The sequence below is a fragment of the Alkalihalobacterium elongatum genome, assembly GCF_019024285.1.
Taxonomy (GTDB): domain Bacteria; phylum Bacillota; class Bacilli; order Bacillales; family Bacillaceae_F; genus Alkalihalobacterium; species Alkalihalobacterium elongatum.
Map to the genome: position 1 here is coordinate 1 of NZ_WMKZ01000014.1, position 57,671 is coordinate 57,671.

54 protein-coding genes and 1 riboswitch (1 of these 55 running past the window's edge) are annotated in these 57,671 nt (G+C 38.6%); of the genes, 23 read left to right on the forward strand and 31 right to left on the reverse strand.

Translation table 11 applies throughout. The features are described 5' to 3' along the window. Nucleotides 1–436: 436 nt before the first annotated feature. The 4 genes from argS to speE form a co-directional block, all read right to left on the reverse strand. The gene (gene argS / locus GKP30_RS14110; protein ID WP_216830096.1) at nt 437–2,104 is read right to left on the reverse strand and encodes an arginine--tRNA ligase; all 1,668 of its coding nucleotides are present in this window, start codon (nt 2,102–2,104) and stop codon (nt 437–439) included. Further along, the gene (locus GKP30_RS14115; protein WP_216830097.1) at nt 2,101–2,541 is read right to left on the reverse strand and encodes a DUF1934 domain-containing protein; all 441 of its coding nucleotides are present in this window, start codon (nt 2,539–2,541) and stop codon (nt 2,101–2,103) included. Before GKP30_RS14115 ends, argS begins: the two co-directional genes overlap by 4 nt. A 191-nt stretch (nt 2,542–2,732) precedes the next feature. Further along, nucleotides 2,733–3,608, reverse strand: coding sequence for an agmatinase (speB, locus tag GKP30_RS14120; protein WP_216830098.1), 876 nt, complete (start codon nt 3,606–3,608; stop codon nt 2,733–2,735). Nucleotides 3,609–3,620: 12 nt separating this feature from the next. Continuing rightward, on the reverse strand, nt 3,621–4,448 hold the full coding sequence (gene speE / locus GKP30_RS14125) for a spermidine synthase (protein WP_216830099.1): 828 nt from the start codon (nt 4,446–4,448) through the stop codon (nt 3,621–3,623). 356 nt (nt 4,449–4,804) lie between these two features. Between speE and GKP30_RS14130 the strand changes: the two genes are divergently transcribed. Further along, nucleotides 4,805–6,877 carry a transglycosylase domain-containing protein gene (locus tag GKP30_RS14130; RefSeq protein WP_216830100.1) on the forward strand — a complete coding sequence of 691 codons (2,073 nt, stop codon included), beginning with the start codon at nt 4,805–4,807 and terminating at the stop codon, nt 6,875–6,877. A 266-nt stretch (nt 6,878–7,143) separates the two neighbouring features. Here the strand turns inward: GKP30_RS14130 and GKP30_RS14135 are convergent, their stop codons facing one another. Further along, the gene (locus GKP30_RS14135; protein ID WP_216830101.1) at nt 7,144–7,677 is read right to left on the reverse strand and encodes a YwhD family protein; all 534 of its coding nucleotides are present in this window, start codon (nt 7,675–7,677) and stop codon (nt 7,144–7,146) included. A gap of 201 nt (nt 7,678–7,878) precedes the next feature. On the opposite strand from GKP30_RS14135, the gene GKP30_RS14140 reads away from it, so the two are divergent. Beyond that, the gene (locus tag GKP30_RS14140; protein ID WP_236035094.1) at nt 7,879–8,067 is read left to right on the forward strand and encodes a 2-hydroxymuconate tautomerase; all 189 of its coding nucleotides are present in this window, start codon (nt 7,879–7,881) and stop codon (nt 8,065–8,067) included. 89 nt (nt 8,068–8,156) lie between these two features. Here the strand turns inward: GKP30_RS14140 and GKP30_RS14145 are convergent, their stop codons facing one another. Both GKP30_RS14145 and GKP30_RS14150 read right to left on the reverse strand, forming a co-directional pair. After that, nucleotides 8,157–8,660 carry a YwgA family protein gene (locus GKP30_RS14145; protein ID WP_216830102.1) on the reverse strand — a complete coding sequence of 168 codons (504 nt, stop codon included), beginning with the start codon at nt 8,658–8,660 and terminating at the stop codon, nt 8,157–8,159. Between the two features lie 14 nt (nt 8,661–8,674). Then, nucleotides 8,675–9,970 (reverse strand): HD domain-containing protein, encoded by a 1,296-nt coding sequence (locus tag GKP30_RS14150; protein WP_216830103.1) that lies wholly within the window; start codon nt 9,968–9,970, stop codon nt 8,675–8,677. Between the two features lie 149 nt (nt 9,971–10,119). Between GKP30_RS14150 and GKP30_RS14155 the strand changes: the two genes are divergently transcribed. After that, nucleotides 10,120–10,827: a class I SAM-dependent methyltransferase gene (locus tag GKP30_RS14155; protein WP_216830104.1), complete on the forward strand. Its 708-nt coding sequence runs from the start codon at nt 10,120–10,122 to the stop codon at nt 10,825–10,827. A 44-nt stretch (nt 10,828–10,871) separates the two neighbouring features. Here GKP30_RS14155 and GKP30_RS14160 read toward each other — a convergent pair whose 3' ends face one another. Then, nucleotides 10,872–11,093, reverse strand: a complete 222-nt coding sequence (locus GKP30_RS14160) for a DUF1450 domain-containing protein (RefSeq protein WP_216830105.1) — start codon at nt 11,091–11,093, stop codon at nt 10,872–10,874. Nucleotides 11,094–11,233: 140 nt separating this feature from the next. Here GKP30_RS14160 and GKP30_RS14165 point away from each other — a divergent pair, with 140 nt between their 5' ends. Then, on the forward strand, nt 11,234–12,076 hold the full coding sequence (locus GKP30_RS14165; RefSeq protein ID WP_216830106.1) for a lipoate--protein ligase family protein: 843 nt from the start codon (nt 11,234–11,236) through the stop codon (nt 12,074–12,076). A gap of 33 nt (nt 12,077–12,109) precedes the next feature. Here GKP30_RS14165 and pta read toward each other — a convergent pair whose 3' ends face one another. Then, the gene (gene pta / locus GKP30_RS14170) at nt 12,110–13,099 is read right to left on the reverse strand and encodes a phosphate acetyltransferase (RefSeq protein WP_216830107.1); all 990 of its coding nucleotides are present in this window, start codon (nt 13,097–13,099) and stop codon (nt 12,110–12,112) included. 510 nt (nt 13,100–13,609) lie between these two features. On the opposite strand from pta, the gene GKP30_RS14175 reads away from it, so the two are divergent. The 4 genes from GKP30_RS14175 to gerQ all read left to right on the forward strand — a co-directional run bounded on the left by GKP30_RS14175 (nt 13,610) and on the right by gerQ (nt 16,674). Beyond that, a complete protein-coding gene (locus tag GKP30_RS14175; RefSeq protein ID WP_216830108.1) occupies nt 13,610–14,350 on the forward strand; it encodes an enoyl-CoA hydratase/isomerase family protein in 741 nt (246 codons plus the stop codon). 124 nt (nt 14,351–14,474) lie between these two features. Beyond that, nucleotides 14,475–15,224: a hydrogen peroxide-dependent heme synthase gene (gene hemQ, locus GKP30_RS14180; RefSeq protein WP_078429663.1), complete on the forward strand. Its 750-nt coding sequence runs from the start codon at nt 14,475–14,477 to the stop codon at nt 15,222–15,224. A gap of 295 nt (nt 15,225–15,519) precedes the next feature. Further along, complete coding sequence (locus GKP30_RS14185; RefSeq protein WP_216830109.1) at nt 15,520–15,951, forward strand: cell wall hydrolase; 432 nt, start codon at nt 15,520–15,522, stop codon at nt 15,949–15,951. A gap of 39 nt (nt 15,952–15,990) precedes the next feature. Next, nucleotides 15,991–16,674 carry a spore coat protein GerQ gene (gene gerQ, locus GKP30_RS14190; protein WP_407928620.1) on the forward strand — a complete coding sequence of 228 codons (684 nt, stop codon included), beginning with the start codon at nt 15,991–15,993 and terminating at the stop codon, nt 16,672–16,674. 141 nt (nt 16,675–16,815) lie between these two features. Here gerQ and GKP30_RS14195 read toward each other — a convergent pair whose 3' ends face one another. The 11 genes from GKP30_RS14195 to GKP30_RS14245 all read right to left on the reverse strand — a co-directional run bounded on the left by GKP30_RS14195 (nt 16,816) and on the right by GKP30_RS14245 (nt 28,975). After that, nucleotides 16,816–17,187: a DUF423 domain-containing protein gene (locus tag GKP30_RS14195; protein ID WP_216830110.1), complete on the reverse strand. Its 372-nt coding sequence runs from the start codon at nt 17,185–17,187 to the stop codon at nt 16,816–16,818. Between the two features lie 190 nt (nt 17,188–17,377). Continuing rightward, entirely contained in the window at nt 17,378–17,593 is a 216-nt protein-coding gene (locus GKP30_RS14200) for a hypothetical protein (RefSeq protein WP_236035096.1), read from the reverse strand. Then, nucleotides 17,568–19,250, reverse strand: a complete 1,683-nt coding sequence (locus tag GKP30_RS14205) for an ATP-binding protein (RefSeq protein ID WP_216830112.1) — start codon at nt 19,248–19,250, stop codon at nt 17,568–17,570. The genes GKP30_RS14200 and GKP30_RS14205 overlap by 26 nt, the downstream gene beginning before the upstream one ends. Before the next feature lie 164 nt (nt 19,251–19,414). Further along, on the reverse strand, nt 19,415–21,196 hold the full coding sequence (locus GKP30_RS14210) for a M3 family oligoendopeptidase (protein WP_216830113.1): 1,782 nt from the start codon (nt 21,194–21,196) through the stop codon (nt 19,415–19,417). Between the two features lie 357 nt (nt 21,197–21,553). Further along, nucleotides 21,554–21,913 (reverse strand): MerR family transcriptional regulator, encoded by a 360-nt coding sequence (locus GKP30_RS23895; protein ID WP_216830114.1) that lies wholly within the window; start codon nt 21,911–21,913, stop codon nt 21,554–21,556. 31 nt (nt 21,914–21,944) lie between these two features. Further along, nucleotides 21,945–22,670, reverse strand: a complete 726-nt coding sequence (locus tag GKP30_RS14220) for an exonuclease domain-containing protein (protein WP_328703164.1) — start codon at nt 22,668–22,670, stop codon at nt 21,945–21,947. Beyond that, complete coding sequence (locus GKP30_RS14225; RefSeq protein WP_328703165.1) at nt 22,667–23,659, reverse strand: DUF294 nucleotidyltransferase-like domain-containing protein; 993 nt, start codon at nt 23,657–23,659, stop codon at nt 22,667–22,669. Before GKP30_RS14225 ends, GKP30_RS14220 begins: the two co-directional genes overlap by 4 nt. A gap of 18 nt (nt 23,660–23,677) precedes the next feature. Then, nucleotides 23,678–24,946, reverse strand: a complete 1,269-nt coding sequence (locus GKP30_RS14230; protein ID WP_216830115.1) for an ammonium transporter — start codon at nt 24,944–24,946, stop codon at nt 23,678–23,680. Nucleotides 24,947–25,266: 320 nt separating this feature from the next. Beyond that, nucleotides 25,267–25,941 carry a uracil-DNA glycosylase gene (locus GKP30_RS14235; protein WP_216830116.1) on the reverse strand — a complete coding sequence of 225 codons (675 nt, stop codon included), beginning with the start codon at nt 25,939–25,941 and terminating at the stop codon, nt 25,267–25,269. Nucleotides 25,942–26,195: 254 nt separating this feature from the next. Further along, a complete protein-coding gene (locus tag GKP30_RS14240) occupies nt 26,196–26,972 on the reverse strand; it encodes an inositol monophosphatase family protein (RefSeq protein ID WP_236035097.1) in 777 nt (258 codons plus the stop codon). 23 nt (nt 26,973–26,995) lie between these two features. Then, the gene (locus GKP30_RS14245; protein WP_216830117.1) at nt 26,996–28,975 is read right to left on the reverse strand and encodes a sensor histidine kinase; all 1,980 of its coding nucleotides are present in this window, start codon (nt 28,973–28,975) and stop codon (nt 26,996–26,998) included. Between the two features lie 275 nt (nt 28,976–29,250). Here GKP30_RS14245 and GKP30_RS14250 point away from each other — a divergent pair, with 275 nt between their 5' ends. After that, entirely contained in the window at nt 29,251–29,595 is a 345-nt protein-coding gene (locus GKP30_RS14250; protein WP_216830118.1) for a YojF family protein, read from the forward strand. A gap of 13 nt (nt 29,596–29,608) precedes the next feature. Next, nucleotides 29,609–30,271, forward strand: a complete 663-nt coding sequence (gene bshB2 / locus GKP30_RS14255; protein WP_216830119.1) for a bacillithiol biosynthesis deacetylase BshB2 — start codon at nt 29,609–29,611, stop codon at nt 30,269–30,271. 117 nt (nt 30,272–30,388) lie between these two features. Here the strand turns inward: bshB2 and GKP30_RS14260 are convergent, their stop codons facing one another. The 8 genes from GKP30_RS14260 to GKP30_RS14295 all read right to left on the reverse strand — a co-directional run bounded on the left by GKP30_RS14260 (nt 30,389) and on the right by GKP30_RS14295 (nt 37,972). Then, nucleotides 30,389–30,766 carry a hotdog domain-containing protein gene (locus GKP30_RS14260; protein ID WP_216830120.1) on the reverse strand — a complete coding sequence of 126 codons (378 nt, stop codon included), beginning with the start codon at nt 30,764–30,766 and terminating at the stop codon, nt 30,389–30,391. A gap of 112 nt (nt 30,767–30,878) precedes the next feature. After that, entirely contained in the window at nt 30,879–31,073 is a 195-nt protein-coding gene (locus GKP30_RS14265; protein ID WP_216830121.1) for a hypothetical protein, read from the reverse strand. Between the two features lie 217 nt (nt 31,074–31,290). Further along, entirely contained in the window at nt 31,291–32,649 is a 1,359-nt protein-coding gene (gene glnA / locus GKP30_RS14270) for a type I glutamate--ammonia ligase (RefSeq protein WP_216830122.1), read from the reverse strand. Nucleotides 32,650–33,091: 442 nt separating this feature from the next. Further along, nucleotides 33,092–34,606 (reverse strand): DEAD/DEAH box helicase, encoded by a 1,515-nt coding sequence (locus GKP30_RS14275; protein ID WP_236035099.1) that lies wholly within the window; start codon nt 34,604–34,606, stop codon nt 33,092–33,094. A 214-nt stretch (nt 34,607–34,820) separates the two neighbouring features. Continuing rightward, nucleotides 34,821–35,021, reverse strand: coding sequence for a cold shock domain-containing protein (locus GKP30_RS14280; protein WP_216830181.1), 201 nt, complete (start codon nt 35,019–35,021; stop codon nt 34,821–34,823). A 156-nt stretch (nt 35,022–35,177) separates the two neighbouring features. Further along, nucleotides 35,178–35,675 (reverse strand): preQ(1) synthase, encoded by a 498-nt coding sequence (gene queF, locus GKP30_RS14285; protein ID WP_216830123.1) that lies wholly within the window; start codon nt 35,673–35,675, stop codon nt 35,178–35,180. Nucleotides 35,676–35,760: 85 nt separating this feature from the next. Then, a riboswitch (PreQ1 riboswitch) is annotated at nt 35,761–35,806 on the reverse strand. A 151-nt stretch (nt 35,807–35,957) separates the two neighbouring features. Then, nucleotides 35,958–37,049, reverse strand: coding sequence for a fatty acid desaturase family protein (locus GKP30_RS14290; protein ID WP_216830124.1), 1,092 nt, complete (start codon nt 37,047–37,049; stop codon nt 35,958–35,960). Between the two features lie 347 nt (nt 37,050–37,396). Beyond that, complete coding sequence (locus GKP30_RS14295; protein ID WP_216830125.1) at nt 37,397–37,972, reverse strand: LOG family protein; 576 nt, start codon at nt 37,970–37,972, stop codon at nt 37,397–37,399. A 173-nt stretch (nt 37,973–38,145) separates the two neighbouring features. On the opposite strand from GKP30_RS14295, the gene GKP30_RS14300 reads away from it, so the two are divergent. Together GKP30_RS14300 and GKP30_RS14305 are read left to right on the forward strand one after the other, a co-directional pair. Further along, complete coding sequence (locus GKP30_RS14300) at nt 38,146–38,319, forward strand: hypothetical protein (protein ID WP_216830126.1); 174 nt, start codon at nt 38,146–38,148, stop codon at nt 38,317–38,319. Then, entirely contained in the window at nt 38,319–38,513 is a 195-nt protein-coding gene (locus GKP30_RS14305) for a YwbE family protein (protein WP_216830127.1), read from the forward strand. Before GKP30_RS14300 ends, GKP30_RS14305 begins: the two co-directional genes overlap by 1 nt. 70 nt (nt 38,514–38,583) lie before the next feature. On the opposite strand, the gene GKP30_RS14310 is transcribed toward GKP30_RS14305, so the two are convergent. Further along, nucleotides 38,584–40,236, reverse strand: coding sequence for a glutamine--tRNA ligase/YqeY domain fusion protein (locus GKP30_RS14310; protein WP_216830128.1), 1,653 nt, complete (start codon nt 40,234–40,236; stop codon nt 38,584–38,586). Nucleotides 40,237–40,517: 281 nt separating this feature from the next. Between GKP30_RS14310 and GKP30_RS14315 the strand changes: the two genes are divergently transcribed. The 4 genes from GKP30_RS14315 to GKP30_RS14330 all read left to right on the forward strand — a co-directional run bounded on the left by GKP30_RS14315 (nt 40,518) and on the right by GKP30_RS14330 (nt 43,507). Beyond that, nucleotides 40,518–40,679: a hypothetical protein gene (locus GKP30_RS14315; RefSeq protein WP_216830129.1), complete on the forward strand. Its 162-nt coding sequence runs from the start codon at nt 40,518–40,520 to the stop codon at nt 40,677–40,679. A gap of 51 nt (nt 40,680–40,730) precedes the next feature. After that, nucleotides 40,731–42,191 (forward strand): GAF domain-containing sensor histidine kinase, encoded by a 1,461-nt coding sequence (locus GKP30_RS14320; RefSeq protein WP_216830130.1) that lies wholly within the window; start codon nt 40,731–40,733, stop codon nt 42,189–42,191. A 12-nt stretch (nt 42,192–42,203) separates the two neighbouring features. Then, nucleotides 42,204–42,836, forward strand: a complete 633-nt coding sequence (locus tag GKP30_RS14325; protein WP_236035101.1) for a response regulator — start codon at nt 42,204–42,206, stop codon at nt 42,834–42,836. Nucleotides 42,837–42,976: 140 nt separating this feature from the next. Beyond that, nucleotides 42,977–43,507 carry an NADPH-dependent FMN reductase gene (locus GKP30_RS14330; RefSeq protein ID WP_216830131.1) on the forward strand — a complete coding sequence of 177 codons (531 nt, stop codon included), beginning with the start codon at nt 42,977–42,979 and terminating at the stop codon, nt 43,505–43,507. A 61-nt stretch (nt 43,508–43,568) separates the two neighbouring features. Here the strand turns inward: GKP30_RS14330 and GKP30_RS14335 are convergent, their stop codons facing one another. Beyond that, nucleotides 43,569–47,819 carry a 5'-nucleotidase C-terminal domain-containing protein gene (locus tag GKP30_RS14335; RefSeq protein ID WP_216830132.1) on the reverse strand — a complete coding sequence of 1,417 codons (4,251 nt, stop codon included), beginning with the start codon at nt 47,817–47,819 and terminating at the stop codon, nt 43,569–43,571. Between the two features lie 147 nt (nt 47,820–47,966). Here GKP30_RS14335 and GKP30_RS14340 point away from each other — a divergent pair, with 147 nt between their 5' ends. Beyond that, a complete protein-coding gene (locus tag GKP30_RS14340; protein ID WP_216830133.1) occupies nt 47,967–48,164 on the forward strand; it encodes a hypothetical protein in 198 nt (65 codons plus the stop codon). Between the two features lie 388 nt (nt 48,165–48,552). Next, a complete protein-coding gene (locus GKP30_RS14345; protein WP_216830134.1) occupies nt 48,553–50,685 on the forward strand; it encodes a S8 family serine peptidase in 2,133 nt (710 codons plus the stop codon). A 43-nt stretch (nt 50,686–50,728) separates the two neighbouring features. On the opposite strand, the gene GKP30_RS14350 is transcribed toward GKP30_RS14345, so the two are convergent. Then, complete coding sequence (locus tag GKP30_RS14350) at nt 50,729–52,861, reverse strand: sensor domain-containing protein (protein ID WP_216830135.1); 2,133 nt, start codon at nt 52,859–52,861, stop codon at nt 50,729–50,731. A gap of 453 nt (nt 52,862–53,314) precedes the next feature. Here GKP30_RS14350 and GKP30_RS14355 point away from each other — a divergent pair, with 453 nt between their 5' ends. The 5 genes from GKP30_RS14355 to tatC form a co-directional block, all read left to right on the forward strand. Continuing rightward, nucleotides 53,315–54,778, forward strand: coding sequence for an alkaline phosphatase PhoX (locus GKP30_RS14355; RefSeq protein ID WP_216830136.1), 1,464 nt, complete (start codon nt 53,315–53,317; stop codon nt 54,776–54,778). Nucleotides 54,779–54,822: 44 nt separating this feature from the next. After that, on the forward strand, nt 54,823–55,056 hold the full coding sequence (locus tag GKP30_RS14360) for a twin-arginine translocase TatA/TatE family subunit (protein ID WP_216830137.1): 234 nt from the start codon (nt 54,823–54,825) through the stop codon (nt 55,054–55,056). A 422-nt stretch (nt 55,057–55,478) separates the two neighbouring features. Beyond that, complete coding sequence (locus GKP30_RS14365; protein WP_216830138.1) at nt 55,479–56,921, forward strand: alkaline phosphatase PhoX; 1,443 nt, start codon at nt 55,479–55,481, stop codon at nt 56,919–56,921. Nucleotides 56,922–56,971: 50 nt separating this feature from the next. Continuing rightward, nucleotides 56,972–57,211, forward strand: coding sequence for a twin-arginine translocase TatA/TatE family subunit (locus GKP30_RS14370; protein ID WP_216830139.1), 240 nt, complete (start codon nt 56,972–56,974; stop codon nt 57,209–57,211). A gap of 52 nt (nt 57,212–57,263) precedes the next feature. Then, nucleotides 57,264–57,671 carry the 5' portion of a twin-arginine translocase subunit TatC gene (gene tatC, locus GKP30_RS14375; protein ID WP_216830140.1) on the forward strand. The gene runs 330 nt beyond the window's last position, so the window shows 408 of its 738 coding nt (coding positions 1–408); its start codon is at nt 57,264–57,266; the stop codon falls past the right edge of the window.

The window sequence follows — 57,671 nt, forward strand, 5'->3', positions numbered from 1 at the left end:
CATTCAGGCTCTTTAGTTACCTCTATCTCGATTTTTCCTATCTCACGGGCACTTTTCCTTCGCTTTAGTGACCGCCTCTTCTACTTTTTTCACTGCGCGGGCACCATTCAGGCTCTTTAGTTACCTCTATCTCGATTTTTCCTATCTCACGGGCACTTTTCCTTCGCTTTAGTGACCGCCTTTTCTACTTTTTTCCCTGCGCGGGCACCATTCAGGCTCTTTAGTTACCTCTAGCTGGATTTTTCCTATCTCACGGGCACTTTTCCTTCGCTTTAGTGACCGCCTCTGCTACTTTTTTCATTGCGCGGGCTCTATTCAGGCTCTTTAGTTACCTCTATCTGGATTTTTCCTATCTCACGGGCACTTTTCCTTCGCTTTAGTGACCGCCTCTTCTACTTTTTTCACTGCGCGGGCACTATTCATGGCACCTTTCGCCTTACATTTTTTCTGGTGCCGATACTCCAATTAGTTTTAACGCGTTTTGCAGTGTGACTTGTACAGATTTTACTAGTGCAAGACGAGCTGCACTCTTCTCACGATCTTCTGGGTCGATTACGCGCTCTGCATTGTAAAAGCTGTGTAGAGCTGAAGCTAGGTCAAACGCATAGTTAGTTAGGCGGTGCGGTGACAGTTTTTCAGCACTTTCTGCAATCGCCTCTGGGAATTCACCGACCTTTTTCAGTAAGTGGAATTCTTTTTCAGAGGAAATCAGGTTAAGGCTGCTCGTATCATCTAAAGGTAAGCCTTGTTCCTGGCCTTGTCTAAGCATACTGCAAATACGCGCATGCGCATATTGAACGTAGTATACAGGGTTCTCATTTGATTTACTTACAGCTAAGTCCATATCGAAATCTAATTGCGTGTCTGCACTACGCATCGCAAAGAAATAACGTGTTGCATCAATTCCTACTTCTTCCATTAAGTCACGTAGGGTTACAGCTTTTCCTGTACGCTTACTCATCTTCACTTTCTCACCGTTTTGGAACAGTGAAACCATTTGAATAATTTGTACATCCATTTGCTCTTCACCGTAACCAAGTGCTTGAATTGCAGCACTCATACGAGGAATGTACCCGTGGTGGTCTGCACCCCAAATGTTAATTAATTTATCAAAACCACGCTCTAATTTATCTTTATGATAAGCAATATCTGGCGTTAAGTACGTATATGTTCCATCATTCTTAATCAGTACACGATCTTTATCGTCACCGTATGTTGTTGAACGGAACCATGTGGCACCATCTTGCTCGTATGTTTCCCCTTTTTCTTCTAAAAGCTTTAATGTTTCAAGAACTTTTCCAGAAGTGTAAAGGGATGTTTCTGAAAACCAGTTATCAAATTCAACACGGAAGTCACTTAAGTCTTTCTTCAACTTTTCTAGCTCACGTTTTAATCCATATGCACGGAAAAATTCCATTCGCTCTTCTTCATCGACATGAACGAAACGGTCGCCATACTCCTTCGCTAAATCTTGACCAAAGCCGATGATATCTTCGCCGTGGTAGCCATCTTCAGGCATGTCTTTTTCTAGTCCAAGAGCTTGGTAATAACGAGCTTCAACAGACGTTGTTAAATTGTTAATTTGGTTACCAGCGTCATTAATATAATACTCTCTTTGAACATCGTAGCCTGCTTTACTTAATACGTTACACAGTGCATCTCCAACTGCCGCCCCGCGAGCATGTCCTAAATGAAGGCTACCCGTTGGATTTGCAGAAACAAACTCGATCTGGATTTTTGTTCCGTTTCCTACGTTTGTTTGACCATACTCTTCGCCTGCTTGAAGTACAGCTGGAATAATATCTCGTAAATAACCATTGTCCATATAAAAGTTAATGAACCCTGGTCCAGCGATTTCTACTTTTTCAATAGCTGCTTTTTCTTTATCGATGTGGTTTACAATATCCTCGGCGATCATACGTGGCGCTTTTTTAGCAACTCTCGCTAATTGCATCGCCATATTTGTTGCGTAATCACCATGTGCTTTATCTTTTGGGTTTTCTAGAACGACTTCAGGTATTTGACTTTCATCTACGCCTGAAGCTATGACCGCAGAAACGATTTCTGCTTTTAGCTTTTCTTTCATTTGCTCTACACTGTTCATTCGTTTTCCTCCTCAATTGTGATCGTTACATCAAACGTTCCCGAAGGTTCACCCTGTAAGAAATAATCATATTTCAACTGGAGTTTGCCCTTCGTTTTATTCGCTGGCCAATTATAATGACAGACATGTGTTTTTGCCGTTGTTTGCCAGTATCCGAATGGACTTCGGTATATGCCTTCTGTTTTTTCTCCAACCGTATAGGTTTGCCGCATAGACAAGTCCCCTTGCCGGATAATGGTTACCTCATTCTCCCCAATTTTTACGGTTGTTTGAACATTTACTTTATCGTTATGTACTTCTTTAAATAGTAAATATGTATACCCTTTTTTAACATAAATATTACCCTTCCCATTGAGGGAGAGCCTTTCCTTTTCGCCACCTTGGCGAATCGTTGTTTCCATTTGAACAGTAATTGGTCTCTTTTCTTTCACGGACATTCGACTTGCCCACCTTTCTTTTTTCAAGTTTAGCGAGTTTGCCGCCCCGTTGCAAGAACAAATCGACCGTGGCCGTGCCATCGGTTGGTGCCAGGCACCTTTAACAATGCAGAGCATTAAAGGTGCCTGGCACCACAGTATAGTAAAGAAGCTGACTCAAGGATCTTATGAGTCAGCTCTTGCGGTGCCGTTTATTTTTGAACCCAGCCTAAAAGGATTTCACGGATAAATTTGCTTGCTGCGATTGGAGTTTGTTCTGTTGGGTCATATGCTGGTGCTACCTCAACTAAATCAGCTCCAATGACGTTTACATCAGAGTTTGCAATTGCGTGGATCGCTTCAAGTAACTCTTTAGATGTAATTCCTCCCGCTTCCGCTGTACCAGTACCTGGTGCGTGTGCTGGGTCTAATACGTCGATATCGATCGTAACATAAACGTTACGCCCTGCTAATGAAGGAAGTACCTCTTTTAGAGGCTCTGCTACATCGAATTTTGACATATGCATGCCTGATTCTTTAGCATATTGAAACTCTTCTCTCATTCCTGAACGAATACCAAATGAATACACATTTTCAGGACCGATCAGTTCACACGCTTTGCGAATAGGCGTTGAATGAGATAATGGTTCTCCCTCATAGCGCTCTCGTAAGTCCGCATGTGCATCAATATGAATGATTGCCATATCCGAGTATTTTTTAAACATCGCACGGAAAATTGGCCATGAAACTAAATGCTCTCCACCTAACCCAATCGGGAACTTACCATCAGCGATTAACTTATCCATATAATCTTCAATCATATCTAAGCTTCTGGCAGGATTACCGAACGGTAGTGGAATATCACCTGCATCGAAGTAATTCACTTCTTCTAAATGCTTGTCCAAATAAGGACTATACTCTTCTAAGCCTAAAGAAGCTTCACGAATTCTCGCAGGACCAAAACGCGAGCCTGGACGGAACGAAACGGTCCAATCCATCGGCATCCCATAAATTACTGCTTCACTTTCTTCATAGCTTGACCTGCTCATAATAAAAACATTTCCTGAATACGCCTCATCAAATCGCAAAACAAGTCCTCCTTATTTAATTAAATCTTCCACAAAACGGGGTAAAACAAATGCTGCTTTATGCAGATCTTTTGTGTAGTATTTCGTTTCAATGTCATGGAAACGACTTTCTTCAATTGCTAATGGGTCATGCTTTTTTGATCCAATCGTAAACGTCCAAAGTCCACTTGGATACGTTGGAATGTTTGCAATATATAAACGTGTAATTGGGAAAATTTCCTTCACATCACGTTGTACATTTGTAATTAACTCTGGTGTGAACCAAGGGTTGTCCGTTTGAGCGACAAACACACCGTCTTCTTTTAGTGCTTTTGAAATTCCTGCATAAAAGCCTTTCGTAAATAAGTTTACAGCAGGTCCCACAGGCTCTGTTGAGTCAACCATGATCACATCATACTCATTTTCACTGTTAGCAATGTGCATGAAGCCATCATCGACCTTGACTTCCACTCGAGCATCGTCTAACATACCTGCAATTTCAGGTAAGTATTCTTTTGAATACTCGATAACTTTTCCATCGATTTCTACAAGCGTTGCTTTTTTCACAGATGGGTGTTTAAGAACTTCACGAATTACACCTCCGTCACCGCCACCAACAACTAACACGTTTTCGGGGTTAGGATGTGTAAAAAGTGGAACGTGCGCTACCATTTCATGATAGACGAACTCATCTTTTTGTGTTGTCATCACCATTCCGTCAAGAACGAGCATGTTCCCGAACTCTTCTGTTTCAACCATATCCAGTTTTTGAAAATCTGTTTGCTCTGTATGTAAAGTGCGCTTGATTTTCATCGTAATTCCGAAACGTTCAGTTTGCTTTTCAGTAAACCATAACTCCATGATCGTCACCTCTTAATATGATTTCTGTCTCTTAGTTTGCCCTAGTTTCTTGCTCTTACTAAAAGGTTGTTCAAAAAGTAACGTTTCATCCTCGATTTTCGTTTGAACTGAATCTAAGATTAAAGCGATATAGTGCAATTTCTGTGCCAAACAAAAAAAGTATAAAGGAAATGCACAAAAATGCAAGAGAATTTTTAGATATTGAGGATATTTGTGTTTAAAAATTCATTAATCTTCCAAAAATGATAAAGTCAAAGTTTGTTTATTCCTAGTTTATACGCTATTTATGATGAAGTTTTTATTTTATCTGCTATGAATATTGAAGTTATTAAATCTGATATAAAGAGGTGACTGAAATGGAAGTCATCGTAAAGCGACGATCGAGACGAAAGATCAGCTGGTTTAGGCGCTTATTTCGCTTTTCATTATTTATGATCGTTCTATGTATGTTTGCTGCGGTCTCATTGTTAACTTACTTAAAAATGGAAGGTGCTCCCGTTTTACAAGTTTCACAAACAACACGACTATTTGATGCCAATGATGCCATTATTGGAGAAAGTCATCAGGGACAAAACCGGTATTGGGTTCCACTCGAGGAAATAAGTGAGGATCTACTTCATGCTACTTTATCAATTGAGGACCGGAAATTTTACGAGCATTACGGTTTTGATCCAACGAGAATCGCGGGTGCAGTCGTTGCGAATATTAAATCTCGTGGTAGAGCACAAGGAGCTAGTACGATTACGCAGCAATATGCGAGAAACCTCTATTTGACGCATGATAAAACGTGGAAGCGAAAGATTAATGAAGCGCTCTATGCTCTGCGTCTTGAAATGTACTATACGAAGGATGAAATACTAGAAGGCTATTTAAATACGATTTACTATGGCCACGGGGCGTACGGAATTGAAGCTGCTGCTCATTACTTTTTTGATAAAAAAGCTTCAGAGCTTACTTTAGCAGAAGCGAGTCTTCTTGCTGGTATCCCTAAAGGACCTCGTTATTATTCACCACAGAACGATTTCGATCGCGCTAAACAACGCCAGGAGCTCATTCTACACTCAATGGTACAAACAGGTCATATCACATCAACTGAAGCTGAAGCTGCCAAAAATGAGCGTTTACATCTTGCTAACCCACAAAAAGATAACACAGCAGCTGTCGGTCCTTACTTTCAGGAGTATGTTAGAAATCTTTTAATTGATGAGTATAACATCGATGAGACCCTCATTGAACAAGGTGGTTTACAGGTTTTTACGACATTAGACCGAGATATGCAAGCGGAAGCAGAGCGCTGGGTGGAAACTGAACTAGGGCCAACCGAGGAATTACAAGCCGCGCTCGTTGCAGTTGATCCTCGTACTGGTGATGTAAAAGCCCTTGTTGGTGGCAGGAACTATGTGGAAAGTCCGTTTAACCGGGCAACACATGCAAGTCGTTCTCCTGGGTCAACGTTTAAGCCGTTTTTGTACTATGCGGCGCTAGAACACGGATTTACACCGTCATCGACTTTATTAAGTGAAGCAACTACTTTTACGTTTGATGATGGGAGGCCTGATTATTCGCCGTCAAACTTTAACGATAATTACGCGAATGATTTTGTAACGTTATTACATGCACTTGCATTCTCTGACAATATTTTTGCTGTGAAAACTCACCTGTTCTTAGATACAGAAACGCTGGTTGAGACAGCTGCACGCTTTGGTATTAAAAGTCCATTAGACAGCATTCCTTCACTTGCCTTAGGGTCAAATGGAGTTCGATTATTAGAGTTAACGAATAGTTACGCTAGCTTTACTAATGGAGGAAAGCGTGTTGAACCGAGGTTTGTTCGAAAAGTGGTTGATAAGAATGGACAGGTCATCTTTGAGAAAGAACCTGTTCATGAGCAAATTTTAGATCCGAAGCTAGCCTTTATTATGACTGACTTAATGACAGGGATGTTCGACCGCTCTATTAATGATTATGCAAGCGTAACGGGTGGTTCCGTTTCACACCTCGTAAGTAGACCTGTTGCTGGAAAATCGGGGTCTACCCCGTTTGACAGCTGGATGGTTGGGTTTACGCCCCAGCTTGTTACGGGAGTTTGGGTCGGTTATGACTTAGAAAAACGTCTAGACCACTCATCAGAAGGACAAATTGCGAAGCGAATTTGGGCGCAATTCACAGAACATGCGCTTAAAGATGACTTAAAGCTAGATTTTCACAAGCCACCAGGTGTAACTGGTGTTTACATCAACCCGAAAACAGGCTTGTTAGCTACAGATGAATGCCCTGTTAAGCGTCTAACCTATTATGTTTCGGGCACCGAACCTACCGAATACTGCCAACTCCATACAACAGATGAGGAAGCAGAAGTTCAAATGACCGAAGAGGAAGTTCACGAAAAAGAAAAATTCCTCGACCGCTTCATCAAATGGTTTAACTAAGGCGGTGCCAGGCACCTTTACCACAGTACATCATTAAAGGTGCCTGACACCCCACACCCATACCCACAGCACACTACGCCATTTTATTTACAAAAACGACAAAAGGCAGAGGTGAATTCCTCTGCCTTTTGTCGGTCCTAGTATAAATATGTGTTGATTTATACTAGTTTTAAGTTTAATTCCATTTTCCAAAAAGCTCAAGCCTTTGAATAAGAGTTCATAAATCGTTCAAAGATAACCAAAATTTAGTCTAGACAAATGAAATTTTATTGTTCTTCACCAAGAAGCTCTTGTCTTAACTTCAATTCAGAGTGTTTCCACATCTCTTCATTGTGGTTCTTTAAGAACTCCCCTAATATTTTCTTTGATTTCTCATCCATATGATCGACGATGATGTGGCCTTTTAAAGATTTATCCATACGGTTCACGTGTTCTGGTAAGCTTTTATAGCCTCGACGCGTTTCCATATCAATGATCATTTCACACGCTGTAACTCCTGCATAAAACGGCTTAGCACCTTTATTGTTTACCGATACCCAAACTAACCAGTACAACTTGCCATTAGGTGAGTCCTCCCGATTCGGTGTAAATTTAATGCGTTTTTCTACAGCAGAACGTGCGTGTAAAGCACCCATATCAACAAACGCTTCGTCATTTTCTGTGTTTACAATAATTGGAGAAACGTTGTTTAAATCGATAACGCCTGTCCCGTAACCTCCATGTCCATCTGTTGAGTCTGTACTCAAAATGTTAAAGCCTGTTTTTGTTTTTTTCTGCTTATCCTTTTCAAAGAGATCCATTAATCGATCATCCCTTCTTCTTATTCTATAATCAGCATACACGTTTCATGATGCGTTCATTCTATATTTTAGTGTATCACATGATGATTATTAGGTCATTTATCTCGTAAGCCAACGCTACAGCTTGAGTAAAGTTTTACATTATATGATATGCTAATGAAATAATTCTAATTTAATTTACATAGAAAAAGGAGAATTGCTATGCCATACGTAACAGTTAAGATGCTTGAAGGTCGTAATGAAGAACAAAAAAGAGCGCTCGTTGAAAAAGTAACAGATGCTGTTTCTGAAACAGTGAACGCTCCTAAAGAAAACATTGTTGTGTTTATCGAAGAAATGCCAAAAAACCACTACGCAGTCGCTGGAACTCGTTTAAGCGACAAAGCGTAAACTATAATCAAATCAAAACCCACTAAACATAAAAAGACGTAGAACCACCAACTGATTCTGCGTCTTTTCCTATTTAACACCGAACTCGCTTAATGTTGAAACATTTTTAATTGCTCAATGTAGGCAAAAGCTCGTTCCATCTCTTCTTCTGTATAGTTTTGCTTCTTTTTAACCGTCATGACCTTCTCGACAATTTCTTCTTTTTCCAACTCATCAAAATAAAGAACGGTTGAAACCAATTCAAGAAACCGTGAGCTTTGATCATTCATGCTTGATACTCTCGGTTTAATGTCTGGCAGGTCAAGGGTATACATATCTAGGAACTTTTCGCCTTCCTCTGTTAATATGTATCGGTATTGCTGATATCCGCTTTTCGTTTCCAACGTTTCTTGTAAAAAACCAAGGTTACAAAGTTCTTCAATACGAAGCGTTAGCTCTTCAGAGTAAGGACCGAACATATGAAACTTGAACCGTTCTGAAAATGGAATATCTAATTTTTTGGAAATAAAAACAATCTTTTGCAGCTTTTTCCGTCCAACAATTTCACCTGCTTGTTGAAACATCGTTAGCAGCTTAACATGTTCCTTTAGCAAAACGCTCCTCCCCTTCATTTAAAAAGAATATCTTTAATTTGTTGTTTTATCGCAGCATTCTCTGTTTCATCTTCTAGAACATCGAATGGAAAATATAGTTTATGGTCTGTTCGTTTTTTTCCTGATATCGCTTCAACGACGTCTGATTCCCGTGAAAGCTCACGGATTTTTCCGTTTGGCATTTGCAAGTGGATCGGCAGTCGCTCTTCTTCCTCACCTGGACGATAAAAATCATATGGGAGGTCAGAGGATGAATCTACTACAAGATAGTACTCTGGGTCAATATTAGCTTGCTGGAAAAGCTGGTAAAGTACTGGCCACTCTTTCATCTGCAAATTCGGATTAAATTCGACGTATTTAAACAATCTTCTATTTAAAAATCTACCACAAAGATCACTTAAAATGCGATCATCTTCATCCTGCCAAATTTGGAAATAATAAAGGATTATCGCCTCATCAAGCCGCAAATAGTCCTCGATACTCATCTTTTCATTAAAGAGTGAATAAAAATGAACAGGCTCTTGTTTAAATTTGTATCCCGCCTCATAGAGGTGCTTTGTCCGCATTAAAATTTTACTTAAAATTACTTCAGCACTTCTAGTCACTGGGTGAAAATAGACTTGCCAATACATTTGATAGCGGCTCATAATATAATCCTCTACCGCATGCATTCCACTTTGCTTAATAACCACTTGATCCTCCATAGGACGCATGACACGCAAAATTCTTTCCATATCAAAATGACCGTAGCTTACCCCAGTAAAATACGCATCGCGCTGCAAATAATCCATTCTATCAGCATCAATTTGACTAGAAATTAAACTAACAACTAATTTATTACTGTAGGTTTTCTCAATAACATCAGCGACTTTTTGCGGGAAGTCATCACCCATTTTACGTAATACTTGATTAATTTCCGTATCTCCTATAATAATCTCTCGCGTCCACTCTTCGTGATCGGTATTAAATACTTTTTCAAAAGAGTGCGAGAAAGGTCCGTGACCAACATCGTGTAAAAGTGCTGCACATAAACACAGTAACCGTTCGCTGTTATCCCAATGCGGCCGACCTTGAAACACTTCGATAATTCTTCTTGTAATTTCATAAACGCCAAGGGAGTGGTTAAAACGGGAATGTTCGGCACCGTGGAACGTAAAAAAAGTAGTCCCTAATTGACGTATTCGTCGTAACCGTTGAAATTCCCTTGTACCAATTAACTCCCAAATGAGTGTATCCCGAACGTGTATGTAACGATGGACAGGGTCTTTAAATACTTTTTCTTCACTTAATTGACCATTTATATTTTGCATTAAGCACACTCCATCTCCATTTTATCTAATTATATTATACAAAAGTTATAAGACGTTGTCTCAACAGCCTCAACAGCTTAACGAAATAATAATCTTTCAGAATTTTATGGTAAAATAATGGGAGTTTGTTTAAGGGGGGCTTTATAAAAGTGAATATTGACTACATTCGGCAAGAAGAAGCGAGATACCACAATGCGTTTTACAAAGAAAATAAGCTGTTTGAAAAAGGTTCATGGCTTTATAAGCCCGTTCAGAAGACTCTGCACTACTTTAATGTTGTTAGTGAAAAGCAAGGTATGCGAATTCTAGATCTTGGCTGCGGTGTAGGTCGTCATAGTATTCCTCTCGCTGAAAAAGTAAAGCAAACAAACGGGCTTGTCGATTGTGTCGATCACCTTGAAACGGCCATTGAAAAGCTTAAAGAGTACAGCTCCGAGTTTCAAGTTCAGGCAAATATTTATCCAGTGTTATCCCTCATAGAGGAGTTTCCCATTGAGGAACAAGCATATGATTACATTTTAGCCATATCAAGTGTAGAGCATGTCGCATCGGTCGATGTTTTCATAGATGTCTTAGAAAAAATGATTAGGGGTACGCGCGCAGGTGGGGTACATTACCTCGTTATCAATTCAGGGGTCGAAGAGATTGAAACGGCAACCAATAACAGTTTAGATCCTCTGTTTGAAGTGAATCTCCCTACAGAAGAAATGCTGCGCTTACTTCACGAGTTATACCTGGGTTGGACTGAACTTGAAGTCGTTGTTAAACCGTTAGAGTATACGATCCATCGAAAAGAGAAAGCTGTGTTATTAAAAACAAACGCGATCACTTTTGTCGTACAAAGTCCTACGGAATGAAGGACAGAAAAAAGCTACCTGTGACCGAATGGCACAGATAACTTTTATTTTAGTTTTTTACCAATTTTTTCAATTAATTGATCTTCATTTGCAGCCGATATGGGACGGTTATTGACCATCGTAAAAGACTTTTTCCGGCCTGGTCCACAATACGATTGACACCCGATATGAATTTCTGCATCAGAGTCTAGTTTTTTTAACCGAGGCAATAACGTTTTTATATTCGTGGCTTGGCAAATGTCACATATGCGAAATTCGTTTGCCATTAGAGTTAATTCCTTTCGATTCTTTATGGTAAGATGAGATAGTGTCTTTTATTCACAAAGGATAGTATACCATATCTACTATCGTTCGCAATCTTTAGGAATTTTAGACCTATTTAAGCTTTATTTGAGGAGTAAAGTAAATGAACACATTAACCAATCATCTCTCCAATCAAACGTGGCGGTTTATCGACCAATCAACACTGGGCGTTTACTTTGATGCGCTTCAGTCGTTTGCCTATGACGATGCATTATGTATTGCTGTCGGAAATGGCTCTTCAGACGCTTTGTTACGGACGTGGGTACACCACGATACGATTGTCCTCGGCATTCAGGATAGCCGTCTTCCTTTTGTCCAAGAAGGGATCGAGTTTTTAAATGAACAAGGCTATCATGTCATCGTTCGGAACTCTGGTGGCCTTGCTGTCGTACTAGATCAAGGCATCTTAAATGTATCACTAATTCTTAAAGAAGAGAAAAAATTCTCGATTAATGAAGGCTATGAACTCATGTTTGCACTGATTCAACAACTCCTGAAGCCTTATGGTGTGACTGTTGAAGCAAGAGAAATTGTCGGGTCTTATTGTCCAGGCTCATTTGACTTAAGTATAGATGGAAAGAAGTTTGCTGGGATTTCGCAACGCCGAATTCGCGGTGGTGTCGCAGTACAAATTTACCTTTGTGTCAGCGGCAGTGGCAGCGAACGGGCAAAACTCATTCAAACCTTTTATGACAAAGCTGTTCAAGGACAACCAACATCCTTTGAATACCCTCGAATTGTACCCGAAACGATGGCTTCGTTATCCGAATTAACTGGACAGAAGCTAACTGTACAATCGATCATTCATCAATTATTACTCACATTTAAAGAGCAAGGCGCACACCTTAGCTCATCAACGTTTACAGAAGAAGAACGACAATCCTACGAAGAACAATACATCCGTATCATAAAACGTAACGAACGCATAAGTGCCAGGCACCTTTAATGCTGCGCAGCATTAAAGGTGCCTGGCACCGTTTTAAGCAAGTACTTTGCGGGTGATGGATTGCATGGCTGTGATAAGTGAAAGCTTATACACATCAGCAACATTACATCCACGTGACAGATCGTTAACTGGTTTATTTAGACCTTGCAGAATTGGGCCAATCGCGTCATATCCACCAAGTCGCTGTGCGATCTTATAACCTAAATTTCCAGACTCTAGGCTTGGGAATATAAATACATTCGCCTCTCCTCTTAACGGTGAATCTGGAGCTTTCTTTTGAGCAACAGCTGGTACAAATGCTGCGTCAAATTGGAACTCACCATCGATAACTAAATCTGGACGAGCTTGTTGGGCTATTTTCGTTGCTTCAGATACTTTTCGGGTTTCAATCGATGATGCTGATCCTTTTGTTGAGAAGCTTAACATCGCTACTTTTGGATCGATGCCAAACACTTTAGCTGTTTCTGCTGTTGCAATTGCAATTTCTGCTAACTCTTCTGCATTCGGAGCAATGTTAATCGCACAATCTCCGAACACAAACTTTTGATCACCTTTCACCATAATGAAAACACCTGATGTTTTCTGAATTCCAGGCTGTGTTTTAATGATTTGCAATGCTGGGCGTACGGTATCTCCAGTAGAGTGGGCTGCCCCACTTACTAACCCATCTGCCTTATCGACATGAACAAGCATCGTTCCAAAATAATTTTCCTGCATTAATTTTTCGCGTGCACTATCTTCTGTTTCTTTTCCTTTACGACGCTCAACAAATGATGCAATCAACTCATCCAACTGGTTATATTTTGCAGGTTCTATAATTTCAACATCTTTAAAAGTTACACCTAACTCTTTTGACTTTGCGTAAATATCACTTTCTTTTCCAATGATAACTGGTTTGACTACTTCATCGTTTGATAGCTGCCCAGCAGCTTGTATTATTCTCTCATCCATACCTTCTGGCAAAACTACGTTCGGGTAATGACTTTTCACTTGTGCTTTAATTTCTGTAAAGAGATCACTCACTATAAATTCCTCCTACAATTGATCAGATGACCTTACCACCAAGCATACTCCTCTTTATTTAAAAAATAAACTATCTTAATTAATGTAGTAAAAATAGAAATTTTCGTGCATTTCCTGTTTATTCCAAACTGTATTAAAGCCTATTGTTGATGGGCTGATTGCTGATTTTGGTTCATCGTGTAGAATGTTCTTTTCAGCCACCTTCTCAAGCAACTAAAAGGTTCTTAGTAAACCCATTTTGGCATTAAGCTTTAACAGCAGCACCTATATTATTTATAAGGTAGTAATAGTAAATGTTTTTAGTGTTTTAGTCTGTCTACTGTGGATTTCGGTTAAGATACTCTTTTTCATCGTTTCCTTATTCAATTACACTCATACAGAAGGTGTCTCGTTAATATTTTACAGAAATAACAATAGCTATTTTTTCAGAATTTTCGTTATATATGTTGATAAAGTGAATGACTATTCATTATAATGGAAGCAGCTTATTTAATAAGGGAGTGGATTGGGATGGATCAAAATACTGTAACATATGAAGTACAAAATAATATCGCTACTATTTCATTAAATCGTCCAGCGGTTAAAAATGCAATTAATTCAGCGATGCACCGTGAGCTTTTTCAAGCTTTCCAGCAAGCAAATGAAGATGAAAGCGTTCGTGTCATTGTTTTGACTGGATCAGGCGATGCCTTTAGTTCTGGTGCAGATTTAAAAAGTGTTGCTACAGAAAATTTAGGTGACGTTGATTATGGTGACTACTTACGGGATACATACGATAAATTATTGCAATACATGAATACGATTGCAAAACCAACTGTAGCGTACATTAATGGTATTGCCGTTGGTGCAGGGCTAAGTCTAGCACTTGCTTGTGACTTCCGAGTTGCACAATACGATGCAAAAATGGCAATCAGCTTCTTAAAAATTGGGCTCGTCCCTGATGCTGGCGCGTCTTACTACCTTCCCCGCCTCATCGGTTTAGGAAAGGCTCTAGAGATGGCACTTGGTGAGCCGATTTCAGCAGAAGAGGCCTACCGCATTGGTTTAGTAAACAAAATTGGACAACCTGACGAACTCATTCAACAACTCGTTGCACTTCCAACCACTGCTTACGGATTAATGAAGAAAAATATGGGCAGCAGCTATGAGCACACATTAGCTGAAGTATTAAAGATGGAAGAAGATGCTCAAAGCGCAGCAGGAAAAACAAAAGAACATCTTATGGCCGTCCAGCGCTTCCTCCAAAAATAAGATCACTCTCGGTGTCAGGCACCTTTAACTCTGTAAAGTGTTGAAGGTGCCTGGCACCATTTTCTCTGTTTATGGTATAGTATGTTTTGATACATATATTTGATATTTCAAAGGAGTGGAAAGTATGAGTGAAGCAGCAGTTACTCTAGATGGTTGGTATTCTTTACACGATTTTCGCGCAATCAATTGGCCTGCATGGAAAACGCTTTCTAGTGAAGAGCGCCAACAAGTTTTAAATGAATTTATTGGTATGCTTGAAGAGTGGAACCAAACAGAAGAAAACAATGAAGGTAGTCATGCGCTTTACACGATCGTTGGTCAAAAAGCTGACTTTATGCTTATGCTACTTCGTCCAACTATGGAACAACTAAATGAAATTGAAACAGCATTTAATAAAACTCGTTTTGCTGAATATACAATTCCAACATATTCTTACGTTTCTGTTGTTGAGTTAAGTAACTATATGGCTGGTAAAGACGGTGGAGACCCGATGGAAAACCCTGAGGTTCGCGCTCGTCTTTTCCCTAAGTTACCTAAAGCAAAACATGTTTGTTTCTATCCGATGGACAAGCGTCGTCAAGGAAACGATAACTGGTACATGCTTCCGATGGAAGACCGCCGTAACATGATGCGTAGCCACGGTATGATCGGACGTCAATATGCAGGAAAAGTAAAGCAAATTATTACTGGTTCTGTTGGATTTGACGATTGGGAATGGGGCGTAACTTTATTCGCTGATGATGTCCTTCAATTCAAAAAGCTAGTATACGAAATGCGCTTTGATGAAGTTTCTGCACGATTCGGCGAGTTTGGCTCGTTCTACGTTGGAAACTTTTTAAACATCGATGGCATTGAACGTTACTTCCACGTTTAATTTTTCCATCAACAAAAATTACTAAAGGTTTTATGAGACCTTTCTTTAAGAAAAGTACTCAAATAATAGCCTTAGACCAAAAACACTATAGTATTTTTTCAGTCCAGTCCCGTATATAGGGACTGGTTTTTTTATAGAGATTTTTATCAAAAGGTCATAGTCCATTTTTTCCTTACATATATTTGAACTAACTGTGTTTGGGCATGCCGTAACACGATTAAGCCATGAAAAACCTATTCAATTGACAGTCCTCCAACTCACCACGTACGGCATCTAATGATTAGGAGGTGAACGAATGGCCGTTATAAAAGCCAACAGCAGTGATATTGATTTGATGGCTCGTTTAATGCGTGCTGAAGCAGAAGGTGAAGGAGAACTTGGGATGTTAATGGCCGGCAATGTAATGGTCAATCGAGTTCGATCTGCTTGTTTAGATTTTGTGGATATCAATTCAGTTCAAAGAATGGTGTTTCAATCACCTGGCGGCTTTGAAGCAACACAAAAAGGTTACTTCTACCAAGGAGCTCGCGAAAAAGAAAGAAGACTCGCACGACAAGTCATTAGAGGAGACCGACACCATCCAGCTGAATTTGCCTTATGGTTCTTCCGCCCTGAAGGATCTTGTCCCGCACAGTGGTGGGGACAGTGGAATTCAGGCCGCTATAAGCTCCATTGCTTCTACACACCTTTAGCATCAGAGTGTCCGCAAGTTTATAGTACATTTTAAAGAAAATTATACATTCAGAACATAAAAAGGAGTGATACAATGTATCAGCAACAATGGGATAATCAACCGACAATGGATGGCCACACACATATGCAACATCAGCAACCGACAATGGATCCAATGATGGAGCAGCATATGATGCAGCAACCTAAGATGGATCATCCTATGATGGATCATCCTATGATGCAACAGCCCATGATGCAGCAACCTATGATGCAACAACCTATGATGCAACAGCCTATGATGCAACAGCCTATGATGCAACAGCCTATGATGCAACAACCTATGATGCAACAGCCTATGATGCAACAACCTATGATGCAACAGCCTATGATGCAACAACCTATGATGCAACAACCTATGATGCCTCCATTATTTTATGCACCACAACCACAATTTCAGCAACAGCAATTCCCACAAATCCCTGGGATGCTGCCAATGGAACAATCTTATATTGAAAACATTCTTCGCCTCAATCGAGGTAAAGCTGCAAGAGTTTATATGACCTTTGAGAATAATCCTGAATGGCCTGCGCGTGTCTTTACTGGCCACGTTGAAGAAGCTGGAAGAGATCATATTATCCTTCATGACGATGTGAATGATAATTATTACTTACTATTAATGGTAAATCTTGACTACGTTGAATTTGATGAGCCAATAAATTACGACTACCCTTTTGGTCAAGCAATGCCATTAGCTCAATATCCTCCTCGTGAAGACTAAACAAGATATTTTTTAAAAAGGAAAATGGCTGACTCATTAAAAAGGTCAGGTCCTCCCCACACATATAGTTGCAATCATTCCTAATTGATACACTATAATTTGTGTGCACAAGAGGGCCTGACACTTGAGAGTCGGCCTTTTTTATGCTCTAAACATGCTTACAGCTAGAAGTACCCAACCGGCGATGAACGCGACTCCACCCAACGGTGTGATCATACCTAGCTTTGAGATGCCGGTAATTGCCAAAACATACAAACTACCTGAAAATAAAATAATTCCTAAAACAATGAGCCAGCCAGCCCAATGAACTAAACTAGACTCGACACTCTTCCAACTAATTAAACCAATTAAAATTAATCCGAGCGCGTGATACATATGATACTGTACACCCGTTTGGTAAATCTTTAAGTAATGCTCGGTGAGACGACCTTCCAATCCGTGAGCCCCAAATGCGCCTAATGCAACACCTAATGCAGCACCAATACTACCAAGGACGATAAATATGTTGAACATCTACTATTCTCCTTTACCTGACTATCGATTTTAGTTATAGAATAACACAACTCGTTTTAACAATAATAATCGCAGGCTCTTTTATAAAAGATTGTTGCTTTTTTGCTATTTGGACCGTTAACTTAGCGTGCCTTAGTCCTTACGTAATTATCGTGAGTGAAATGATGTTGGCAAAAACGTCGTTCGTTAACTAAAAGTCTAACAAGCTTCCTTCATCTTTAGTTGAATTAATATGACTTGTTGATGTTGTTACACTAGTAGTTGGTAAGACCTTTTTCTCTGGTAACATTTTAGCTTTCTCTGTAGCTACCCCTTCTTTGTCCATGACTAATTCACAGTAAGCTTGAATTAATTTTGCAGCCTCTTGCACTCCACGTTCGTTACCTTGAGCCACTTGTAATTTCATTTCGTTCACTTGTTTTTCGACTTTCGAAATTATATTCTGAACTGGAATATTCATTTATTGCCTCCTGTTCACCTACATCTTTATTTAAGTAAATATCTACAGTGGTTCCTTCACCTTCAACACTAGAAATTTTCAATTTACCGTTATGATGCTCAATAATACGGTCACAAATCATTAACCCAAGCCCTGTCCCTTTTTGTTTTGTCGTAAAAAACGGCTCACCGATTCGTTGAATAACTTCCTGTGGAATACCACTACCCTCATCCTTAATTTGAATATTAATGATGTTTTTATTAACCTCATAAACTTGGACATGAATGTGTCCACCATCGTCCATTGCTTCAATACTATTTTTTAGTAAATTAATTAATACTTGTTTTATTTGGTCTGGATCACATTCAACCGTCGTATCTTTGATAGAGAACTCAGACGTAATTGAAATGCTTTTCATGATTGCAGATGTATTTAAAAGAGTTAGGACTTCTCGAATTAAGTAACAAATCTTGACCCTTTCGAACTTTTGCACACTTGGTTTAGCTAATAACAAAAATTCGCTAATGATTTTATTAATTCTAGCAAGCTCACTTAACATCACAGGCACGTGATTGTTGGACTGATTTTCGCGTTGGTGCATTAGTTGCAGAAAACCAGAGATGACGGTAATTGGGTTACGAATTTCGTGAGCGACACCAGCAGCTAGCTGACCGACGACCGATAGCTTTTCTGATCTTCTAATAAACTCTTCTGTCTGTTTCTTTTCCGTAATATCCCTGATGATTGATGCTAGGGCAACAACTCTTCCATCTTCTGTTCGGATTGCTGATACTGATATTGCTACGTCCAATAAGCCGCGATCCTTCGTCCAATTTTTTAATTCTACCTCTCGAATGATTTCACCTTGTGAGACCAACATCCACTTTTCTTGCAACATACTAAGTTGATTTTCTTCGAGGTGCGGCATAACTCTACCTACCACCTCTTCATTTTTCCATCCGTACGTCTTTTCAAAACCACTATTCACTTGATAAATCTTCCCTTTTTTATCATGAATGACAATAGGGTCTGTCAGTTGATTAAATAGAGAATTTAAGTACCCTTTCGCCTCTATTAGCTGTTTTGATGTTTTCTCGGTTTTTAATTCAGCCTGTTGTAATAGGTTTTCAGTAAATCGGCTAGAAAATACTAAAAAGATCGTAACTAGTATTCCAAATAACACGACATAGACGACATCAATTTTGTCTGAACCTAGAAATAATTCGTTTTGGAACTTAAAGAAAAAATAAGTCGTTGCAATCGTCGTCAGAAAACTAGCAAATAAGATCGGTCTTACCAAATGAAAAATTGAACTCATGATGAGTCCTAACCAAATGAAGATGAAATTAATTAGCAACGGTTCATAGGCAATCAAGATGGAAAAGAAGCTAAAAACAAAAAATATAGTTATGTACATCGTCATTGTTGCTAGCTGTTTCTTTTTTGCAAGAAAATAAATGATAGCGCAAATGACAATACCCGTTGGAGCAATATATTTGAGTATTGCTGGATCAATCATTGCATTAATGATTAAGCTACATGTATAGAAAATGATTAAGAGTTTCGCCATTAATTGATTTCGTTTATAGATCAGGTCTAACCGTTTTTGCTTTTCAATACCCATAAAAGCTCTCCATTATTCGACATCTTTTCCCCTATTATACCATTACTTAAAATTTGCTGTCAGCGATGAAAATACTATAAAGAAAATGAAAATGAAGTGAATATGAAAATGGTGCCAGGCACCTTTAGTTGACTAAAGGTGCCTGGCACTGGATCTTTCTTTTTTTATTCCGTTAGTTCTAAGAATTGGTCGACGTCTTTAACGACAAGGTCGATCGCCTTCTGCCAGAAATCGGCTTGCGTAAGGTCAACGTTTAAGTGTTTCTGTGCCAACTCTTCAACGTTCATACTTCCTGTATCACGCAGTAACTCGACGTAACCATCTTCAAATGAAGCGCCCTTTTCAAGAGCATGTGCATAGACACCTAGGCTGAATAAGAAACCAAATGTATACGGGAAGTTGTAGAACGGAACCCCTGTAATGTGGAAATGTTGCTTAGCTGCCCAAAAGTGTGGGTGATACTCTGACAACGAGTCACAATAAGCTTCCTTCTGTGCTTCTACCATTAATTCATTTAAGTCGTTGGCCGAAAGGAGCCCTTCTTTTCTATTCTCATAAAATCTTGTTTCAAATAAGAAACGCGCATGAATATTCATAAAGAAGGCAATTGCTCGACCTAGTTTGCTCTCAATCAGAACGAGCTTTTCTTCATCTGATTCCGCTTGTTGTACCGCAGCATCACTAACGATTAGTTCTGCAAAAGTAGAAGCTGTTTCTGCCACATTCATCGCATACGACTGGGCAAAATTCGGCATGTCCCGCATCACGTAAGCGTGGTATGCATGACCTAATTCGTGTGCTAGCGTTGAAACATTAGATGCACTGCCGCTGTATGTCATAAATACACGTGTTTCACCGCTTGCTGGTAGAGTTGTACAAAATGCACCAGGTCGTTTTCCTGGTCGATTTTCTGCTTCAACCCAATCTTTTTCAAACGCCATCTTTGTAAACTCAGCCATTTTCGGGCTGAACTTTCCAAACTGTTCAATGATCGTTTCAGCTGCTTCTTCGTATGGAATCGATGAACTTGAGCTTCCGATTGGTGCATGTACATCATACCAAGCTAGTTTCTCTAACCCCAAATACTTCGCTTTGCGCTCTAAATACGGCATAAAGCGTGTTTTATTTTTCGTAATCGTATCCCACATCGCATTCAATGTCGCTTCTGACATGCGGTTAATTTCAAGAGGCTCTTTTAAAACATTCGTCCAGCCTCTTTTTTCATATAGACCTAATCTAAATCCTGCTAAATGATTAATCGTAGTAGCAAAAAGATCTTCGTTTTCAGTCCATGTTTTTTCCCACTTCCCAAAAGCATCGATACGAACCTGACGATCACTATTCGCTAGCTTATTTTCCGCTTGTCCGACAGACAGCTCTTCTGTTTTTCCGTTTTCTTCAAACGTAATTTTCATACTGTTGACAAGCGCATTATACATATCCGCCCAAGCATGGTAACCGCTCGTCGATAGCTTTTGTGCTAACTTTTCTTCTGCTGGGGATAGCTTCTCACTCGCTCGTTGTGCTCTTTCATTTAAATAAAAAGCTACATCTTTAAAGTGATTGTCAATCAGTGACTGTAATTCTGCCTCGTCTAACTGCATGATTTTTTCATCAATGCTCGTTAACACACCTTGATACAACGAGGACAGCTCTTTTGCTGTTCCACTTAACTGGATAGCCTTTTTATCAGCCGCGTTCTGCGCAGTTAAACAACCAATAAATGCGCCAACCTCTCTTACTTTTGCAGCAACATTTTGAGCGCTTTCAATAATTCCAACAAATTTATCTTTTTCTTTATGTAGTTCCGTTAATTGTTGAAGCGATTGTTCAAGAGCTACTAACTCTTCTTTTGTCTCTTTTATAAAGGATCGTAACTCCGTTGATTCACTTCCACCTGGAAAAATACTATCTAAGTCCCACAATTGATTATATTGAGTTTGCATGCCTCTTACTCCTCTCTTTGTTTCGTTACCCTAAATATTTTACACTACTTGTCTTGGAAAGAAAACGATAATCATCTCGGAATATATATGAAAGTTTCCTTACATCCTTGCTAGATTCACAAGCTAAAACACTCCCATTAAATTCGTTATCGTTATTATGACCCTGTTTCCTATTCTTAGGCACTAATCATTATTTTTTATTTGAAAAGCGTGCAAACACGTTGGTCTCCAAGGTCCAAGGGTAAAAAAAGAGCCTAGTAGGCCATTCTCTATGAGGTACTCTATATTGGATGTGTTATAGCCCTTTGTTGAGTAATCGCAGTTCACACAAAAAGACCCGGTTCCCCGAGTCTCGCCTTACGATGATGAAAAGCCATCAGTTCTGTACTTTTCAATTAAATCTTCCCAATCCCTTTCCGAAAGACGGAGCATCGACCGATCTCTTTGATTAGGAATGATATTTTCTTGATGATGTTGTTTTGTAAAAAAGATCGCCTTAACCCCTGCTATATTTACCCCTTGATCAATGAGCCCTTTTATTTCTACAAAGCGATCAATATCGTTTAAAGAAAAAATTCGTTGATTTCCTTCATTACGGGCAGGCTTTATAAGCCCCTGCTCTTCGTAGTAACGAATTTGTCTTGCTGTTAATTGAGTCATTTCTTTAACAACACTAATTGGGAAAATCGCCACATGACGAGGGAATTTCTTATTCATCCCCTCCCTCCTTTAAGCTCCGAATGTGTAATTATTTTGCTAATTCCGTATAAACCTCTTGAAGCGTTTCAAACCCTAACTGCTGAACCTTTTGAACATTTTTGATCCACAAATGTGCGGTCATTTTTGCATCTTCTAACGCATGATGCCTCGTCGAAATCGGAACCTCAAAAAACTGACAGCATTCATCCAACGTTTTTAAGCTTTGGTCGGGTGTCGCTATTTTTATCAAAAAAGACGTATCAATGACACGATGCATAAAATTTGTTCGCAAAACATGCCAAGAAACATGCTGCATAAATGATTTTTCATGCTGTGCATGATGAGCCACTAACGTTCGCCCTTTCACATACTGAAAAAACTTTTCGAGAACTTGATCAATCGTTGGCGCCCCAAGCAATTGCTCCCTGTTAATGCCTGTCAGCGCGGCTACCTCATCAGACAGTTGTTCGTTATGCTGAACTAACGAGTAAAAGCTATCACCTTCAATAACGGTTGTTCCTTTTACTTTAACAGCCCCAACAGAGAGGATCTTATCACCGCGATCAGGATAAAAGCCCGTCGTTTCTATGTCAAAAACGACAACTTCGAGTTCTTCAAAACGCTTGTTTAATACACTTTCTTTCTTTATTTCTTTTTGAAGCTGCCTCATATATGCCAGCTGCGCCGCATTCGATTGCTGCTGAACAGACGTATATACATTCGGACTTAGCTTTCCTGAAAGCTGTTTCATGTAATGAATCATGTGGTTAATCACTTCAAACCACACCCTTTATCGATATGCTTTTTCGTCAGCTTATAAAGGTGTGCGCCCATCCGGATATACTCTTTAAGCTCTTTTTTATCTGCAGCTGTTAGCTTGCTAATTTTTAATAGATGAATGGTTTCATAGCTTTTTTTATTAGCTTGGAAACGAAGCCTGAATTGCAGTAACTCTTGAAAGATCTTTTTTAACTCTTTTATCTCCGCTAAATGTTGTGGTAGCTGGTCAAATCTTGCAACGGTTTCAGGGCTTTTAATTCGCTCTTGTAGCGCTAACAGTCGTAAAGAATTAACATAAGGAAATAAAACGGTATTTTTTAAATGAATGACGTTTGCGTGAGTACCGTATGACTCTGGTAATAATTGACCAAACACTCCAATCGCTTTTTTACGCCGCTCAATATTACTAAAAAGTCTTTGAATGAGCTGTGGATTTCTCGTAAGCTCCTTGAAAATTACGTCTTTTAACTCATCAAGTAATCTGCTATCTCCTATAAAAGTCCTCGAGTCAAAAAAAGTAAGCAAGTTTCGTAAAGTTTCAAAGCTCTCTTCTTCCATCCAGCCGTGCAGTTGTTTTTTCCATGAAAAAATAGAATGGCACCACTGCTTATTTGAAGCCATAACCAAACCATCGCATTTTACATACCCGACACTTTCTAATCCCTCGGTAATTTCTTGACCGAGCTTTAGAAAATATGCACTTTCTTTTTGACTATCTCCCTTTGATTCGAACACGATCCCGTGATCCTGGTCACTCCAAAGCGCCTGTTCAAACCTCGCTGCACTTCCCATCATAAAGAAAGCAAAGTGAGCAGGGGGAGGACCCCACTCACTTGTTACTGTTTCAATGGCTAATGTGACCGTTTGAGTAATGAGTGCATCATGAAACTCATTTAATTTTGGATGATCAAATTGTACTTGTTCAATGTTTGACGTTCTCCACATGTTCAACTGTTCATACGTTTTCATGACAGGTTGGTTCACATGGTTTCACCACCCATTCTATGCACCTGTTTTTTCTTTAGTTTGCATGCTTTCTGGATAGCCGTAGCTTCCATGTTCACTAATATCAAGACCCATAATTTCTTCTTCTTCTGTTACGCGAAGTCCACCCATTACTTTATTCATTACGAAAAGGATAATGAATGAAACAACGAATGCGTAAATTCCACCAGCGACAACACCTAAAGTTTGAACACCTAATTGTGTAAATCCGCCGCCGTAGAACAATCCTGCTTGACCCCAGCCAATTTCAGTCGATAATGCTGGAACTGCGAAGAAACCAGTTGAAAGGGTTCCCCAGATCCCTGCTGTACCGTGAACCGATAATGCAAAGATTGGATCATCGATTTTTGCACGGTCAAAAATTTTCATACTTACAACGACAATCAGTCCACCAATAATACCAATAATAACTGCTGCCCAAGGTGCAACGAAACCACAAGATGCTGTAATCGCTACTAAACCTGCTAAAGCCCCGTTTAATGTTGTTGGAACATCTGCTTTCCCGCTCATCATCCAAATTAAGAACATCGCGGCAATGGCCCCTGCTGCTGCTGCTAATTGCGTGTTAAGAAGGACATATCCAAAGAATGCATCGGCTACTTCAAATGTACTAGCGCCATTAAATCCAAACCAACCTACCCATAGAAGAAGGACCCCTAAAGCTGTGTATACTTGGTTGTGACCTGCTAAATCGTTCGATGAACCATCTTTATTGTACTTACCAATACGCGGTTTTAGAATGATTGTTGCTGCTAGAGCTGCCATTGCACCTGTTAAGTGAACAACTGTAGATCCTGCAAAGTCTTGTTTACCAAGACCTCCTAACCAACCATCACCCCATACCCAGTGTGCAACTACTGGATAAACCAAAGCGGAGAATAAAAGGGCAAAGATGACATATGCAGATAATTTTGCACGTTCTGCGAACCCTCCAAAAGCAATCGTTAAAGCAATAAGAGCAAACATCATTTGGAACATGAAGTCTACGGAACCTGCTAACCCGTCAGTCGGTGCAGAAGCATCTCCGAAGAAGAAATCTGACATTCCGATAAAGCCACCTGCACTATCACCGTAAATGAAGCCCCAACCAACTGCCCAGAAAATAATTGAGCCTAAACTAATTGTAAAAATCGTCTTGCCTGCGATATGACCTGCATTCTTCATTCGAGTCGAACCTGCTTCAAGTAAGATAAATCCAGCTTGCATAAGTAAAACTAAAAAAGTACCAATGATGACCCACAAATTATCCATTAAAATTTGTTCCATCTGTCAACCTCTCCCTTCGCTTCTGCGTTAGCTAAGCTAACATCTTTTGTTAACTTAATTATACATTCTTAATTTTCAGAAACTATAAACTTGGAAGATGATCTGACATGATTTCTCTTTTAGCTTTTTTTCCAATCTATTTTTCTATTTCAAGGCTTCTTTCGTAAACCAAGACCCTTTGAGTAAAGCAACCAAAAAAAGCTGCCCATTTTAGGTTATCTAAAACCACTTTGAGCAACTTCTTTAGCATTTATAATAGTCATTTCATTCGAAAGGCGCTCCCGAACGAAACAACCTTAACTATCCTGCATTAAGACTGTTCACACTTCGTCAATTTGCCAATCGATCGACCTCTCGCCCAGTTCTTTTAGTATTTCATTTACTTTTGAAAAAGGTTTACTACCGAAAAAACCTCGATTGGCGGAAAAAGGACTCGGATGTGGCGATTTAATCACGTAATGGTGCTGACCGTCAATTAACGTTTCTTTCGCTTGGGCATGTCTTCCCCAAAAGATAAAAATGATCGGCTTGTCGCGTTCATTTAGCTTCTCAATGACTGAGTCCGTAAATCGCTCCCAACCTATTCCTTTGTGAGAATTAGGCTCGCTTTTTCTTACAGTCAAAACCGTATTTAATAGAAGAACCCCTTGCTTAGCCCACTTGATTAAGCATCCATTATTACTCACATCACAACCGATATCACTATGTAATTCCTTATAAATATTCTTAAGCGATGGCGGCAGTTTTTCTCCTGTGTTTACAGAAAAACTTAAACCGTGTGCTTGATTGGGCCCGTGATACGGGTCCTGCCCTAAAATGACAACTTTTACTTCTGAAAAAGGCGTGTAGTTAAAGGCATTAAACACCTCATGCTCACTCGGATAAGCTGTTCCTGTTTGATACTCGTCTTGCAAAGTTTGCTGCAACTTTTGAAAATACTCTTTTGTAAACTCACTTTTTAGGATACGATCCCAGTCATTACTTACATTCCACACAACCTACTACTCTCCAATCTTCACTTTAGCACTAATTTTTTACTTTTAGTGTAAAACTGGTGCTCTAATTCTTGCTTTCGCTCTACTTTCTTCCTTTTAATGTAAAACCCTTGCTTCAATCCCAGCTTTCGCACCGATTTCTTCCTTTTCCTGTAAAATTAGTGCTCCAATTTCTGCTTTAGCACTGCTTTCTTCCTTTTACTGTAAAACCTGTGCTCCATTCACTGCTTTCGCACCGATTTCTCCCATGCACCCTACTTTTCCCAGCTTAAAATAGTTGAAAGCTCATCATAGATCGCTGGAGTTCCGACTAGTACTTGGTAGCCTTTTTCTATTTCCGCACTAAATGTGTTCCCTTTTGCCTCTTCTACAATTAGTAGTCCCGCACAAATATCCCATTCTTTCAGTTTGATCTCCCAATATGCATCAAAGCGTCCTGCAGCGACCTGGCATAAGTCTATCGCAGCACTTCCTGTTCTTCTTATCCCGCCGATTTTTGTAATAATTGCATTAAAGTTTTCGACGTTATTGTTAGGATCCGTTCCTTTATCGTACGGGAAGCCAGTTGCAACGACTGCCTTGTTTAATTGTTCGGTAGCTGAAACCGTGATCGTTCTCCCATTTAGCGTTGCACCACTTCCTTTGATGGCTTCATACATTTCGTCCAATCTTGGCGCGTAAACGACCCCGATGACCGTTTCTCCTTTATGCTTTACGCCGATAGAAATACAAAAGAATGGGAAACGATGAGCAAAATTGACAGTTCCATCGATCGGATCAATCACCCATTCATATTCGGCTTGTCCTTCATGCCAGCCGCTTTCTTCAGTCATAATCGCATGGTCTGGATATTCCGCTTTAATTTTCTCCATTAGAAATTGCTCGCTCCACTCATCGACCTCTGTTACTAAGTCGATGTCCGATGACTTCGATTTCATCTGAAAAGGCTGTTCCATTTTTACTAACTGTTCTTTACCCACTTCTCTTACCCACTGTTTTATATTTTCTTTTATCGCTACCCATTGTTCCATGATGTTTTCACTCCTCGTTTCAGTTATTCATCTAACATTGTAGGCAACTCTTGCTCGAAAGGCAAAATAATGATCAATTGACAGCCTCTGTCTTTTTCCGCTTTTAAAGTCATTTCTCCGTTCAGCATTTTTATACGGTTTCGCATCGCATTAAGACCAAAGCCGTATTCTATTTTTTCACCACCGACCCCATTATCAATCAGTTTAAACTCAAGAGAGTCTTCCTTCATTGTTAATGTAAAATGAAAATGAGTACTTTTCCCGTGGCGGATTCCGTTTGTAATTCCTTCCTGAAGTGCGTAATAAATCACTTTCTTTTGTGCATGGTTTAGCTTCGGAGACGGCTCAATCTGACTGGTTATTCTGACACCCGTTGCTTTTACGGTATCATCAATCAAAACCTTTAGGGCTTCTTCCATGTCCATGGTTTCTTGAATCTCACCAAGGACTTTCACCGATTCTCTTATTCTCTCTAAGCCTTTACGTAGCAGCTCCTGTGATAGCTCCATCTTTTCATAGACTTGTTCAGGGTTTGCTTTAGAAAGGCGCTTTCCTGCTTCTAGTTGAACGATAACTGTTGTCAGAGAGTGGCCTATAATATCATGAATTTCATGGGCGATTCGGTTTCTTTCTTCTAGTACAGACATTTCAATCAACGCTTCCACTGTTTCTTTTTGAGATTTTTCTAAACCAATCGTCCGTTCCTCTACTTTCTTTTCGAGGTTTTGATTTAACTCTTGTAATTGGTCCGTAACCTCTTCTACTTTAGAGAACGCACGTGAAAACTGTGTAGATAGTTGAAACGATTGGCCAAATAAAAAGATAAACAACCCAAAAGGCGATAGTTCTCTCGTTGTAATGATTTGATTGTAAAATAGGAAGTCATTAATTATGGTTAAGACGTAAATAATGCCAACTCCAAGATTTAGAGTAATCATATCACGGTTGTTTTTAAAAGCCTGTATCCCAGCAAAAATAATGAAAAGGATAACGATGACTGTAATGATTTGATAAGCGGTTAACGTATGCGTAAATACACGAGCTGGGGCAAAAAGGACCACTAAAACAAACAAACTAGCTATTCCCCAGATTGAACGAGTAATCACTTTATGAACTTCATTTGGATAGAGCTGCCTAGCAAAAGAAATGAACAGCGGGACCGCTATATAAAAACAAGTATATTCAACCTTTTTTAACCATTCCCAAGGAAACTGGGGAAACATTTGCAAAAAGAAAACTTCTCCAACCATCGCTGCTCGGATGCCAATAACGAGACAAAACAATCCGAAAAACAACGTTGATTTTTCTTTTCTCCTCAATATATATAAACCTAGATGGTAAAGACCCATTACTAACAAACTTCCAATAAGAAACATCTCAAACGCTAACTGTTTTTCTCGTAAACTTGTCATGGCTTGATCTTCGCCAATTCGAATCGTTCGCCAAAGACCACCTTTAGAATGATGAAAGTTAGCGACATGAAAAACGAGATCAATTTGTTCGGTATATGGCTTAAAATAAACGACCTGCGGCGAATATAAAGGGACAGTCGTTTCTCTAGTCATACCTGGTGACCCTGCACCGCCTAGCTCCTTGCCGTTTACCCAAACTTTATAAGAGGTAAAAGCGTTTGGTAAGTAAAGCCCTAACATTTCGCCAACGTCTTCTTCAGAAATTTTAATTTTTAAACGGTACGTTGCATAGCCATCGCCTGATAGACGTTCACCGTCCCACACTAGTCCATTCCACTTCGCTGGCATATCAAGGACCATTCCCTCATCATGACTCAATGTACCACTAGGGTCTGTCCACTGTTTCCAATATAACTTCCACTCGCCTGTTAACGGTGTAGGACCAAGCTCTTTTAGTGAAACGTCGGATAAATCGAGAATCCCATCAGAAGCCGTTACCTTTCTTTCACTTTGTTCATAGAAAAACAAAAGGAAAAGAGCAAAGACAACGATCGTAACTGGAATGATGTAGAGTATCATTTTATTTTTCATGTCATACCCTCTAACCTTTCGTTTTTTGTAAAAAAAGCAATATTCTTTGAGAAAAGAGCCTGTAAAAAAGCATATCCTCCCCTCAATTATAAAATTTTCCCAACAGTATGAATAGTTAATTCAACTAAAAAAGTAAGCTGTTAATTTTATCATGCTTACTACGTGCTATGTCTTTTAGGATTTAGTATGATAGAAGTAGTATAATAATGGACAGCTACATATGACCATTAACATCAAACAAACTTTACCAATCAATGTGTAAAGGAGGAAAAGCAATGGAAGCTATTAATAAACAGTTAGTTCAACAGATGATAGATCAATTAGCCAATCAAGAGGTATACGTCCATTTAGAGACAACGAACGGGGCCTATACAGCCTATCGAAACGGAACGCCTTTTTCAGCAGGGGTCTTTATCCGCAACGGAAAAGTCATTTATGAGCATGGGAAAATTTCAGGAAACGGTCCTCATCGAGTAGGTCTAAAAATAGATTTAGGTTGGATTTATGCTGAAGGTCTGACTCACTGGACGATGGAAGGCGAACAACTATTATTAGCAGGCTTAGATGAAAAAGGGCGGTTAGCTGTTTCTCTTCAATTAAGTCCGCATCCATTTAAATAAAAGGAGGGTTCTTATGGACAATCACTTACTAGTCATATTACCTCACCCTGATGATGAATCATTTGGTGTAGCAGGGACAATGCTATCTTATAAAGAAAAAGGCTGGAAAATCACATACGCTTGTATGACATTAGGAGATATGGGGAGAAACATGGGGAACCCACCGATCGCTAACCGCGAAACTTTATCCCAAATACGAAAAAAAGAATTAGAAGATGCAGCTAAAATTCTTAAAATCGACGATTTAATTCTTCTTGGGTTAAGAGATAAGACGATTGAATTTGAGAACGAGGACAAACTTTCCGCTCGGATTAGAAAATTAATTGAGGATTGCCAGCCAACTCTAGTCATTACATTTTACCCGGGCTACAGCATTCATCCTGACCATGATGCTTGCGGTGCAGTGGTCATGAAGGCAATAGCATCAATGCCAAAAGAAAACCGCCCAACCGTACATGCACTTGCTATATCAAGAGAAAGTATCGCCGACTTAGGAGAACCGCAAATTGTGAATGACGTAAAATCCTACAGCCAACAAAAGCTCGATGCTCTAAAGGCACATAAGACGCAAATGCAAGAAGTTGTCAGACAAACGGAGCTTGCGCTTCAAGAAGGTAACGATGAAGCCATTGATCGGTTAAATTACGAGCGGTTTTGGCTATACTCATTTGAATAATTAATTTGACTAGGTAAAAATTTAAAAAACCATACAATTAGTCAATCAAAACGCTTGGGTAGATGCACCCCAAGTGTTTTGATCTATATGGTTTAATTTAGGTAAGTATCCCAAGTATTATAGTATTACTCCTGAAAAATCTCCCTTTAATACTTCTTTTTCATTCTGGTTTTTACATAAAAAGGTCGCCAAAATCGCTGTTCTATTCTTTTCAGTCTTCTCATATTTTTCAATTTTTACCTCACATACGATCGTGTCACCCGTATACACAGGCCTTATAAATTCAAAATTCATATTCCGAGCTAAGACATTATAATCTCCACCTACTTTTGTTGGTAAAGTTGACGTTAATAACCCTTGTACAACAAGTCTGCCTTGTTCATCTGGTGTAACATGATGATTTCCTTCATCACCTGAAACTGCTGTAAATAATTCAACATCTTTTACTGTAAAAGTCCGCTCAAATGAAATGATATCGCCTACCTTTAACGACATATAAACCCCTCCAAAAAATCATTACTAAACGCATCGTAATAATCAGAATATTACAACATAGTTATTTGAAACTCAACATTTCTGTTTCGTTAAATTTTTTCTTCATGGTAGTTTAATAATTTTCATTTTGTGGCGGTCGAACAAACTTTTTATAGACACTTCTGCCTATTATGCAAATAAGTATAATAACCATAGCTACATCAATTATCTTTACTATAGAACCACTAAATACTGTTGGAACTAATGTTGCCCTTAGTAACAAACCAGTAGCAATACCTAAAATAAAAATTAAAGTTTTTCTATTCATCCTCTCTCCTCCCATATATTAACTAATTGTTGTTTTTAAAATTTAACATAAATAACCAATTATTTGTTAGAAGGTGAATATTTATTGGTTATTTTCTTAATTCCCAAGAAAATAGTACAAGTATGTTTCTCCACCACTTCTATAAAAGGGCATTAAACTTCGTTTCACGTGAAACACCGCACAGCCAATGACTGTACGGTGCTTCTTTTATATAAGGTTAGAATTTCGCATGGTAGTTGTCGATTTCCCAGCCGTGAACAGCTGTTCTAAAGCTATCGTACTCGCCACGTTTTAAATCAACAAACTCTGCAAATACATGATCTCCTAACGTTTCACGACCAATTTTCCCTTCTTCTAACGCGTCAACTGCAGCTTCTAAACTTGTTGGTAAGTTGCGAATGCCTCTTTCTTTTAATTCTGCAGGTGACATACTGAAGATGTCATCGACTACTTCAGCAGGTGCTTCTAGCTTACGATCAACACCATCCAGGCCAGCTGATGCAATAATGGCAAATGCTAAGTAAGGGTTTGCGGATGGATCTGGACAACGGATTTCTACACGAGTTCCAGCTCCACGTGTAGCTGGAATACGAATAAGAGCTGAACGGTTTGATGCTGACCAAGCTACATAGCATGGTGCTTCATAACCAGGTACTAGTCTCTTATAAGAGTTTACTAGCGGGTTAATTACCGCTACGAAGTTATCAATGTTATCAATTAAGCCACCGATAAATTGGTATGCTTTCTCTGAAAGCTCACGGCTGTCATTTTTATCATAAAACGCATTTTCTTGCTTTTCTAGGTCAAATAATGAAATGTTTGTATGCATTCCGCTTCCGTTCGCACCAGCAATCGGCTTTGGCATAAATGAAGCATGTAGTCCGAATTGTCTAGCAACCGTTTTAACAACCCATTTATACGTTGTCGCATTATCCGCAGCACCTAGTGCATCTGCATACTTAAAGTTGATCTCATGCTGACCTTCAGCAACCTCATGGTGAGACGCTTCGATTGTGAAGCCCATCTCTTTTAACGTTCGGTAGATTGCTAGACGAACCTTCTCACCGTAGTCATGTGGTGATGGCTCAAAGTATCCACCAACGTCTTGTGTATTTAATGTAGGTCGGCCTTTTTCATCTGTTTCAAATAAGAAGAACTCTAGCTCTGGGCCAACACTAATGCCATAGCCTTGCTCTTTTGCTTTATCTACCGTTCTTTTTAAAACGTGACGTGGATCTCCTTCGAAATCCGATCCATCAGGATTTTTTACTCCGCATAGAAAGCGAGCTTCTGAGTACCCTTCTTCTACTGACCAAGGAAGAACACAGAATGTATTTAAGTCTGGCATCAAATATAAATCAGATTTATTAATCGGAGAAAATCCAGTAATTGAAGATCCATCGAACATGATTTTTCCTTCAGCTGCCGCATCAATTTGTTCCGCCGTAATCGTTACATGCTTTAATGTACCTTCAATGTCAACGAATTGCATATGAAGCAGTTCCACATGCTTTTCTTTAATAATCTCCTTAATTGCCTCTAAAGTTAACTCTTTTGTAGAAGAAACTGTACTCATAATTAACACTTCCCTTTCATGTAATCTTTATTAACATCTCTTGTTAACTCTTATTTTAAATAATCTAAAAATTACTTCAACGGTTTTGTAAGGTTATCTAACACAGTGATTTTACTATGTAAAAACAAGCTCTTCCTAAAGCCCATCAGATCAGTACTTCTCTATTATTTGTGTTCAACGAAAAAATTTCAGTCACTTTCACACGATGTGCCCCAACGTATTTTAACAACATGCTTTAACATAGCTTTTTAGAAAAGCTAAAACTCAAACGCAGTTGTTCACTTAGACGTAATTAGGTTTCCAAAGTATATATAAGTATTAGTTTCTTCAAAACAAAGGCTTTAATGGTACTCGTTTTTTTGTCATGGCAAGATGGTCAGAATTTCAAAAATACAAAAAGGCAACGATTAAAAGCTAATCGTTGCCTTCCCAATTTATAAAATTAATCTTTTTTCTTTTTTCGTGAAGCGGCTACTCTTACTTTACCATTTTTCCCTTGACCACGTGATCCACCTTTACGATCGCGGTCACGATCGCCTCGATTTCGATCGCGGTCTTTATTTCCACGGCCATAACCACCGCCGCCTTTACCTTTGCCACGGCCACCACCGCCGCCAGATTTAAATCCTTTTATACGTAACGGCGCTTCTTCTGTTAACTTAATTGGCACATCATTTGGCTCTTTCGTTAACATTTTCAAAGCAGCAGAAAGTAACGTTACCGAATCAGTCTCTTCAAGTAGTTGTTCAGCTGACATACGGTACGATTGGATATCATTTTCTTCTACCGTTTTCATTAAGCTCTCAACCGTCATACGCAGTTGCCCTTCCATCGCTTCAGCTAAAGTTGGAACTGGCTTGCGCGTAATTTTACGATTCGACGTTTTTTCGATTGTTTTTAAATGTGGAAGTTCTCTTGGTGTAACTAGAGTTAACGCTAGCCCTTTATTTCCTGCACGACCTGTACGTCCAATACGGTGAACATAACTTTCAGGGTCTTGAGGAATATCAAAGTTATAAACATGCGTCACACCTGAAATATCTAAACCACGAGCAGCAACATCTGTCGCAACTAGTACTTCAACTGTACCTTCTTTAAATTTCTTAATTACTCGGTCACGTTGGTTCTGGTTGATGTCACCATGCAGCCCTTCTGCTCCGTAACCTCGTTTATTTAATGCTTCAGAAACTTCATCAACACGACGCTTCGTACGTCCAAATACGATTGCTAGTGTTGGTGAATGAATATCTAACATACGGCATAGTACATCAAATTTCTTTGATTCAGGTACTTCCATATATTCTTGTTCGACGTTAGCTGTTGTGATTTCAACTGATTTTACAACAATTGCTTCAGCGTCTGGTTTCATAAATTTTTCTGCAAGACGACGGATTTGCTTTGGCATTGTTGCAGAAAACAATAGCGTTTGGCGCTCATTAGGCACTTCCGCTAAAATCGTTTCAATGTCCTCAATGAACCCCATGTTCAGCATTTCATCTGCTTCGTCTAGAACAACCATTTGAATGTTATCCATACGAACGGTTTTACGACGCATATGGTCCATAAAACGACCAGGTGTTGCTACAATGATTTGAGGTTTACGCTTTAATGCTTTAATTTGACGGACAATATCTTGTCCACCGTAAATCGGTAAAGCTTTGACGCCGCGAAGATTCCCAATTTTATTTAATTCTTCAGCGACTTGAACTGCTAGCTCACGAGTAGGTGCTAAAACAAGACCTTGGATCGTCCCTGCATCTACATCCATCTTTTCAATTAACGGAATTCCAAAAGCGGCTGTTTTCCCTGTTCCTGTTTGCGCTTGTCCGATAACGTCTTTCCCGGAAAGTGCTGTAGGAATCGTTTGTTCTTGTATTGGTGTTGCCTCTTCAAACCCCATGTCTGTAATTGCTCTGACAATTTGTTGGTGTATTCCAAATTCATAAAAAGTTGCCAATGGATCTTAATCTCCTTTGTATCTAAATTAATTTATATTATAGCGTTTGCTTTTTCTTAGAGATTTATCATACTCATTTTATAGTCTGAGTTAAATTTCTTAGCTAATAATCTACATGGGAACCATATTTTGGGGGTAGGAGTGGAAAGAAGAAAAGCCACATTCCAGTCATATGGAATATGGCCATTATCTTAACGTATATTTTATCGATCAATTATAGACGAGTTACGTTAGCAGCTTGTGGTCCACGGTTTCCTTCAACGATTTCAAATTCAACGTCTTGGCCTTCTTCTAAAGACTTGAAGCCTTCACTTTGAATTGCACTGAAGTGTACGAATACATCGTCTCCACCTTCGCGCTCGATAAATCCGAAACCTTTTTCTGCGTTAAACCATTTTACTTTTCCTACCATAATTTATGGCCTCCTTAAAAAAAAACAAACTTGTTAAAAGTTAAAAACTGAAGATGTCCGGTACAACTCTAATCAATAAAGAGGCCGACATAAATCAATTCCTGACTTTTTAACCTAATGTTAACTATATAACTTTTCCTACTAAAATGCAAATCGACATTAGCGGTTAGTAATCGTTTCAGGGTATAAATCGTGATTCATTAAGCGGAAATTCGCCATTTCTTCATATTTTGTCCCTGGACGGCCATAGTTACAATATGGGTCAATTGAGATGCCGCCACGTGGCGTGAATTTTCCCCATACCTCAATATATCTTGGATTCATTAGCTTGATTAAGTCATTCATAATTGTATTTACACTGTCTTCATGAAAATCACCGTGGTTGCGGAAACTAAACAAATATAGTTTTAGTGATTTACTTTCAACCATTTTAATATCAGGGATGTAACTAATATAAATTGTTGCAAAGTCAGGCTGTCCTGTTTTCGGGCATAGCGTTGTAAACTCAGGGCAGTTGAATTTAACGAAATAATCTCGGCTTGGGTGTTGATTATCAAACGTCTCTAATACGCTTGGGTCATATTCATAATTGTATTTTGTATTTTGGTTTCCTAATAATGTAACATCCTGTAAGTCTTCATCTTTGCGGCCAACCATTTTATTTCCACCTTTCTTATTTAAAAGCTTTCTTTTGCTATAGCTATATAAAAAGAAAAACGCATCCTAAAGGATACGTAATTTTATTCCCTTAGTTTTTTATAGAGGGTTTGAGCTAGAACCTCTCCTGCGTTTCCACAGTTTTTTATTCGTTTATAACGAATTAATTATAGGGAGATCATTAAGTATTGTCAATGTATTACGGGGATTGGAAAAACTTTACATGAGTTAGAAAAAAATTAAAGCAAAAAGAACGATAGTAACAACTACCGTTCCACTCATTTATATTTCTTTATTTTTTGTATTCCCATCACTGTTAAAAGCTTGATCACTACTGTTAATGCTAATATTATTTGGATCTAACCCATTTCCAAGCGATCCATACCTATTACCCTCACGTGGGTCGATTAGCTCATTTTGTTGATAATAAAGGCGCGGCGTTTTAAATAAAGCAATCATCGCTTTTAAGAATGACATTTCATGGTACCGTTCTGGCCAACGCTGTTTAATTTGCTCTTTCACTAAAGGATAATACTTTGGACTAATGGACGGAAACAAATGGTGCTCCGTATGGTATGAAAAATTAAAATGGATCGCATCTACCCACTTCGGTACAGTCACCGATAAGCTGTTTGCTAGTGGATCATTGACTGGAACAAGCGGATTTAAGCGGTGATTCGTTGATATATACGCCATTACAATAAAATTTGCAATTAATAATGGGATTAAAAACACAAACAACCATTTCGTAAATCCAATCCAAAATAAAAGACCAATCCAGGATGCCCAAGGCAAAATTAACTGAAGCCAAACTTTAGGGCGATTTCTTGGGTCAAAATCTTTAATATATATCCCAAACATTCTTGATGAATGTACCGTAAAAGTCATCGCTAACGAAAGTAAGCTAAATGAAGCACGGATAAATAAAGGGATGCGATACAATAACCGAATGAATGGCTTTTTCTCCAACTGATCGGCTGTTATCCAAGCATCTGGATCTTTATGTTCATCTTGTGTGTGCACATGATGGTTCATGTTGTGCCATTTACGCCACAAGCTTGGTCCAGTACATAGTGGCCAAAATGCTATCGCTCCCAAAAGATCACGGAGCCATGGTTTTCTAACTACCGTTCCATGTAAGATTTCATGTCCTAAAAATCCAAGACTAGCGTAGCAAGATCCTAAAACAACAGCTATTAGGAGGTTACCCCAGATGTTAAGCTCAAACAGACCAACTGTTAGAAAACCAGCAACAATCACAATTAAAAATGCTAATCCACCTAATAAACGAGATGGCGCTGGCTTAAATGCTTCTTTAGGAAGATGAGGCTTTAATCTAGCTGCGTACCAAGATAACGATTGATATTCTTTCATTTTATTCCCCTTCCAATTTCACTCAATTTCCGTAATACACCTCTTATTGTTTCTAAAAAGTTTTCCTTTTAATACTTAAAATTTCCATTTAATTTTTATTTGTATTTATCGTAACAGTTATACCATGTCATAATCAATGGTTTTTATTACCTGATACTAATATCTAGTGTTATCTTTTATCCTGGAAATTTATTCAATAAACATAGGACTCTAAAAACAAACTCATAAACAAAAAAACGCTAACTCGGGCAGTGTATAGCTTCTCGCATACAAAGTGACTAGTTAATACTAGCCATCTTCTCGAGGTCTTTACACTGTTTTTCGAGCAAGCGTTTTTTTAAATTGGTTTATAAGTCTATGATTTCATCCGATCGAATTCCTCGATTATCGTTAAACATTTTTTCCAAAAGTACTTCTGGCTGCTTCTCAATAATGAGCAAATCTACATTAGCTTGTGGCATAAACCCTGCTGTTGCTGCTTTTTTGACTAAATCACTGACTGGTTCATAATAGTTTAATACGTTTAATGCGCCAATTGGCTTCTTATGGATGCCAATTTGTGCCCAGCACATCACTTCAAATAACTCTTCGAATGTACCAATTCCACCAGGTAATGCAATATAGCCATCTGCCAAGTCTGACATGAGTGCTTTTCGTTCATGCATCGTTTCTGTTTCGTGGAATTCCGTTATAAGAGGATGAATAATCTCTCTTTTAAAAAGGTTTTTTGGCATTACACCAGTCACTTTCCCGCCTGATTTAAGGACGCTATCAGCGATGCTTCCCATTAAACCAATTTTTGAACCACCATACACTAATTCAATATTTTGTTCCGCCAACAGTTGCCCTAACCGAACAGCACCCTGTTCAAATTCAGGACTTGCACCTACGTTTGAACCCGCAAACACACATATTCTTTTCATAGTGTCTGTCTCTCCTACATCAATAATCTTTACTTACTCTTATTTTAACATGTTCACAAGCCTATCATAATGGTCGGTTTATTTTTTTACTGTTAAAGAAAACATAATATAATAACACCCATTTTATGATAACCTGTAATAGTATGAATGAAAATTAAAGGAGTTATAACACGATGACTGAAAAGAAAAAAATTAACCTGCAAGAAGCAATTAAACAGCAGCTTGCTAATAAAAAGAATAATCTATCACAAGGTAAGGCAAAGGGGCATGCTGCAAACCAACCGAAACAAATGAAAAGTCAGCAAACGAAAAAAATTAATAACCAACGCAAACGGATGGGAACTTAATGAACGGTCAAAACCGGAGTAATATCACACCAGGTATTGAAGTAAATATCGTCTTAAAACAAGACCAACGCACAGGTAAATTGACGAACGGTGTTGTCAAAGACATACTAACGAAATCAAGCTCCCACCCGCATGGAATTAAAGTCCGTCTCCAAGACGGCTCCGTTGGCCGTGTCAAAGAAATCATAAAATAATAATAAAAGTGCCATTTAATAAAAAGTGCGAGGCACCTTTAGTGTACTAAAGGTGCCTCGCACTTTTGAATTATAGTTTAAATGAACTTTTCAACGAAACAATCAAATTAAAGACTAATTGAGCTTCTTTGGTATCTTTCGGATCGACATTAAAGTAACCATGTCTAAAGAACTGGAACTTATCATTCTCCTTCGCTTCTATCATGTTTGGCTCGACAAATCCTTTAAAGACCTCCAGAGAATTCGGATTAATATGATCTAAGAATGTTTTGCCTTCTTCTTTTTCTTCGTCGAGGATTAACGGGTTGTATAAACGGAACTCTGCAGGCACAGCATTTGTTGCCTCTACCCAATGAAGCGTCCCTTTTACTTTTCTTCCCGTAAACCCAGTTCCACTCTTCGTTTCAGGATCATACGTACAACGAAGTTCAACGACATTTCCATTGTCGTCCTTAATCACTTCTTCACACTTGATAAAATAAGCATGCTTTAAGCGAACTTCATTACCTGGGAACAAGCGGAAATACTTTTTAGGAGGGTTCTCCATGAAATCCTCTTGTTCAATATAAATTTCACGAGAAAATGGAATTTGACGTGTTCCCATCTCTGGATTTTCTGGGTTAATCTCTGCATCTAGCATTTCAACTTGGCCTTCAGGGTAGTTCGTAATAACGACTTTTAGCGGTTTAATAACACCCATTGTTCGCGGAGCTTTTAATTTTAAATCCTCACGAGCAAAGTGCTCCAGCATTTGAACGTCAACAGTACTATAGCTTCTCGCAACTCCTATTTCACGACAGAAATTACGGATCGACTCCGCTGTAAACCCTCTTCTTCTAAGTCCAGAGATCGTTGGCATGCGCGGGTCATCCCAGCCATCTACCACGTTTTCATCAACTAACTGCTTTAAATTTCGTTTACTCATGATCGTGTTGGTTAAGTTTAACCGAGCAAACTCAATTTGTTTCGGAGTTGCTTCCATCTCACAATGCTCAACGACCCAATTATATAATGGACGGTGGTCCTCAAACTCTAACGTACAAAGTGAATGAGTGACTCCTTCAATTGCATCACCTAGCGGATGCGCAAAGTCATACATCGGGTAAATGCACCATTTATCCCCTGTATTATGGTGAGTAGCGTGAGAAATACGATAAATTACAGGATCTCTCATATTTAAGTTAGGCGATTCCATATCGATTTTTGCACGTAATACTTTTTCTCCGTTACCGAATTCACCCTTCTTCATTCGTTCAAATAAATCTAAGTTTTCGTCAACCGAACGATTTCGATTCGGGCTTTCTTTTCCTGGCTCTGTTAATGTCCCGCGATACTCCCGAATTTGTTCAGCTGTTAAATCATCAACGTAAGCTAAGCCTTTTTTAATAAGAAGTACAGCACGTTCATACATTTCATCAAAATAATTAGAAGCAAAGAAAAGTCCATCCCATTCATAACCTAACCACGTTACATCTTCTTTAATGGAGTCAACGAACTCTTGATCTTCTTTTAAGGGGTTCGTGTCATCAAAACGTAAATTTGTCTTCCCTTTAAATTCATCGGCAAGCTCAAAGTTTAAAACGATTGATTTTGCATGCCCAATATGTAAATATCCATTTGGCTCTGGAGGAAACCGAGTAACGATCTCGTTGTTTCTTCCTTCCTTTAAATCTTCAGTTACAATATGCTTGATAAAATTTGACGAATTATTCGTGCTCTCCATCCACCTCAACCTCTCTATTTCACAGTTCATTTTATTAGTAGTTATAACATAAAAACCCAAAGATATCTATGAATGACACGTCTTTAAAGCAAAATTCATCCACTACTATCATTCTCACCATTTACAGTTTGTAAACGTCTCGTCTTACCCTCCATCTAAAGTCTGATTCTTCCTAAAAAATAACACAACCAAAAGCGTAGCCGAACTTCAACCTTCTGCCAGACGTTTCCAATCCGTTCCCCATTTAAAATGAAAGTAACAAACAAACAGGAGTGATGAAGATGCAACACCTAGGATATGAAGGGCTAATTCACGATAAAAAACGAAGAGTCGATAAAATTTCAAAAGACGGGTGGAAACTTCAATCAAAAGGATCAAATAAACTATCATGGTTTAATAAACTAAAAAGGAAAGTCATAGATTATGGTGCCAGGCACCTTTAATACAATGCTGTGATAAAGGTGCCTGGTACCTATAGAAAGTGAGGGATTTCGGTGAACAGTCATCAAGAAATAACAAGGCTAAAAACAATCAAAGCGATAGCAGAAACATTGAACCAAGGGAACCGTATAGAAGAAATGCTGCAAACTGTCCTGAAAGAACTACTGCATGTTACCAAGCTCGAAACAGGCTGGATCTATTTAATTGATACTCATGGAAACTATGAATTGGTCGCTGATGTTCACCTTCCCCCTGCACTTAGCTGGGGAGAAAAAAAGCCAATGTGTGAAGGAAACTGCTGGTGTATTAAAGAATACAATGACAACACATTAAAGAGAGCTTTTAACATTATTGGCTGTAAACGAATTGAAGATGCCATTATATATAAATGGGGTGACACAAAAGGTATCACTCACCATGCAACTGTTCCACTGCAAGCAGGCGATGAGCGCTTCGGCCTTCTTAATGTCGCGGCACCGAACAAAGCCCGTTTTACTAGTACTGAACTCAACCTGCTTGAGGCTGTGGCCTTTCAAATTGGAACAGCTATTAAACGCATGAAATTATATCAAAATGAACAAAAACGTGCTTCACTCTATCAAAAACTCGGACAGATTAGCGCCAACCTGAATGCCACGCGTGCGCACGAGACAAATCTCATCAACTTTGCAGTTAACGAAATACACAATGCTTTTTCTTGGTCTGGCATTGAACTCGAATGTAACCATTCTAAGGCAAAAATTCACCCGACGACTAAAGACAGCTTACGAACTATTGAAAAAGAAATCCGCATTGGAGAAACAAAAGGTAAGCTGAAAATCTCACACAGTCATTTGGATCATATTGACGAGGAAATGATCACCCAATTGAGTAACCACCTGGCGATTTTATTTGAAAATGCAAGGATTGATACTAAATCACGAGAAATTGCACTCATAGAAGAACGTAATCGACTCGCACGTGACCTGCATGATTCTGTCAATCAACTACTATTCTCTCTATCTCTCACAGCTCGCGGGATGAAAGAATTAAAGGAAATTGATCAACTGCACAGCTCTCTTTCCTACATTCAAGAGCTTTCTCAAGAAGCCTTGCAAGAAATGCGCAGCCTCATTTGGCAGCTCCGCCCCTCTGGCCTAGAAAACGGAGTCGCCAGTGCACTAACATCCTATGGAGAAATGCTACTTTTAAAAGTTGATGTTCATCTAATAGGTCTATTAAATGTAAAAAACTCGATCGAGGAGTGCCTGTGGCGCGTCGGACAAGAAGCACTAAATAATATAAAAAAACATGCGCAAACAACGATCGCCAAAATTCACATCGAAGTGAAAAAAGAGAAAGTAACTATGATCATAAAAGATGAGGGAATTGGCTTTGACCCTTTGGAGAACGAACACGGAGCTTCTATTGGATTGTCTAGCATGAAAGAACGAGTAGAGCTTCATGGAGGGAAACTCAACATCAATACAACGATAGGAAAAGGAACAACAATTTCAGTTTCACTTCCTACTTAAGGAGAGAGGATTATGACAATTCGTATTCTCATTGCTGATGACCATCATGTCGTACGACGAGGATTACGCTTTTTTCTAGATACCCAAACAGACATCGAAATTGTCGGCGAAGCAATAGATGGTCAGGATGCGATCGAAAAAGTAAATCAGCTAAAACCAGATGTCGTTTTAATGGACCTAGTCATGCCTAATATAGATGGAATTGAGGCAACTAAAAAAATTAGAGAAACAAACCGTACAATTAAAATACTTATTTTAACGAGTTTTTCGGACCAAGACCATGTTATCCCTGCCATTCGAGCAGGCGCTAATGGTTACCAATTAAAAGACATTGAGCCTGATGAATTAGTAAAAACAATAAAGGCAGTTTACAATGGCCAAAGTCAACTGCACCCTCAAGTCACACATCATGTGCTGACGCATATGTCTGGTGATAAGGAAGAACATTTACTTGATACGTTAACGAAACGAGAAAAAGAAGTACTCCTGGAAATCACGAACGGAAAAAGTAATAAAGAAATTGCTGCATCACTTTTTATCACAGAAAAAACCGTTAAAACACATGTTTCAAACCTTTTAAGTAAACTTGAGCTTTCCGATCGGACACAGGCTGCTCTCTACGCAATCAAACATGGACTAAAGTAACTTCTCATCCTAAAGTTGTAGAAAGGTTTATCGAATATTCGTTCTTTTTCTCTAGTAAAACTTCGATCCTTCCACTGATGGTCTAGCGATAATCTTTGTATACAATAAATATATAGACAACCAGCAAAGGAGAGAGAAAAATGAATGTTTTGGTCATAAATGGAACCCCAAGAAAGCATGGAAGAACACGGATATTAGCTTCACACTTAGCTGATACGTACAATACAAAATATATCGATTTAAGCAGCTTCGCACTCCCGCTATACAACGGAGAAAAAGATCAACAAGACATCAAAGAAGTAAAACAGCTAAAAGAAATGGCATTAGAGGCAGATGGCTTTATTTTATGCACTCCAGAGTATCATTCAGGGATGAGCGGTATTCTAAAAAATATGCTTGATTTTCTTGGCAGCGACCACTTTAAAAATAAACCAGTCGCTTTAATCGCTGTTGCAGGAGGCGGAAAAGGTGGCATAAACGCCTTAAATAATATGAGAACGGTCGTGCGTGGGCTATATGGTAACGCTATCCCCCGTCAGCTCGTCTTAGATCCCGTCCACTTTAATACGGATCAACGGATGTTAACTAGCGATGGTGAAGATTTAGTAGAAAACGTTGTCGAGGAGTTTAAATTCTATTTGGAGACTGCAAAGAGACTATCTTTTAAGTAATAAACAAAAAGCAAGTCTAGCTCCTCAAAATTAAATAAATGAGGACCTAGACTTCTTTATTCTACTTGATCTTTTTTTCTACTAATTTTTTATTCTGATCTAAGTCTGTTACATTGACACCTTCATAAACTGTCACTTCTAACGTGTAGCGTTGACCGTTATGGTTTGGCGGTACAACTAACTCTGAAGTAAACGTTTCATTACTTCCTGAAGCTACCATTGTAACGTCAATATGAGAAAACTGAACACGGCCATGTTTATCAATCAATTGGACTGAAACGATGAAATCTTTCGTTCCGTTCAGTTCTTTTGAATAATTCTCTATCATCGTACTTACATTGATTTTTAAGTTTCTTGCTAAAGAGTGAACTTTATTTTCTTTTCCATCGATTAAAGAAACGTTGATCTCATCAGCTTTTGCACTGTTATCATCAGCAAATACTCCGTATAAACTAAAGTGAGCTACTGAAGCTTGTACTAAGTACTGACCATCTTCTCGTTTTTCATAAGTAGAAGAAATGATCTCGTAATTACCTTGATCATTAATGTAGACAACTGTTAATGCTTCAGGGTTTTCAATAGATGGTACAATAAACGACAACGTAACAGGTTCAGTAAACGCAACTTTTTTTCCTTCAGCAGTTGTAATGTCAAAATTAAACACAGGTCCAACTGCATTAGTAAATTGATCTGTCACGTCTTCCATGATGAACTTCAAGCTTTCACCCATTGGTAATCCGTTAACTGGTACATTCATTGTCACTTCATCATTTGTGAACGCAATAGCGGCTCCTGTTTGCTTGAGTGCTTGTAAAACTGCTGAATTAACCGTAATGCGATCATCTTCACTAATGTTTACATCTAGTACATTACCACTTTCTTGAACTTGTTCTAAATCTAAATCCTTTTCAGTAAACAAAGGCTCTTTTGGTTGTACTTCAACCCACTCGAACGATAATGTGTTACGTAATCCTGGTTGTGAGAAATAAGCATCCAGGTTACCTGTTACTTGTACTAATTTCCCATAGTTTTCAGGATTGTCTACAAGATTAAGCGCTGAGCGAATAGCTGTATTAGGAAGCTGTACTGGTAATACTTTCGTACGGTCACGTTCATCTAAACGATCGGCAATGACTAAATTCGTTGTCACAAAGTTTCCATCGTACGAAGGTAGGTTATTCGTCATCGTACCAATAATGTAGCCTTGAACCGTTCCTTGACCACTATTGTTTGCAATGGCTTCTGCAACTGTTAAATAATCTTTTACAGGCTCGTCATCTTTTACAAATTCAATGATATCTTCAACACTACGTGGTTTTACTTGAATGACATCATTGAAACGCGAAGATACTCCATATATAGTAACCACGTCTCCATTGTTAAAGGTAAAGTCTTCATACTTTAAACCTGTCCTGTTATCAACGCGAATAACGACTGACTCTTCGCCTTTGACTGCATTAAATTCAAACGTACCAAAACTATTTACACTCTTTAGGCCCGAAATTGTCACTCCCTCTAGAACGATAAGTTGCCCTTCGTTCTCTGTTGTAACTTGTTTTGGTGTTAACTGTTTAGCTTCAGGTAATTCATTACCTGAACTAATTACATCTACAGTAGTTGGCGTAACAATTTGTAGTTCTTGTCCAAATTCTCCAAGCTTACCCGTAATGGAAATACGATCACCTTTTTGGACATCAAAGCTATTTTGGAAGACATAAATACCTGCTGTTTCATCTTGAATATAAAACCCTTTTTGTCCCCATGCTCCTGGTGTTGAAGTGACGATTCCTGTTGTTGTGACCTCATCTCCTTGAGCTGCTTTACGAACTTCAGCTAGTGTCATTTCACCATTCTCTACTTCAATAAATTCGTAGCTGCTCGGTGCACGAAGTCCTGCCCGACTAAAATAGGCACTTAAATCCCCTGTAATCCTGACAAGTTTTCCAAGATTAGCAGGGTTATCTTGAAGGTTTAACGCTGTTCGAATCGATGTACCATTAACTAACTGTATAGGCATTGTATTTTCATTTACTCGTTCTGTAGTAGAGTCTGCCAAAATGATGTTTGATGCAACAAACCCTGAATCAAACGCATTATTGGAACCGACAATATAACCTTGAACGGTTACATCTTTTACTTCAGGAGTTTGTGCGAACAATGCTTTTGCTTGTGCTATCGTTAATACACCATCTGGGATTTCAACCTCATCTTTTGGTGCGCCCTGTATTGTAATACGTGATCCTTCATCATAATCAATAGGACCTTCATGATTTTCAACAAATGTAACAACGGCTTCCCAAACCTTGCCGTAATTTCCACCGACTAGTTCATCTCCAAGGTTATAAAAGCCTCGTCCATGCATGAAATCATTATAAGCAACCGTATATTCTTTTGCTTCATCAATAGCTGTTCCATCTTGATGCATGAGTTTGATCGACGTGAATTGTCCATTTTCTTTAATTAATTCATAATGAAAACCAGATACTTGTAGATCTACTCCATTATGATACTTTGCTTGTTCTAATAACACTTCTTTTATTCGTTGAGCGTTTGTTTTTACAACAACAGTTTCATTTCCAAACTGATCTAGTGCTTGAATTTGTGCATCTGTAATATCTCCAGCGGGGATTCTTCCTGTAACTGAAGAACTATTTAGCATACCGAAATCAGCGTCAGTTACATAACGAACCGAATCTGCATAGAGATTTCCTAAACTTGAGTCGCTGTGCTTCCCGTTGTCAGAAGTCAGACCTTTTTCTGTAAAACCGATGACATTTCCAACAATTGGAGCGTCACTTGCTTTTATTAGTGAAATTCTCTGATTTCCTTCATAGTTAATGGCTTGATTATTTTCTGTTAAATACTTTGCATACTTGATCATAGCTTCTGTCATAAATCCTGACTTTGCTTCAAGTACGTTACCTACAAAATTATAGCCACTTCCACCCGTACCAATGTAGTCACCAACTGAAACAATGTAAGAAGCATTATCTATAATTGGTTTACCATTCACGTATAACTGAGCATCAATATACTGGCCAGCGTTATTTGTTATGATGTTGTATGTTAAACCTGAAGTCTGTAGGTCAATCCTATTTCGATTGCCTCGAGTATAAGAATACTCAATTACATCTTTAATGGCTTCACCAGTCATCTCAATCTTCATGATTTCATTGGCGAAAGGCTCAATTGTATAAATATCATTAACTGTAATATCACCAGCTGGAATATTAGCACGAATACCACCGTTATTCGTTAATGCAATATCTGCCCCAGTTAAATAGCCAATTGAGTCAGTCCAAAAGTTTCCTAGTGATGTATCTGTAGATCCACTACGATTTAAACCTGTTTCGGTAACCCCGATGACTTCACTTAAAAGCTCATCCATCTCTGCATTATATGCATCAACTTTAGCTTGGATTGCAGGATTGACGTCAACCAGTTCATTAACCTTTTGTAAAAAGCCTGAAACCAAAACTTCATTCGTACTAGAATTAAATGAAATCGATAAGTTTCCAACATTTTCAGCATTTCCACCCGTTTGTACAATAGGTGTACCATTGACTACAGCTGGCTGCGATAAAGTTGTATGGGAATGCCCGCCAATTATTACATCAAAGAAATCAACTGCTTCCGCTAATTTACGGTCTTCACTATAACCCTGGTGAGTTAATGCAATTAATACATCAACTTCGTCTTTAAGATATGCAAATTTCATTGCTGTTTCAATTGGGTCCTCAAAAGTAATTCCTACGACGTTTGCAGGAGCTGTAGAAGGCGGAGTTTCAGTAAGCGCAAAGACACCAACTTTTAAACCGTCTAAGTTAAATATCTTATAAGGCTCTGGTTGAGGGAATGGAATAGGAGTATCTTCTACTGTCGTATTGGCACTTAGCCAAGAAAATTGTGATTCCTTTATACGTTTTACAGCCTCTTCTTGGCCGTAATCAAAATCATGATTACCAATTGCCATCGCATCAAGACCCATATCATTGAGTAGATCAATTATGGATACACCATAATTTAAATCAACAACTGGATTTCCACTAAAAATATCACCTGCATCCAAGTAAAGAGAGCGTGTTGCTTCTCCCCTTACTGCCTCTATGTATGCAGATATCTTACCAAAATCATCGATCTTAGCATGGATGTCATTCGTGTGTAATACTTTTAGTTCAATAATGTTTTCATCATTTGGATCATACCCTGTTGCAAAGACTGGTGTTAATGAACCAAACAATGAATAGAATGCTAGAGTGAATACAAGAATTGCAGAATAGAACTTCTTATGTTTTACAAAAAAATGATTCATGATTTTCCTCCTTAATAGATTTTTATTACAGTAAAACTATAGTAGATGATTGTAAATAATAGATTAAAATTCAGTAAAAACTATATAAAAAAAATACAAAAGTGTTTTAAAATAAAAAAATCATTCATTTATCATAGGAGGAATATCATGAAAGTTAAAATAAACGGAATAGAAGTTGAGCTATTTCATGGAGCTACGTTAAAACACGCACTACTTAAAATAAATGAAAATCTTTATAGAGACGTTATAAATAGAGAAGCGATAATTAGAGACCAAGAAGGAAATATTACCGATTTGAACGGGGCTGCTGGAAGCAATTTTTGTTATACAGTAGAAAGCACATAAATTCACGGTGCTTAAATTCTCATGCTAACAAAACCCACTAGCTAATAAAACTCGACTATACCTCCTAATAGTAGTTTTGCCATATATACATTTTCAATATAAAAACCCCCTTCCCCTACTCTACTTAACCCAAGTATTAAAATAATAGTTTCCTGAAATATTTCGACACACTAAACTTTAGGAATAGGAAGTTAATCCTACTTCCACTCATTTATATGCGTTTTTATCTCAGAATAGCAAATTTTCAGGCTACTAAATCATCCTATTATCACAAGATTTATAACCTACTTTATATTAATATACTAACTAGCTTAACTTTTTAGAAAATTCATTCTCCGACTCAGAGCTGGATTTTCACAAACTAACATTATATAAGGAGAGGATTTTATTGTTTCAACGTAGGAAGAATTCCTTCAAGGGAATTATCTTATCACTCGTATTTTTATTAGCATTCTCGGCGTTTGCTGGCTTTGCTGGAGCAAACACAAAACAAGATGCAGCTAAGGCTTATGGAGATTTTAACTTCTCTTCGTCTAAGAAAACTTCAGTTATTGTTGAACTGAATGAACCTTCAATCATTGAAGCGAAACACAAAGGTCAAAAGCAATCAAAACAAAACTTAAAAAAGGTACGTGACAACGTAAAAGCTAACGTACAAAAGGTTGCAAAAAACGCAAACGTTAACCGTGAGTACGATCACGTATTCTCTGGTTTTTCTGTAGAAGTAAAAGAAAGTGATATTCCAGAACTTCTTAAAGTACCTGGTGTAAAAGCAATCTATCCAAACGTTGAATATACAGTTGATACGGTTGGTGAAGGTATAGAAATCGATGCACTTGAAATTTCTCCTGAGATGATGGACAGCGCGCCATTTATCGGTTCTGATAAAGCTTGGGCAGAAGGTTTTACTGGTGAAGGTATTACAGTAGCAATCCTTGACACTGGTGTTGACTATAAACACCCTGATTTAGAAGATAACTTTGGAGATTACAAGGGTTGGGACTTTGTTGATAACAACGACTCTCCTCAAGAAACTCCAGTTGGAGACCCACGTGGTGGTTCAACAAACCATGGTACTCACGTAGCTGGTACAGTGGCTGCAAATGGTGCTATTAAAGGGGTAGCTCCAGAGGCTACATTACTTTCTTATCGTGTTCTTGGTCCTGGTGGACGTGGAACTACTGAAAATGTAATTGCTGGTATTGAAAGAGCCGTACAAGACGGTGCTGATATTATGAACTTATCTTTAGGTAATACATTGAATAGCCCAGACTTTGCTACAAGTCTTGCACTAGATTGGGCAATGGCAGAAGGTGTTGTAGCCGTTACTTCAAACGGTAACAGCGGTCCACACAACTGGACAGTAGGTTCACCTGGTACATCTCGTGAAGCAATCTCTGTTGGTGCAACACAGCTTCCTTATGATTTATATCGTTCAGAACTATTTACTTCAGAAGGTGTTGAATATCCATCTGCAAAAGTAATGGGTTACTCTGACGTTGAGAAATTGAAAGCTCTTAATGGTCAAGAATTAGAATTTGTTGATGTAGGTTTAGGTGCAGTAAAAGATTTTGAAGGTAAAGACCTTAAAGGGAAAATTGCTTTAATTAGCCGTGGTGATTTTGCATTCGTAGATAAAGCGACAAATGCTAAAGCTGCTGGGGCAGCTGGTATAATCATGTATAACAACGTTGCAGGTGAAATGCCAGATGTTCCTGGATTAGCATTACCAACGATTAAATTGGATGATGTCGATGGGAAGAATTTTGTTAAAGAATTTAGTGCTGGAAATAATACAGTTTTATTCACAGTCAAGTTCGACAAAGTTGTTGGAGAAACAGTAGCAAACTTCTCTTCTCGTGGTCCAGTTATGGATACATGGATGATTAAGCCAGACGTTTCAGCTCCTGGTGTTGCAATTGTAAGTACAGTACCGACTCACAACTCAGCAAATCCACATGGATATGCATCTCTACAAGGGACAAGCATGGCTGCTCCGCACGTAGCTGGTGCTGCTGCACTTATTTTACAAGCGAACCCTAACTGGAGCGTTGACTTTGTGAAGGCATCTCTTATGAACACTGCTGAAAACCTTTATGATATTAACGAAAAATTATATCCGCACAACACTCAAGGTGCTGGAAGTATCCGTGTCGTGGATGCAATCCATGCAGACACATTAATTACACCTGGTAGCCACTCTTTCGGAGTATTCTTAAATGGTGAAGAAACAGAAGTAAAAGCTCAACAATTTACAATTAATAACCTATCAAAGGATCGCAAACGCTATTCATTTGATGTGAAATTTAATGAAAAAGGCATTAAAGTAACAACAAGCCGAAATCTTGTCGTACAGCCTAACCGTTCACAAGATGTAAACTTCAATGCACATGTCGATGCTAGTAAACTAGCTCCTGGTTACTATGAAGGAACAATTACAGTAAGTGACGGAACAAAAACATATGAAGTTCCAACGATCTTATTTGTAGGCGAGCCTGACTACCCACGTGCTAATCAATAATTAACTAATTGAAAAGGATCAGAGACTAATCTCTGATCCTTTTTTATATTTCACTGCTTTCTTTTAAAAAAGCTAAGACCTCCGCTTCTCCCATCGGTTCACTAATATAATAGCCCTGTACCGCATCACATTGCTTCGACTTAAGGAAATTTAGTTGTTTCTCATTTTCAACACCTTCTGCAACAACGCATAATCCTAAGCTGTGTGCAAGAGTTATAATCGCAGATGCAATCTCTTGATTGGCTTCATTTTTATCGGAGTCAAAGATAAACGATCGATCTATTTTTAATGTATCAATCGGAAACTGATTTAAATAGCTTAATGAAGAAAAACCTGTTCCAAAATCATCTATTGAAATTGTAACACCTAAATCCTTTAATTGCTCGAGTATCACTGTTGCCTGTTTCGGTGCTTTCATGACGGTAGTTTCAGTTAGTTCTAGTTCTAGTGCTTCTGGACAAAGCTCTGAGTCCTTTATTGCCCTAGCAATTACACTCTTAATACTTTGCTTTTGAAACTGTTGTGCTGATAAGTTAACACTCACTGTCAGAGGATACCCTGCTTCATGCCATATTTTACATTGCTTGCACGCTTCACGAATGACCCATTCTCCTATAGGAACGATTAAACCTGTTTCCTCTGCCAGTTCAATAAAGGAACTAGGAGATACGAGGTTTCCATCCCCCCGTTGCCAGCGAATTAACGCTTCCATCCCATAAATATTACCTGTCTTTAAGTCAATCTTTGGTTGGTAGTACAAAGTAAATTCATTATGTTCTAATGCCTGTCTTAGTGAAATTTCTAATTCCATTCGTTTCTTGGCACTTTCTTTCATCACGTTATCAAACACGCAAAACCCATCTCTACCGGCTTCCTTTGAGCGATACATCGCAATATCAGCATTTTGAATCAATGTGTGAATTTCTTCACCGTGATCTGGTGAGATACTAATACCAATACTTGTTGATACTTTAAAGCTCTGTCCTTCAATATCAAATGGCTGTTCCATCGCATCTATAATTTTTTCACAAACCAATCTAATTTTACTTTCTTCCTTTATGTTAGGAAGAGCAATAATAAATTCGTCTCCCCCTAGTCTAGCTAATATATCTGTTTTACTTAACGATCGCTGTAATCTTTCGGCAACATACTGTAATAACAAGTCTCCTGCCTGATGTCCTAGACTGTCATTAATTACTTTAAAGTGATCTAAATCTAAAAGTAAGATCGCTAGCTTGTTATCTTTTGAACGTTTTCTCGTTAAATACCGTTTAATATAAGAATAGATATACCAACGATTGGGGAGCCCAGTCAGTGAATCGTGATAGGCCATATGCTTAATTTGCTCTTCCACTTTCTTACGATCACTAATATCTCGACTTAACCCTAAATATAATACTCGGTCTCCAACACGTATTAAACCTACATTTGTTTCAGCTGGAAATGAAGATCCACCTTTACGAAGAATACCATGCTCATAACTATATGTCTTACTTCGATTTACTATATTGTAGACATCTGCTAGCCTTTCAGCTGGTAAATCTACAATGTCTTCAATAGACAATGTTAGTAAATCCTCTCTGCAATAGCCTAGCTTCTCACAGGCAGCTGTATTTACGTCTATTATTCTTCCAGTACTATCACTTAGAAAAAAACTATCGGCTGCTTGGTCCACTAACTTCTGGAAAAGCTCTTCACTTTCTTTTAATTTCTTTTCAGCCTTCACACGGTCGGTAATATCAAGTGCAAAACCAAGAAGAAATTCCTTCTTCGATACATCGTCTAATGAAATAATCGTTTTTCCTGTATAAACATAGCTTTCTTGACCTTGAAAATCAGCAAGTATTTCTTTGGTCAAAAGCTGTTTCGTCTCCCATACGTGTAAATCATCTTGTCGAACTTTTTCAGCAACAGGTTTCGTGAAAAAATCAAATACAGTTTTACCAACCAACTCTTTACTCGTTAGTCCATTACAATCACAAGCTTGTTTATTAGCAAAGACTGTTCTTCCAGCCGCATCCTCTAAAAAAATATTAATGGGAAGTGCATCAAGGATTTTTGCATTTAATTTTTCTTCCATTCGTAACTGAAGTAAAAGTTCAGCCTCTCTTTTTTCTAATTCTTCTATACGCTTGCAGAGTTCAAGTTCTCCTATTGATTGTACCTCTGATTTCATTCTTGTCACTCCCACTGCTGATTGTCTTATAAAAAGTCCAACTACCTATATTTTAGTTAAAAAATCTCAAATTTCATAGAGCTTATGTTAACCCGTATGATGATCATCTAACTAAGTGTCAAAACGGCCTATTATTTACCATTTTACTATAAAAATTTTACAGAAATTCAATACTCGAAAACTCTTTCACTCTTCAACTTAAGGACAAAAGTTACAGTTTAAAGGTTTTGTTTACAACACCTTCCTTAATGACATCTCCTGAAAGTTCACACCTAGTATAAAAGACCTGGTTTATTCATTTGATGTAGTTCAATGTTAATACTTTAGAGGTATTTTCCAACATTAACAATATAACAATAGTTTTTAAATAATACTTTAAAACTCATTTGCTAGATTTTTCATAGAACAACTTCTATGTTTCGCATCCTATTAAAAATTAGGGAGGCATAAATAATGGTAAACAATGGTATGAACAGGAGAGACTTTTTAAAAGTTGGAGGAATGAGTACGCTAGCATTAACATTAGGAACTACTGGTGTAATGTCTTTGGCAGATCAATCAAAGGCGTTAGCATCAACAGCAGACCCGACAAAAGGTAGAGGCTGGGGTGGTTATGGACCTCTAGTAAAAGATCCAAATGGATTTCTTGACTTACCAGAAGGATTTAACTATAAAATCATTTCTACGACTGGAAAACCAATGGTAAATCCAAGTGGAGATTTAGTTCCTGGTTTACCTGATGGAATGGCTGCTTATCAAGGTCAAAAAAAGAATACGACAATCCTTGTTCGTAACCATGAGTGTAGTACAAACCATCAATTCCCTGTAAATGGTAAAAATCCTTGGAGTAAAGGCGCAGCTGGTGGTACGACTGCACTCGTTGTTGGTCCAAATCGTGAAGTAATTGACGAGTACGTAACAAACTCTGGAAACATCCGTAACTGTGCAGGCGGTGCATCAACTTGGGGTACATGGTTAACATGTGAAGAAACACGTAACCTTGGGCATGGATTTGTATTTGAAGTAAACCCTCTTGATCCTGAAAATGAAATGTCTAAAACACCAATTCGTGATATGGGTTATTTCTCTCACGAAGCTTGTAATGTCGACCCAGCTACTGGAATTTGGTATTTAACAGAAGATAACTCTCCTTCATTCTTATATCGCTTTACTCCTCATAACCGCAGTCAAAAATTGGGGTCTCTTCAGGAAGGTGGCGTCCTTGAAGCTGCTGCCCTTGATGAGCTCCCAAATAACGAGGCAAGTAACTTTACTCCAGGACAAAAAGTCGGTGTCGTTTGGAAAAAAGTAAACCCTGAACGTGCAAAAGAAGATGCTAGAGATCTTGGGTGCATTCAATTTACGCGTCTAGAAGGGTCTTGGTTTAGTGGAGGAGCCTTCTGGTTTGATGATACAAACGCTCGTACAGGTAATGGGCCAAATCGTTTCGGTCGTGTATACCGTTATTTCCCTGCAACTAATACACTAGAGTTATTCTTTGAGTCTCAAGATAGTAATGACCTACGTGCACCAGATAATGTAACAATTACACCTTGGGGTGATCTTTGGATTGCTGAAGACGGTAACCCAGCAGGTGATCGCATTATCGGCTTAACTCCAGAAGGTAATGTGTATGAGTTTGCTAAAAACGTATTCAACTCATCTGAATTTGCTGGTGTTTGTTTCGCTCCTGATGGCAAAACGATGTTTGTGAACATTCAAAGTCCTGGTTTTACAATTGCTGTTTGGGGACCATTTTCTCGTCGTAACTCTGCTCGCCAATTTGCGATGAGCCATGCTGCTCCTCCTGCTGATTTCGCACCGCAAATTTCAGACAAAGTGAAAGCCTATGCGGAAAGAGAAGGAATGTCTCCATTAGCTGCAGCTGTTTTAGACCGCCATGGAGTAACTTTATAATTTAGTCTTTAAGTATCAGTTACCCTTTTTAAGGAGGTTCATCTATGTTATCGAACATTGGTATTCCAGGACTTATACTTGTCCTTGTCATTGCATTAATTATTTTTGGTCCTTCTAAACTACCTGAAATTGGGAAAGCATTTGGGAGTACTTTAAAAGAGTTTAAAAAAGCAACGAATGAGTTAGTCAATAGCGATAGTAATGAAAAAAGTAACACAGAAGAAAAAACAACCCTTCAAGCGGTTGAACAGACGACTAGTAGTAAAACAGGAAGTTAATTAAGTGATAGAAAGATGTGAGTTGGAGCACCTATACCTGCTTGCATCTTTCTACTTTTAAAAGAAGCCTAAGGATCTATAAAGAATAATTACATATTCGATTTATAAATTTACAAATCTATTAACTAAAATTAACAAAAAATTAGAAAAGTGGTTTTTCATTCCCTCTCGTAATACAAAAGATCTATATATTAACTCCGTCTAAATTAGGGCCTACTTTATTTTATAACTATTCATCCTTCCTATTCAGAAAAAAATGACTTCATTTTTAGTAGTTACCTTTCCAAAAGTAGTTCTATGGTACCTAACCCTTAAATTTACATTTTTAACACAGTCTATACACAATCCATTAACACTTCTCCGGTAAATTTTTGTTAGAGTCACTTTACCGTACAAGGTTCTAAAACAAGGGAGGTACATAAATGGAGAATAATAACAATATGAATAGACGTGATTTTTTACGAGTAAGTGGGTTAAGTACAATTGCCTTAACTTTAGGTACGACAGGATTATTTTCTCTAAGTGGACAAGCTAAAACTCTACCCCAGGGACGTGCCAATAACCCTACGAGTGTATTTGGTGGATACGGTCCATTAGTAAAAGATCCAAACGGGATTCTCGATCTTCCACAAGGATTTCAATATAAAATCGTCTCACGAACAGGAGATAAACTCTCCAATGGGGCTCCTATTCCTGGCGCTATGGATGGAATGGCAGCATTTCAGGGAAAGCACAATACAACCGTTCTAGTTCGAAACCATGAGCAAGCCTTAGATGCTAAGTATCCTGTATACGGTAGTAACCCGTTTAATAGTATGGTAGCTGGTGGGACAACCGCTCTAATCGTAGGTCCCAACCGAGAAGTAATCAAAGAATATGTAACGAATTCTGGAACTGCAGTTAACTGTGCAGGTGGTGCTTCTACTTGGGGAACTTGGTTAACCTGTGAGGAAGTTGAATACAACGATGGTGTGATGGAACATGGCTTTGTGTTTGAAGTAGATCCAGCTGACCCAGAAAACCAAATGTCAAAAACACCGATTAGAGATATGGGCTTCTTTTCACATGAGGCTTGCAGTGTCGACCCTGCTACAGGCATTTGGTACTTAACTGAAGACGCTCGTCCCATTAGCTTTTTGTATCGATTCACTCCAAATGATCGAAGCCAGAAATTAGGGTCACTTCAAAAAGGTGGAAAACTCGAAGCGGCAGCTATTGATGTACTTCCTCATTCAGCTGCAAGTAATTTTATCAACGGTCAAAAGTTTGGCATTGTTTGGAAGGAAGTTAATTCAGAAGATGCTCATCAATCTGCCTTAAAACAAGGCTGTATTCAATTTAGACGTCTCGAAGGTGCATGCTTCTCAGCAGGTGTTTTCTGGTTTGACGATACAACTGCACGTCGTGTTTATCGTTACTTTCCATCGACAAATACGTTAGAGCTTTTTTATGAATCGTCTGACGATAACGATTTGAAGTCTCCAGATAATATAACAATCACTCCATGGGGAGACCTTTGGATTGCTGAAGATGGAAGCGGTCACGACCGTGTGATTGGCTTAACACCTGAAGGAAATGTGTATCCTTTTGCTTATAATCGATGGAACGACTCTGAATTTGCAGGTCCATGCTTTTCGCCTGATGGAAAAACATTTTTCGTTAACATTCAAGAACCAGGTATTACATTAGCTATTTGGGGGCCATTCGCTCGTAGAAACGCAGCTAGACAGGTTGTGATGGGTCATGCTGCCCCTCCTGCTCATTTTGCTCCAAAGATCTCAAATAAATTAGCAGAGTTTGCTGAACAAAATGGAATGTCTCCATTAGCAGCTGCAGTATTAGATAGACATGGTGTAAATATCTAAATCAATCATTACATCTTAAATATTTTTAAATAAATGGAGGTTGTTTTTATATGTTAGCCAATATTGGGATACCAGGTTTAATTCTAGTTTTAGTCATTGCCCTTATTATTTTTGGACCTTCTAAACTGCCTGAAATCGGAAAAGCGTTTGGAAGTACACTAAAAGAATTTAAGAAGGCTACGAATGAACTAATCAATGATGATAGTACTGTGAAAACCGAAGAAAAAAATAGATTACAAGTAGTCGATGAAGCATCGAGTAACAAAGGAAGCAAATCAATGGAAGTATAAGTAGGTGTTCGGCTTACTTATATCCTCTATTCTAATGAAAGAAGGAGTCTAAATGGAGAAAGAAGATCTACACCTGATTGACCATTTAACAGAATTAAGAAAACGAATTATTATAACGTTAGTCATTTTCCTTATGGCACTTATCGGGGCTTTTGTTTTTGTAAAAGATATTTATGAATATCTAGTAAAAGATTTAGATGGAAAACTAGCTTTATTAGGCCCTGGTGATATTTTATGGATATATATGATGTTAGCTGCTGTAGTTGCGGTTGCTGTGACGATACCAGTTGCTGCCTACCAAGTATGGAAGTTTATTAAACCAGCTTTGAAAAAGGGAGAACAACGTGCCACATTAATGTTTATCCCTGGCTTATTTTTCTTATTTATTGGTGGCATTTCATTTGGGTACTTTGTATTGTTCCCACTCGTCCTTTCATTCCTATTAAATATTGCTGGTGAT

What these genes read in the sequence shown, in the direction of transcription:
- argS (WP_216830096.1), bottom strand. Translation starts at nt 2,104, where the DNA reads ATGAACAGTGTAGAGCAAATGAAAGAAAAGCTAAAAGCAGAAATCGTT.
- GKP30_RS14115 (WP_216830097.1), bottom strand. Translation starts at nt 2,541, where the DNA reads ATGTCCGTGAAAGAAAAGAGACCAATTACTGTTCAAATGGAAACAACG.
- speE (WP_216830099.1), bottom strand. Translation starts at nt 4,448, where the DNA reads ATGGAGTTATGGTTTACTGAAAAGCAAACTGAACGTTTCGGAATTACG.
- GKP30_RS14130 (WP_216830100.1), top strand. Translation starts at nt 4,805, where the DNA reads ATGGAAGTCATCGTAAAGCGACGATCGAGACGAAAGATCAGCTGGTTT.
- GKP30_RS14135 (WP_216830101.1), bottom strand. Translation starts at nt 7,677, where the DNA reads ATGGATCTCTTTGAAAAGGATAAGCAGAAAAAAACAAAAACAGGCTTT.
- GKP30_RS14140 (WP_236035094.1), top strand. Translation starts at nt 7,879, where the DNA reads ATGCCATACGTAACAGTTAAGATGCTTGAAGGTCGTAATGAAGAACAA.
- GKP30_RS14150 (WP_216830103.1), bottom strand. Translation starts at nt 9,970, where the DNA reads ATGCAAAATATAAATGGTCAATTAAGTGAAGAAAAAGTATTTAAAGAC.
- GKP30_RS14160 (WP_216830105.1), bottom strand. Translation starts at nt 11,093, where the DNA reads ATGGCAAACGAATTTCGCATATGTGACATTTGCCAAGCCACGAATATA.
- GKP30_RS14165 (WP_216830106.1), top strand. Translation starts at nt 11,234, where the DNA reads ATGAACACATTAACCAATCATCTCTCCAATCAAACGTGGCGGTTTATC.
- GKP30_RS14175 (WP_216830108.1), top strand. Translation starts at nt 13,610, where the DNA reads ATGGATCAAAATACTGTAACATATGAAGTACAAAATAATATCGCTACT.
- hemQ (WP_078429663.1), top strand. Translation starts at nt 14,475, where the DNA reads ATGAGTGAAGCAGCAGTTACTCTAGATGGTTGGTATTCTTTACACGAT.
- GKP30_RS14185 (WP_216830109.1), top strand. Translation starts at nt 15,520, where the DNA reads ATGGCCGTTATAAAAGCCAACAGCAGTGATATTGATTTGATGGCTCGT.
- gerQ (WP_407928620.1), top strand. Translation starts at nt 15,991, where the DNA reads ATGTATCAGCAACAATGGGATAATCAACCGACAATGGATGGCCACACA.
- GKP30_RS14195 (WP_216830110.1), bottom strand. Translation starts at nt 17,187, where the DNA reads ATGTTCAACATATTTATCGTCCTTGGTAGTATTGGTGCTGCATTAGGT.
- GKP30_RS14200 (WP_236035096.1), bottom strand. Translation starts at nt 17,593, where the DNA reads ATGAAATTACAAGTGGCTCAAGGTAACGAACGTGGAGTGCAAGAGGCT.
- GKP30_RS14205 (WP_216830112.1), bottom strand. Translation starts at nt 19,250, where the DNA reads ATGGGTATTGAAAAGCAAAAACGGTTAGACCTGATCTATAAACGAAAT.
- GKP30_RS14210 (WP_216830113.1), bottom strand. Translation starts at nt 21,196, where the DNA reads ATGCAAACTCAATATAATCAATTGTGGGACTTAGATAGTATTTTTCCA.
- GKP30_RS23895 (WP_216830114.1), bottom strand. Translation starts at nt 21,913, where the DNA reads ATGAATAAGAAATTCCCTCGTCATGTGGCGATTTTCCCAATTAGTGTT.
- GKP30_RS14230 (WP_216830115.1), bottom strand. Translation starts at nt 24,946, where the DNA reads ATGGAACAAATTTTAATGGATAATTTGTGGGTCATCATTGGTACTTTT.
- GKP30_RS14240 (WP_236035097.1), bottom strand. Translation starts at nt 26,972, where the DNA reads ATGGAACAATGGGTAGCGATAAAAGAAAATATAAAACAGTGGGTAAGA.
- GKP30_RS14245 (WP_216830117.1), bottom strand. Translation starts at nt 28,975, where the DNA reads ATGAAAAATAAAATGATACTCTACATCATTCCAGTTACGATCGTTGTC.
- GKP30_RS14250 (WP_216830118.1), top strand. Translation starts at nt 29,251, where the DNA reads ATGGAAGCTATTAATAAACAGTTAGTTCAACAGATGATAGATCAATTA.
- bshB2 (WP_216830119.1), top strand. Translation starts at nt 29,609, where the DNA reads ATGGACAATCACTTACTAGTCATATTACCTCACCCTGATGATGAATCA.
- GKP30_RS14260 (WP_216830120.1), bottom strand. Translation starts at nt 30,766, where the DNA reads ATGTCGTTAAAGGTAGGCGATATCATTTCATTTGAGCGGACTTTTACA.
- GKP30_RS14265 (WP_216830121.1), bottom strand. Translation starts at nt 31,073, where the DNA reads ATGAATAGAAAAACTTTAATTTTTATTTTAGGTATTGCTACTGGTTTG.
- glnA (WP_216830122.1), bottom strand. Translation starts at nt 32,649, where the DNA reads ATGAGTACAGTTTCTTCTACAAAAGAGTTAACTTTAGAGGCAATTAAG.
- queF (WP_216830123.1), bottom strand. Translation starts at nt 35,675, where the DNA reads ATGGTTGGCCGCAAAGATGAAGACTTACAGGATGTTACATTATTAGGA.
- GKP30_RS14290 (WP_216830124.1), bottom strand. Translation starts at nt 37,049, where the DNA reads ATGAAAGAATATCAATCGTTATCTTGGTACGCAGCTAGATTAAAGCCT.
- GKP30_RS14295 (WP_216830125.1), bottom strand. Translation starts at nt 37,972, where the DNA reads ATGAAAAGAATATGTGTGTTTGCGGGTTCAAACGTAGGTGCAAGTCCT.
- GKP30_RS14300 (WP_216830126.1), top strand. Translation starts at nt 38,146, where the DNA reads ATGACTGAAAAGAAAAAAATTAACCTGCAAGAAGCAATTAAACAGCAG.
- GKP30_RS14305 (WP_216830127.1), top strand. Translation starts at nt 38,319, where the DNA reads ATGAACGGTCAAAACCGGAGTAATATCACACCAGGTATTGAAGTAAAT.
- GKP30_RS14310 (WP_216830128.1), bottom strand. Translation starts at nt 40,236, where the DNA reads ATGGAGAGCACGAATAATTCGTCAAATTTTATCAAGCATATTGTAACT.
- GKP30_RS14315 (WP_216830129.1), top strand. Translation starts at nt 40,518, where the DNA reads ATGCAACACCTAGGATATGAAGGGCTAATTCACGATAAAAAACGAAGA.
- GKP30_RS14325 (WP_236035101.1), top strand. Translation starts at nt 42,204, where the DNA reads ATGACAATTCGTATTCTCATTGCTGATGACCATCATGTCGTACGACGA.
- GKP30_RS14330 (WP_216830131.1), top strand. Translation starts at nt 42,977, where the DNA reads ATGAATGTTTTGGTCATAAATGGAACCCCAAGAAAGCATGGAAGAACA.
- GKP30_RS14335 (WP_216830132.1), bottom strand. Translation starts at nt 47,819, where the DNA reads ATGAATCATTTTTTTGTAAAACATAAGAAGTTCTATTCTGCAATTCTT.
- GKP30_RS14340 (WP_216830133.1), top strand. Translation starts at nt 47,967, where the DNA reads ATGAAAGTTAAAATAAACGGAATAGAAGTTGAGCTATTTCATGGAGCT.
- GKP30_RS14350 (WP_216830135.1), bottom strand. Translation starts at nt 52,861, where the DNA reads ATGAAATCAGAGGTACAATCAATAGGAGAACTTGAACTCTGCAAGCGT.
- GKP30_RS14355 (WP_216830136.1), top strand. Translation starts at nt 53,315, where the DNA reads ATGGTAAACAATGGTATGAACAGGAGAGACTTTTTAAAAGTTGGAGGA.
- GKP30_RS14360 (WP_216830137.1), top strand. Translation starts at nt 54,823, where the DNA reads ATGTTATCGAACATTGGTATTCCAGGACTTATACTTGTCCTTGTCATT.
- GKP30_RS14365 (WP_216830138.1), top strand. Translation starts at nt 55,479, where the DNA reads ATGGAGAATAATAACAATATGAATAGACGTGATTTTTTACGAGTAAGT.
- GKP30_RS14370 (WP_216830139.1), top strand. Translation starts at nt 56,972, where the DNA reads ATGTTAGCCAATATTGGGATACCAGGTTTAATTCTAGTTTTAGTCATT.